Here is a 41,821-nt window from a genome sequence, read left to right as displayed (position 1 = left end):
GCCCACGTAGAATCGACGGGACATGTCACCGCGCGCCCTGAAGCCTCTCGAGCCGTCCGCGACCCCTCCTGAGCTGATCCGCAACTTCTGCATCATCGCCCACATCGACCACGGCAAGTCGACGCTGGCCGACCGGATGCTGCAGATCACCGGAGTCGTCGCCGAGCGCGACATGCGCGCGCAGTACCTCGACCGCATGGACATCGAGCGCGAGCGCGGCATCACGATCAAGTCGCAGGCGGTGCGGATGCCGTGGGCCCATCGCCCGGTTGCTGAGTCCGCCGAAGCACAGGGGCCCGACCAGGTGTACGCCCTCAACATGATCGACACCCCCGGGCACGTCGACTTCACGTACGAGGTGAGCCGCTCGCTCGCGGCGTGCGAGGGCGCGATCCTGCTCGTCGACGCGGCGCAGGGCATCGAGGCGCAGACGCTCGCGAACCTGTATCTCGCGCTCGAGAACGACCTGCACATCATCCCGGTGCTCAACAAGATCGACCTCCCGGCTGCCGACCCGGAGAAGTTCGCCCTCGAGCTCGCCAACCTCATCGGCGGCGACCCCGACGACGTGCTGCGGGTGTCGGGCAAGACCGGGCAGGGGGTCGAGGAGCTGCTCGACCGCATCGTGCGCGACATCCCGGCGCCGAAGGGCGAGGCGGATGCCCCGGCCCGCGCCATGATCTTCGACAGCGTCTACGACGCGTACCGCGGCGTCGTCACCTACGTCCGCATGGTCGACGGCAAGCTCGAGCCGCGCGAGCGCATCCAGATGATGTCGACGAAGGCGACGCACGAACTGCTCGAGATCGGCGTCTCGAGCCCCGAGCCGATGCCCACGAAGGGCCTCGGCGTCGGCGAGGTCGGCTACCTCATCACGGGCGTGAAGGACGTGCGCCAGTCGAAGGTCGGCGACACGATCACCAACCAGCGCAAGCCCGCCGCCGAGCCGCTCCCGGGCTACACCGATCCGAAGCCCATGGTGTTCTCGGGCATCTACCCGATCGACGGCAGCGACTACGCGGAGCTCCGCGAAGCGCTCGACAAGCTCAAGCTGTCGGATGCCGCACTCCAGTACGAGCCCGAGACGTCGGTCGCGCTCGGCTTCGGCTTCCGCTGCGGCTTCCTCGGGCTGCTGCACCTCGAGATCGTCACCGAGCGCCTCGCACGCGAGTTCGACCTCGACCTCATCACGACCGCGCCCAGCGTCGTGTACGAGGTCACGACCGACACGGGCGAGCACGTCACGGTCACGAACCCGAGCGAGTACCCCGACGGCAAGGTGGCGTCGGTGTCGGAGCCCATGGTCAAGGCGGCGATCCTCACCCCGAAGGACTACGTCGGCACGGTCATGGAGCTGTGCCAGTCACGCCGTGGCTCCCTCCTCGGCATGGACTACCTGAGCGAGGACCGCGTCGAGCTTCGCTACAACATGCCCCTCGGCGAGATCGTGTTCGACTTCTTCGACCAGCTCAAGAGCCGCACCCAGGGCTACGCGAGCCTCGACTACGAGCCCAACGGCTCGCAGGAGGCCGACCTCGTGAAGGTCGACATCCTCCTGCAGGGCGACAAGGTCGACGCGTTCAGCTCGATCGTGCACCGCGACAAGGCGTACGCCTACGGCACGATGATGACCGAGCGCCTGCGCAAGCTCATCCCGCGCCAGCAATTCGAGGTGCCCATCCAGGCTGCGATCGGGGCGCGCATCATCGCCCGCGAGAACATCCGCGCGATGCGCAAGGACGTTCTCGCCAAGTGCTACGGCGGCGACATCACCCGCAAGCGCAAGCTGCTCGAGAAGCAGAAGGAAGGCAAGAAGCGCATGAAGATGGTCGGCCGCGTCGAGGTGCCGCAGGAGGCGTTCATCGCCGCCCTCTCCGGCGACGTCGAGGGCAAGGGCCCGAAGTAGGCGAAGTAGGCTGGAATCCATGCGCCGGGGCACGTTCAAAGACGAGACCGTCGACTACGCCGCCGTCGGGGCGACGCAGGCGCCGGATCTGATGCAGTACCCGCCGGAGCGCAGCATCCCGGCGGAGTCCTCGTGGCGCATCGGCAGCGGCGAGTCCCGCTTCCACACCGCGAGCGAGGCGCTCATGTCGTGGACGGCACAGCGCGGAGCGGGTCTGACGCTCGCAGACGTCCGTCCGGCATCCAGCCCCATGTACTCGGGCGTCAGCTTCGACAGCGAGGGCAATCCGATCGCGCCGAGCCGCATGGAGGTCGAGCAGCGCTTCGACTCCGACGGCACGCCGTTCGTGAGCGGCGGCATGACGATCCAGCTCGAGGGGCGCGTGCGCGGCATGCGCGCGGGCGGTGAGCTGCGCGTGATCTTCGCCGTCGAAGAGCCGCGTCGCGTCGGGTTCGCACTGGGCACGGTCGGCGACTCGGTCGTCAGCGGCGAGGAGTCGTTCATGCTCGACTGGCACGACAACGACGAGGTGTGGTTCACGGTGCGGGCGTTCGACCGCCCGGTCGGCCTGTTCTACCGCATGTTCCCGCGGCTCGTGCGTCGTCGGCGGCGCGAGCTGTTCACGCGGTACCTTCGCGCGATCTCGCCGCTGTACGCGACGTCGGCCTGATGGGCGCTGCGCTGCCGCTCGGCGAGCCGGTCCCCGCAGACGGAGCGCTCCCCGACGAGACATCGACCGATCCCGCCACGCCGTTCAGCGTGTACCTGCACGTGCCGTTCTGCCGCGTGCGATGCGGTTACTGCGACTTCAACACGTACACCTCGAGCGAGCTGCGCGGCGCACGGCAGGACGAGTACGCCGACACGCTGCTGGGTGAGGTCGCGCTCGCTCGCCGTGTGCTCGAGGCGAAGGGTCCGCTGCGGTCCGCGTCCACGGTGTTCTTCGGCGGCGGCACGCCGACGCTCCTCCCGCCGGGCGACCTAGCGCGCATGCTCGCCGGCGTGCGAGACGCCTTCGGGATCGAGGGGGGTGCCGAGGTCACCGTCGAGGCCAACCCCGACACCGTGACGGATGCCGCAGCCGCCGAGCTCGCGGCATCCGGCGTCACCCGGCTGTCGATCGGCATGCAGTCGGCCGTCCCGCATGTGCTGGCTGCGCTCGACCGCACGCACGAGCCGGCGAACGTGCGCACGGCCGTCGAAGCCGCGCGCCGCGCGGGCCTCGACGTGAGCGTCGACCTCATCTACGGCGCACCGGGGGAGTCGCTCTCCGACTGGCGCCTCTCGCTCGAGACGGCGCTGTCGCTCGAGCCCGACCACATCTCTGCGTACGCGCTCATCATCGAGGAGGGCACGAAGCTCGAACGCCGGATCCGTCGCGGCGAGGTGCCGGCACCCGACGACGACCTGCAGGCCGACATGTACGAGCTCGCTGACGAGCTGCTCGGCGCGGCCGGGTTCGAGTGGTACGAGGTGTCGAACTGGGCGCGGGGCCCCGAGCACCGCTCGCGGCACAACCTCGCGTACTGGCGCGGCCACGACTGGTGGGGCTTCGGCCCGGGCGCGCACAGCCACATCGCGGGCGTGCGGTTCTGGAACGTGAAGCACCCCGCCGCCTACGCGCAGCGACTCGCGTCTGGGCAGACGCCGGCGGCGGGTAGGGAGAGGACGGATGCCGCGGCCCGCGCCCTCGAGGGAGTGCTGCTGGGCACGCGGATCCGCGAGGGGTACCCCGTGTCGGAGCTGTTGGGAGAGGGCCGTCACGCGGTGGCCCGCCTCATCGCGGACGGGCTCGTCGACGGGGCCGAGGCCCTCCACGGGCGGATCGTGCTGACGCTGCGTGGGCGCCTGCTCGCGGACGCCGTCGTGCGGGCGCTGACGCCGGGTCTGTGAGGCCGCGTTTCTCGGTCATCGCCCCAGGTCGTCCGCTAGAATTGGCACTCACGACAGTAGAGTGCCAGGCGGGAGGGTGAATGGTCAGCGAACGCGGCCTCGAGGTCCTGCGGGCGATCGTGCAGGACTACGTCGACACGAACGAGCCGGTCGGCAGCAAGTCCATCGTCGAGCGGCACGCCTTCGGCGTATCCGCGGCGACCATCCGCAACGACATGGCGCAGCTCGAAGACGAAGAGCTGATCGTCGCCCCGCACACCTCCTCGGGTCGCGTGCCCACAGACAAGGGCTACCGCGTGTTCGTCGACCACCTCGCCGAGCTTCGCCCGCTGACGTCCGCGCAGCGCGCGGCGATCACCTCGTTCCTCGACGGCGCCGGCGACCTCGACGACCTGCTCGTGCGCACCGTGCGCGCCCTCACCCGACTCACCGGCCAGGTCGCGATCGTGCAGTACCCGTCCTTCGCGCGTGCGAGCGTGTCGCACGTCGAGCTCGTGCAGCTCGGCGGCGGGCGCATGCTCGTGATCATCGTGACCGACACCGGTCGCGTCTCGCAGCGCCTCGCGACCGTGCGCGGCGAGTTCGGCGAAGAAGAGGTGCAGCGCCTCCGCACGGCCGTGTCGGCCGTCATCGTCGGCCGGGCGGTCCGCGACGGCGCGCAGCTCGTCGAGGAGCGGCTGGCCGAAGCATCCGCCGCGCCGGCATCGGCGCAGACGACCCCGCTCGACGAGGCCGCGCTCGACCTTCTGCGGGCCGTGGCCGAAGAGCTCGAGGAGTTCCGCCAGGACCGCCTCGTGCTCGCGGGTGCGGCGAACCTCGCGCGGCGCGAGGCAGACTTCCGCGGCAGCATCTATCCGCTGCTCGAGGCGATCGAGGAGCAGGTGACGCTCTTGCGCCTCGTGAGCGAGATGCACGCCGACGACCAGGGACTCTCCGCCAGCATCGGTCGCGAGAACGAGCCCTTCGGGCTGGCCGAGGCGTCTGTCGTGGCCAGCGATTACGATGCGACGGGCTCGCTCGCGCGCGTCGGCGTCATGGGTCCCACGCGCATGGACTACCCCACGAACCTCGCGGCGGTGCGAGCCGTCGCGCGCTACCTCACCCGGATGCTCCACGAAGAGAACTCCCGCTGACGAGGCATCCGTGACGATCGATCCCGCGGAACGCGGGCGGGAAGGCGAATGTTGGCTGACCACTACGAGGTCCTCGGCGTCTCACGCGACGCCAGCCAGGAAGAGATCAAGAAGGCGTACCGCAGGCTCGCGCGCGAGCTGCACCCCGATGTGAACCCGGGCGATGACGCGGCCGAGCGGTTCAAGCTCGTCACGCACGCGTACGACGTGCTGAGCGACCCCGAGCAGCGGCGCCGCTACGACATGGGCGGCGACGACTCGCCGTTCGGCGGCGCGAACGGGTTCGGCGGATTCAGCGACATCTTCGAGACCTTCTTCGGGGCGGCGGGCGGCACGCGCGCGGCGCGGCCGCGGTCGCGGCGCGAGCGCGGTCAGGACGCCCTCGTGCGCATCACGCTCGAGCTCAAGGACGTCGTGTCCGGCGTGCACCGCGACATCGAGGTCGACACGGCCGTGCTGTGCGAGACGTGTCAGGGATCGTGCTGCCAGCCGGGCACGGGTCCGGTCACGTGCGACATCTGCCACGGCGCGGGCTACGTGCAGCGTCAGGTGCGGAGCCTGCTCGGCAACGTCGTCACGAGCCAGCCGTGCACCGTGTGCCAGGGTTACGGCACGACCATCCCGTACCCGTGCGTGACGTGCCAGGGCCAGGGCCGCGTGCGCGCCCGCCGCACGGTGTCGATCGACATCCCGGCCGGCGTCGAGACGGGGCTGCGTCTGCAGCTTCCCGGCTCGGGCGAGGTCGGCCCCGGCGGCGGACCCAACGGCGACCTGTACATCGAGGTCACGGTCGCGCCCGACGAGGTGTTCAGCCGCGACGGCGACGACCTGCTCGCGACCCTCGAGGTGTCGATGCCCGACGCGATCCTCGGCACGACGACGACGATCGAGTCGCTCGACGGCCCGGTCGACCTCGAGCTGCGCCCGGGCGTCCAGTCCGGCGACGTCATCACGGTCCGCGGCCGCGGCATCACGCCGCTGCGCGGCACGCAGCGGGGCGACCTCCGCATCGGCGTGCACGTCGTGACGCCCACGCGCGTCGACGGCCGGTCGCGCGCCCTCATCGAGGAGTTCGCGAAGAAGACGAAGCCCCCGGCCCCGCGCCTCGCGCACTTCCAGCAGGGCCTGTTCGCGAAGCTGCGCGACCGCTTCCGGAACGGCTGACCCGGATGCCGCTGCACTTCCTCCTCGACGAGCACGTGCTCGCCCGCCCGGGCGAGACTGTCGTGCTCACGGGAGCCGAGGCGCACCACGCAGCGGCCGTGCGCCGTGTGCGGGTCGGCGAGGAGGTCACCGTCGGCGACGGCCACGGAGCGTGGCTCACCGGTACGTGCGAGGCCGTGGCGCCCCGCGAGGTCGTCGTGCGGATCGACGAGCGGACGGATGTTCCGCCGCCTGCGCCGCGCCTTGTGCTCGTGCAAGCCCTCGCCAAGGGCGACCGCGACGAGCTCGCCGTTCAGGCGGCGACGGAGCTCGGCGTCGACGAGATCGTGCCGTGGCAGGCGGCCCGCAGCGTGTCGCGCTGGGACACCGCCAAGGCCGCGAAGGGTCGCGCGCGCTGGGCGGCGATCGTGCGTGAGGCGGCGAAACAGGCGCACCGCGCGTGGGTCCCCGAGGTCGGCGAGCTCTCGACCACGAAGCAGCTCGTGCAGCGGGTCGGCCAGGGCGCGGCATCCGTGTTCGTCCTCGAGCCGACGGGGGAGGAGCGGCTCACCGCCGTCGCGCTCGATGCGACCGACCCGCGCGACATCGTGCTGGTCGTCGGCCCCGAGGGCGGCGTCGCACCGGAGGAGCTGCAGGCGTTCGCGGATGCGGGGGCCCACCTCGTCCGCTTGGGCGAGACCGTGCTGCGCACGTCGACGGCGGGGCCGGCGGCGCTCGCGATCGTGAACGCTGCGCTCGGTCGCTGGTAGGGGTGGGCGACGGTTCGACGGGCTCACCGACCGGGTGGGGCGGGCGACGGTTCGACGGGCTCACCGGCCGGGTGGGGGTGGGTGACGGTTCGACGGGCTCACCGACCGGGTGGGGTGGGCGACGGTTCGACGGGCTCACCGACCCGCAGGGGACCGCATCGGTCCCTGAGCCTGTCGAAGGGTCCTCGCTAGACTTGAAGGATGAGCGAACCCTCGATCTTCACGCGCATCTACAACGGAGAGATCCCGTCCGAGATCATCGCGCAGACCGAGAACGTGTTCGCGATCCGAGACATCAACCCGCAGGCGCCCGTGCACCTGCTCGTGATCCCCAAGACGCAGGAGTATCGCGACGTCGTCGAGCTCGCCGCGGGTGATCCCGACCTGCTCACCGAGATGATCGGGCTCGCCAACACCCTCGCGGCCGAGCACGCCGACGGCGACTTCCGGCTCGTCTTCAACCGCGGTGCCGGCGCCGGCCAGACCGTGTTCCACGTCCACGCCCATGTCCTCGCCGGAGGACTGGAAGAGAGAAGTCTTTGACCGACAACGAACCCGCCGTCGAGCGGGTCTACGCCGACGGAGTCGCCATGGTGCAGCTCCTCGGACCTCAGGATCGCCTGTTGCGCGTCGTCGAGCGCGAGCACCCCGACGTCGACGTCCACGTCCGCGGCAACGAGATCACTCTCACGGGCGACGCGTCGGCGGTCGCCGCGGCCCGCGCCCTCGTCGATGAGCTGCTCGCGATGACGAAGGCGGGGCAGGGGCTCGACCCTGCCGACGTCACGTCGTCGAACCGGATTCTCCAGTCCGAGGGCGGCCCGCGCCCGTCCGAAGTGCTCGGCGAGGCGATCCTGTCGACGCGCGGCAAGGTCATCCGGCCCAAGACGCTCGGGCAGAAGGCGTACGTCGACGCGATCGAGGAGAACACGATCGTGTTCGGCATCGGCCCCGCCGGCACGGGCAAGACCTACCTGGCGATGGCGAAGGCCGTGCAGGCGCTGCAGCGCAAAGAGGTCAACCGCATCATCCTGACCCGTCCGGCCGTCGAGGCGGGGGAGCGGCTCGGATTCCTCCCGGGCACGCTCACCGACAAGATCGACCCCTACCTCCGGCCGCTCTACGACGCGCTCAACGAGATGATGGACCCCGAGCTCGTGCCGAAGCTCATGGCGACCGGCACGATCGAGGTCGCGCCCCTCGCGTACATGCGCGGGCGCACGCTCAACGACTCGTTCGTCGTGCTCGACGAGGCGCAGAACACGACGCCCGAGCAGATGAAGATGTTCCTCACGCGCCTCGGCTTCGGCACGAAGATGGTCGTCACGGGCGACATCACGCAGATCGACCTCCCGCAGGGGGCATCCGGCCTGCGGCTCGTCACGCGCGTGCTGAAGGAGATCGACGACATCCACTTCGCGTTCCTCACGAGCGACGACGTCGTGCGTCACACGCTCGTCGGCCGCATCGTCGACGCGTACAGCGAGTACGACGAGCGACGTCTCGCGGCGAGGCGCGAGCGGGACGAGGCATCCGAGTTCGCCAATCGGGCCGAGCGACGCGCTTCCGCCCGCCCCGGCGGACCGCGTGACCACCTTCCGAAGCGAGGCCGCTCATGACGATCGAGATCACGAACGAGTCGGGCGTCGAGGTCGATGAGACGGTCCTGCTGCGGCTCATGGAGCACAACCTCGCAGAGCTTCATGTGAGCCCGGATGCCGACGTCGCGATCCTTCTCGTCGACGAGGGTGCGATGGAGGCGCTGCACGTGCAGTGGATGGACGAGCCCGGCCCGACCGACGTGCTGAGCTTCCCGATGGACGAGCTGCGGCCGGGTACGGAGGATATGCCGACGCCCCCGGGGCTGCTCGGCGACATCGTGCTGTGCCCGCAGGTCGCCGAGACGCAGGCGGTCGCCGCGAAGCACTCCACGATGGACGAGCTCGTGCTGCTCACGACGCACGGGCTGCTGCACCTGCTCGGATTCGATCACGCCGAGCCCGAGGAGGAGCGCGAGATGTTCGGGCTGCAGAAGAGCCTCATCACCGCGTTCCAGAGCTCGGAACGTCGGCGCGGCCGCGCATGACCGAAGCCCTCCTGCTCGTCGCGGCACTGCTGCTCATCGCCTTCGGCGCGTTCATGGTGGCGATCGACGCGGCGCTCAGCGTCACGTCGAGGGCCGACCTCGCGGAGCTGGCGGCGAACGGACACAACGCGACCTCGCTGCGTCGCATCGCCGACGATCCCGAAGCGCACGAGAACGCGGTCGTGTTCATCCGCGTCTTCGCAGAGACGACGGCGGCGGTGCTCATCACCGTCGCGTTCACGCTGCTGTTCGAGAACATCTGGTGGGCGATGCTCGCGGCGGCGCTGCTCATGACCGGCCTGTCGTACGTGGTCGTCGGCACGGGTCCTCGAAATCTCGGGCGCCAGCATGCGCGCCGCCTGCTGCTCAGCGCGGCGCCGGTCGTGCGGGGTGTGCGCATCATCCTCGGGCCGCTCGCGCACGGCCTCGTCGCGCTGAGCACGCGCATCACGCCGGGCGGGTCGCGCGGTTCGTCGTTCGCGTCGGAGGAGCAGTTGCTCTCGATCATCGACGAGGCCGCCGAGAACGAGCTCATCGAGCAGGACGACCGCGAGCTCATCCACTCCGTGTTCGACTTCACCGACACGTACGTGCGCGCCGTCATGGTGCCGCGCACCGACATGGTCACGGTCGACGCGCACGCGTCGACGCGGGAGGCGATGCGGATCTTCCTCGACAAGGGGGTCTCGCGCGTCCCCATCGTCGACGACGAGGCGGACGACGTCGTCGGGGTGCTGTACCTCAAGGACCTCGTGCAGTTCGGCTTCCGTGACGAGAACGGCTGGCGCGACGCGCCGATCACCCCCATCAGCCGTCCGGCGGTGTTCGTGCCCGAGTCGATGCGCGCCGAGACGCTGCTGCAGCAGATGAAGCGCGACGCCGTGCACGTGTGCCTCGTGGTGGACGAGTACGGGGGCGTATCGGGCCTCGTGACGCTCGAGGACCTCATCGAGGAGCTCGTGGGCGAGATCGCCGACGAGTACGACCCGCGCGCCGACGAGGTGACCGAGGTAGAGCCCGGCCGCTACCGCGTGAGCGCGCGCCTCGGGCTCGACGAGGTCGGCGACCTGTTCGGCATCGAGCTGGAGGACGAGGACGTCGACTCGATCGGCGGTCTTCTCGGCAAAGCGCTCGGCCGCATTCCGCAGCCCGGCGCGACCGCCGAGTACGCGGGGCTCATCATGACCGGCGGCGCCTCACGAGGACGCGGCCGCGGCATCAGCACTGTCTTCGTCGAGCGGGGGGCCGCCCTCGAGGCGGCCGATGACCCGCTCAACGGACGATCGCCGCGCACGGGCGAGATCCGCACCGTGCGCCCGCGTACCGGCGAGGTGCGCATCGTGAGGAGAGGGGAACGGGATGTCTGAGAACCCCGAGTCCGCGCGGATCCCCGAGGCGCGTGAGCCCTCAGCGGTCCCTGAGCTCGTCGAAGGGTCTGAGCTCGTCGAAGGGTCTGAGGTGGTGGAAGGGTCGTCGCCACACACGCGGTCGGGCTTCGTCACATTCGTCGGACGCCCCAACGTGGGCAAGTCGACGCTCATGAACGCACTCGTCGGCGAGAAGGTCGCGATCACGAGCGACAAGCCGCAGACGACGCGCCGCGCGATCCGCGGCATCCTCAACCGCCCGAGCGGCCAGCTCGTCGTCGTCGACACCCCAGGTCTGCACAAGCCTCGCACGCTCCTTGGCCAGCGCCTCAACGACCTCGTCGAGCAGGTGCTCGGCGACGTCGACGTCATCGGCTTCTGCGTGCCGGCTACCGAGAAGGTCGGACCGGGAGACCGGCGGATCGCCGAGTCGCTGACCGGCTATCCGCGGGCCAAGAAGGTCGCGATCGTGACGAAGACGGATGCCGCGACCCGCGAGCAGATCACGGAGAGGCTCATCGAGGTCGACAGCCTCCGCGAGGACTGGGCCGCCGTGATCCCGCTGTCGGCGCTCACCCGCGACCAGCTCGACGTGCTCACCGACGAGCTCCTCACGCTCATGCCCGAGGGGCCGGCGCTGTATCCCGAGGACGTCGTCACGGACGAGTCGCTCGAGGACCGCGTCGCCGAGATCATCCGCGAAGCTGCGCTCGAGGGCGTGCGAGACGAGCTGCCGCACTCGATCGCCGTCACGATCGACGACATCGAGGAACGCGACACCGGCTCGATGACCGACATCTACGCGAACATCATCGTCGAGCGCGACAGTCAGAAGGCGATCATCATCGGCCGCAAGGGCAGTCGCTTGCGGGACGTCGGCGCGAAGGCGCGCGCGCAGATCGAGCCGCTCATCGGCACGAAGGTGTTCCTCAAGCTGCACGTGCGCGTCGCGAAGGAGTGGCAGCGGGACCCGAAGCAGCTCGGGCGGCTCGGGTTCTGAGCCCCGCTCACTCCGCGCGGCGTAGACTCGCGAACATGGAGACGGTCACGACTCCGCTGCCGTGGACCGACCCGCGCGAAGAGATCGAGGTCGGCGTCCTCATGGCGAACGGGCGGCTGGCTCCGCGCCGGTTCGCGAACCGCGCGGAGGCCGAGGCGTGGGCGCGCCCCGAAGAGGGCGATCGCGTCGTCGAGTACAACCTCATCTGCGAGTGCGACTCGTAGCGAGCCGCCCGCGGCGGCGGCATCCGTCAGCCCGACACCTCGCGCATCATCGACTGGATGAACACGACCTTCTCGCCGTACTCGGCGTCTACCGCCTCCTGCCACGTGCCGTCGTCCCACGGCACGTCGACCCACAGGTAGCCGCGATCGGGGTACGACCCGAGGTACGCGTCGCCCATCTTCGCCGGCAGCTCCTCCTGGATCTCGAGCAATCGGCCCTCATCCGTCGAACCCTCGACGCCGCCGGCCGGGTCGTCGGGGCGCATCGGGTCGTAGAGCGCGAGCATGATCGGCGGCTGCGTCACGGTGAAGGTCTCGCCGTCGAACGTGCCGGTGACGGCGTACGCGCCCCACGTCACGTCACCCGACGTCTCGCTGCCTTCGACGTCGCCCCACGACCAGCCTTCGAGCGGCAGACCCGCGCACTGGGGCGGCCACGACTCCGCGACGGGGCCCAGGCACAGCTCGGCGTCGCCGCCCTTGTCGAGCACGGTTCCCGTCGCGACGACCTCGCCGGTCGGAGGGTCGGGCCAGGCGTTGTCGAGGCTCGCTCCGGGCGGCGGAGCGTCGGCGGAGGGCGTCGCGCATGCGGAGAGCGTGAAGGCGCCGGCCGCGATGATCGAGAGGGCGGCGGCGCGCAGGACGGAGACTCGTCGGTGAGGACTCATACCCGTAACGTGTCGCGAGCGAGGCGATCGTCTCAGTCACGAATCGACACGGATGCCTCGCCCAGCGGCATCCGCATTTGGCATCGCCCCCGCGGGCGGGTGTACCCTCGATCCATGCGCGCAGGCTCGCTCCTTCTTCTTAGCCGCCGCGGCGAGGCTTCGTTCTAGGGCCTTTCTCGTCGCGGAGCTTGGTGTTGGCCCGCAACATCTGACGAGGAAGCAGCCCCCATCATGGAGAACCACCAGAAGCCGTCGTCCATGCCGGTCCACAAGTACCGGCCGTTCCACGAGCAGATCCGGGTCGACCTGCCCGACCGCACGTGGCCCGACAAGCGCATCGCGAAGGCGCCGCGTTGGTGCGCCGTCGACCTGCGAGACGGCAACCAGGCGCTCATCGATCCGATGAGCCCCGAGCGCAAGCGCATCATGTTCGACCTGCTCGTCCGCATGGGCTACAAGGAGATCGAGGTCGGCTTCCCGAGTGCGAGCCAGACCGACTTCGACTTCGTGCGCCAGCTGATCGAAGAGGACCTGATCCCCGACGACGTCACGATCCAGGTGCTGACGCAGGCCCGCGAAGAGCTCATCGCCCGCACGTACGAGGCGATCCGCGGCGCCAAGCAGGCGATCGTCCACCTTTACAACTCGACGAGCATCCTGCAGCGCGAGGTCGTGTTCCGCACCGACAAGCAGGGCATCATCGACATCGCGATGAACGGCGCCCGCTGGTGCAAGCAGTACGAGGCCACCGTCCCCGAGACGACCGTCTACTACGAGTACTCGCCCGAGAGCTACACCGGCACCGAGCTCGAGTTCGCCGTCGAGGTGTGCAACAAGGTGATGGAGGTCTTCGTTCCGACGCCGGAGCGCAAGGTCATCATCAACTTGCCGGCGACCGTCGAGATGGCGACCCCGAACGTGTACGCCGACTCGATCGAGTGGATGTCGCGTCACCTGAACCACCGCGAGAACGTCATCCTGTCGCTGCATCCGCACAATGACCGCGGCACCGCCGTGGCTGCGGCTGAGCTGGGCTACATGGCCGGTGCCGACCGCATCGAGGGATGCCTCTTCGGCAACGGCGAGCGCACGGGCAACGTCGACCTGGTGGCGCTGGGCATCAACATGCTGACGCAGGGCATCGACCCGCAGATCGACTTCAGCGACATCGACCAGATCAAGCGCACGGTCGAGTACTGCAACCAGCTGCCCGTGCACGAGCGCAGCCCGTGGGCCGGCGACCTCGTCTTCACGGCCTTCAGCGGCTCGCACCAGGACGCCATCAAGAAGGGCTTCGAGGCGATGGAGGCCCGCGCGGCCGCCGAGGGCGTCTCGGTCGACGAGCTGGAGTGGGCCGTCCCGTACCTGCCGATCGACCCGAAAGACCTGGGCCGCTCGTACGAGGCCGTCATCCGCGTCAACTCGCAGTCCGGCAAGGGCGGCGTCGCCTATCTGCTGAAGAGCGACCACGCGCTCGACCTGCCGCGCAGGCTGCAGATCGAGTTCTCGGGCGTCGTGCAGGCGAAGACGGATGCCGAGGGCGGCGAGGTCACGAGCGACGAGATCTGGCGCATCTTCACCGACGAGTACCTGCCCGCCGCCGACGCCGAAGAGCGCTGGGGCCGGTTCGAGCTGCTCGCGACGCGCACGCAGAGCGACCTGTCGGGCGACGTCGTGCTCGAGGTCACGCTGCGCGACGGCGACGATCGCGTCGAGGCAACCGGCCACGGCAACGGTCCGGTGGCGGCATTCCTCGAGATCGTGCGCGCGCACGGGTTCGACGTGACGCTCTACGACTACGTCGAGCACGCGCTCAGCTCGGGCGGCGACGCGCAGGCGGCGGCCTACGTCGAGCTCCAGGTGGACGGCGAGCGTCTGTGGGGCGTCGGCATCGACAGCGACATCTCGACTGCGTCGCTCAAGGCCATCGTGTCGGGCGTCAACCGCGCGATCCGCACACGCGAGCGGGAACGCGCGGGCGAGCTCGCGGCCGTCTGACCCGGTTCGTCGGCGTCGGGCCCGTCGTCAGTCGGCGTCGGGCCCGGGCTTGACGATCGGGATCGCGCTCGTCTCGACGGCGACGCGACGCCGGTGCAGCGCGCGCTGTTCAGGCAGCGAGATGTCGAAGATGACCGCGAGCACGCGGATCACGGCCGTGACGATGATGCAGGCGATCGACGCCGGCAAGAGTGCGACGCCGGCCGAATGGGAGATCGCGAGCACGGCGCATCCGGCCCCTGCGGCCACGGCGTAGAGCGAGCCGACGTGCATGATCGCGACGGGCAGTCCCATGATCATGTCGCGCAGGATGCCGCCTCCGACCGCGGAGCACACGCCGACGAACACCGCGGGCACGGGCGGCAGCCCGAGCGCGAGCGCCTTGCTCGTGCCGAAGGCGCCGAACAGTCCGATGACGATCGCGTCGAGGCCGACGATGACGGCGTTGAGGCGCTGGAAGAGCCCCGCGAGCAGCATCCCCACGAGCGAGGCGCACACGGCGGTGAGGAGGTACCAGTTGCTCTGCAGCGTCACCGGTGTGACGTTGAGCAGCAGGTCGCGGATGAGCCCGCCGCCCATGCCCATCACGATCCCGATGATCGCGACGCCGAGCAGATCGAGCCGTCGCTGACCACGGAAACCCGATGCGAAGAGCGCGCCCTGGATGCCGCCGAGGCCGACGGCGACCAGGTCCGCCCACAGCGGGATCACCAAGACGGGTTCGTCCACGAACCCATTGTGGGGGGAGGTCAGGGCATGTGCGAATGCCCGCCCGCCTGCGCCGGATCGTCGGTGCCCGGACGGATAATGGACGGGTGCCCACCTACCGCGACGAGGTCGTGGTCCTGCGCACCCACAAGCTGGGTGAAGCCGACCGCATCGTGACGCTGCTCAGCCGTCGCCACGGCAAGCTGCGCGCCGTCGCGAAAGGCGTGCGGCGCACGTCGTCGCGCTTCGGCGCCCGGCTCGAGCCGTTCATGGTCGCCGACGTCCAGCTCTACCAGGGTCGCTCGCTCGACATCGTGCAGCAGGCGGAATCCCTCGGCGCGTACGGCGCCGACATCGCGGTCCACTACGACCGCTACACCGCCGCGAACGCGATGGTCGAGGCGGCCGACCGCCTCAACGAGGCCGAGGCCACTCCGAACCAATACCTGCTGCTCGTGGGCGGGCTGCGCGCGCTCGCGCGCGGGGAGCACGCCTCGCGCAGCATCCTCGACTCCTACCTGCTGCGCGCGATGGCGCTGTCGGGGTGGGCTCCGTCGCTCGCCGAATGCGCCCGATGCGGCGCGAGCGGACCGCACGACGCGTTCGTCGCCCAGCTCGGCGGGATGGTCTGCCGAGACTGCGCTCCGACGGGCGCGGCACGGCTCGACGGCGACTCGGCGCGCCTGCTCCGCTCGCTCATGGCGGGGGAGTGGGACGAGGTCGACGCCGCCCCTCCCGCGGCGGCGGCCGCGGCATCCGGCCTCATCGCCGCCTACGCCCAGTGGCACCTGGAGCGCGGCATCCGTTCTCTGTCGCATGTGGAGGCGCCTCGGTGACGCCCAAGCCCTACACCCATCGCGACGCCGTTCCGTATCGCCCGCTCGACTGGACGGGCGTCAACCCCCCTGCCTTCCCTTCGGGGAGCGTGCCGAACCACGTCGCGATCGTCATGGACGGCAACGGGCGCTGGGCGAACCGCCGCGGGCTGCCGCGCATCGAGGGGCACAAAGCCGGCGAGGAGGTGCTGCTCGACGTCGTCGCGGGCGCCATCCAGGCGGGCGTGAAGCACCTGTCCGTGTACGCGTTCTCGACCGAGAACTGGGCGCGCTCGCCCGACGAGGTGCGGTTCCTCATGGGCTACAACCGAGATGTGCTGCACCGCCGACGCGACCAGCTCAACGAGTGGGGCGTGCGTGTGCGGTGGTCGGGGCGCAGGCCCCGGCTGTGGGGGTCGGTCATCAAGGAGCTCCAGTCCGCCGAGAGACTCACAGCGGACAACGACGTGCTCACGCTGACGATGTGCATCAACTACGGCGGGCGCGTCGAGCTCGTCGACGCGATGCGCGAGATCGCCGCCGACGTCGCGGCGGGTCGGCTCAAGGCATCCGCGATCACCGAGAAGACGGTGCGCCGCCACCTGTACCAGTCCGACATGCCCGACGTCGACCTTTTCATCCGCTCGTCGGGCGAGCAGCGCACGTCGAACTTCCTGTTGTGGCAGTCCGCGTACGCCGAGTTCGTGTTCCTCGACACGCTCTGGCCCGACTTCAGCCGCACGGATCTGTGGCACGCGATCCAGATCTACCTCGACCGCGATCGCCGTTTCGGCGGGGCCGTGGACCAGCCCGCGCCGCCCGCGCTCTGACGCTACTTATGCCGCGCCCTCTGCGGGCGTATCCTGCGGGCGGGTGGATGCTCCTCTCCTGTGGGGCACGGCGGAGAAGCCGTGGTCAGGAGGTGTCTCATGGACGGTGCGCGACACTCCGCGCGGCGCGCCGGGATGGTGGCCGCTCTCGTCCTGGGTGGTGTGCTGGCTCTCGCCTCGTGCGCGCCCGTCGCGAACGAGGCCGACGACACACCGACGCCCACGCCGACCGCCACGCAGGAGCCGTCGCCGACTCCGACACCCGACAATGGCGGCGACGGTCCGGTGGACCCCTCGCAGCAGACCCGACGCAGCGGCCCGGCCGCGGAGTACGGCGGTCCACCGTACGGCGATCAGGGCGTAGAGTCCATCGGCGACGGCCGGTGGTGCGCGAAGGTCGGGTTCTTCTGGGGCGGAGACGCGCCGCCCGAGAACGTCACGTTCACGATCGACGGGATCGACTCGCACCCCGCCGGCGCCGTCACGGCCTCGACCGAGCGCTGCAGCGATTCGCCTGACATCGTCGGGTCCTGCATCGGCTTCACGATGACGCCCGAGACGCCGTTCACGGTGTGCGACCTGCTCGTGCTCGCGACCCCGTCGTTCTCGATCGAGGCGGGAGTCACCTTCAGGGGCACCCTCGTCTGCACCGAGCCGCGATTCTGCGAGGCCGCGATCGCACGTCCCGCCGAGGCGGGTCCAGAGATCTTCGTGCGGGATCCGGATCCTCCGGAGGACCCCGATGATCCGCCGACCGAAGATCCGCAGACCCCGACCGATGAGCCCGAGTCACCGGAGAGCGAGGCGCCGTGACGACCACCTCTCGACCCGAGCGCGACTCCGAGGCATCCGCGGAGCCGATCGGTCACGGACCCGTCCGCGCGACGACCGCGACCCCCGACGCGGCACAGCCCGAGGCCGACCCGGCACCCGCACCCGCCGATGTGATCCCGGGTCCGCCGAACCTCGCGTTCGAGAAGTGGATGGGCTTCCTGTCTTCGTTCGTCGCACCGGTGACGCTCATCACCGCCCTGCTCTTCTACTTCGGGTACGTGTCGTCGCGCACGTTCTTCGCATACTTCGGGGTCGACGTCGACGTGCTCGGGTTGAGCAACCAGGCGTTCGTCATGCGGAGCCCCGGTGCACTCTTCGTGCCGCTCGTGATCGCGCTGATCCTCGCGGCGGGTCTGGTGGTGGGGCACCGCCTGCTGCGCAAACGGCTGAAGAATGCGGATGCCACGGTCCGCACGCGCGTCGTGGCGGTGATCGCCTGGACGGGCATCGGCCTGATCCTCGCCGGCCTGGTGCTCGCGTTGCTGTGGGGGGTGTTCGGGGGGTGGGAACTCGCGCCGCTCGTCACGCCCCTCCTGCTCGCCGTCGGTGCGGGCCTCGCCGCCTATGCCGCGTCGACCGCGCGCGCACTGCGCGGTGGATCGGAGGGGCGGAGCGTCGTCGTGCTGCTCGTCGTGGCGATGGTCGCGGGCGCATTCTGGGCGACGGCGACCCTCGCGGAGTGGTGGGGGCGTGGGCAGGCGCGGGCGCTCGCCGCCGACCTCGCGTCGCTGCCGGCCGTCGTGCTCGACACGCAGGAGCGGATGTTCCCGGGGAACGACGCGATCCTCTTCCAGGAGCTCGAGCCGCATGAGGAGGGGCAGATGTACCGCTACCGGTATCACGGGCTGCGGCTCCTCGTGCAGGGCGGAGGACGCCTGTTCCTGGTGCCGGATCAATGGTCGCCGGATGCTTCGACTCTCGTCGTGCCGTACGACGACTCGGTCCGCGTGCGGTTCCGCTTCTTCCCGGACGCGGACCCGCCGGGCTGATCATGCTTGTGCGGGAATAGACCGTCCCGCGTCGACCGTTGTCCTTCAGCATGACGGATGCCATCAAGATCGACGTGTGGTCGGATATCGCCTGCCCCTGGTGCTACATCGGAAAGCGGAACCTCGAGAACGGGTTGGCCGCGGCATCCGCCGATGAAGACGCGCCGGTCGTCGAGGTGACCTACCACTCGTTCGAGCTGTCGCCCGACACGCCCGTGGACTTCGAGGGCGACGAGGTGGACTACCTCTCCGGGCACAAGGGCATCTCGCGCGAGCAGGCGCAGTCGATGATCGACCGGGTGACGGGCGTCGCCGCGCAGTCGGGCCTCACGTACCGCTACGACCTCCTCAAGCACACCAACACGGTGAAGGCGCACGAGCTGCTGCACTTCGCGAAGGCGCACGGCCGCCAGCTCGAACTCGCGGAGCGGCTCATGTCGGCGTACTTCACAGAGGGCCGCCACCTCGGACGCACCGACGAGCTCGTCGCACTCGCGTCGGATGTGGGACTCGACGCGGATGCCGCGCGCGAGGCCCTCGAGTCGCGCCGGTACCTCCCCGAGGTGCGCGCCGACCAGAAGCAGGCGGCCGCGTACGCCATCAACGGAGTGCCGTTCTTCGTGATCGACGGCAAGTACGGCGTCTCCGGCGCTCAGCCGGCCGAGGCGTTCGCGCAGATCGCCCGCCAGGTGTGGGCCGAGCACCGCGCCGCCGAGACGACCGGCGAGGAAACCGACGTCGACGCCGCCCCGGAGCCGGCGACAGCCGACGTCTGACAGAGACCGCGAAGAGGGGGCGGATGCCGCGACATCCGCCCCCTCTTCCGTCTTCGGCCGACCGTCAGCGCGGCAGGTTCGCCTCGATCGCCTCGACGATCGCGGGGTCGTCCGGGCGGACAGGGGAGCGGAAGCGGCGCACGGAGCCGTCCGGCGTCACGAGGAACTTCTCGAAGTTCCAGCCGACGTCGCCCGCCTGGCCGTCGTCGTCGGCCGTCTGCTTGAGCACCTGGTAGAGCGGGATCGTGCCCTCGCCGTTGACCTCGATCTTGTCCATGATCGGGAAGGTCACGCCCCATGTCGTGGAGCAGTACTCGAGGATCTCGTCGATCGAGCCGGGCTCCTGCCCCTTGAACTGGTTGCACGGGAAGCCGATCACGGTGAAACCGCGGTCGCCGTAGTCGCGCTGCAGCTGCTCCAGCTGCTCGTACTGGGGTGTGAGGCCGCACTTGGACGCGACGTTGACGACGAGGACGACCTTGTCGCCGTAGTCGGCGAGGGTCGCCGTGCCGCCGTCGGCCGTGCGGAAGGGGATGTCGCGGAGATCTGTCGCCGTGGAGGTCATGCCACCAGGCTAGAGCGCCTCGCGGGGTGCCGGATCGGGGGTCTGCCTGTTCGTGGCTCCTCCCCAGCACGCGGCCTCGGATGTCGCATGACGCGCGCGACATGCGCGTCCAGCCCCGATTCGGGATGGGATGGGAAGATAGTCGGGTGACTTCCGTTCTCGTCGACGCGCCCGCACGCGCGCTGTCCATCGGGCCGATCGAGCTCGATGCTCCCGTCGTGCTCGCGCCCATGGCGGGAATCACCAACACGGCGTTCCGGCGCCTGTGCCGCGAGTACGGCGCCGGGCTCTACGTCAGCGAGATGATCACGACCCGCGCCCTCGTGGAGCGCAACGCGACGACCATGCGGCTCATCACGCACCACGAGTCCGAGACGCCGCGGTCCATCCAGCTCTACGGCGTCGATCCCGCGACGACCGAGGCGGCGGTGCGCCTCCTCGTCGAAGAGGACCGTGCCGATCACATCGACCTGAACTTCGGATGCCCCGTGCCCAAGGTCACGCGCAAGGGCGGTGGTTCCGCCCTCCCGTGGAAGCTCGGGCTCTTCCGCGAGATCGTGACGCGCGCCGTACGCGCGGCCGGTGACATCCCGCTGACGGTGAAGATGCGCAAGGGCATCGACGCCGACCACCTCACGTACCTCGACGCGGGCCGCATCGCCGAAGACGCCGGCGTCGCGGCCGTCGCCCTGCACGCGCGCACGGCGGCCGAGTTCTACTCGGGCGAGGCAGACTGGTCGGCGATCGCCGCCCTGAAGGAGGCGGTCACGAGCGTCCCCGTGCTCGGCAACGGCGACATCTGGAGCGCCGAGGACGCGGTGCGCATGATGGACGAGACCGGCTGCGACGGCGTCGTCGTGGGTCGCGGATGCCTGGGCCGCCCGTGGCTGTTCGGCGAACTCGCCGCCGCCTTCGGCGCCGAGAGCCGACCGGTCGACGCGACGCTCGGCTTCGTCGCGCAGGCGTTCCGCCGCCACGCCGAGCTGCTCGTCGAGTTCTTCGACGACGAGGGGCGCGGCTGCCGCGACATCCGCAAGCACGTCGCCTGGTACTTCAAGGGCTATCCGGTCGGCGGTGAGACGCGTGCGCGCCTTGCGACCGTGTCGAGCCTCGCCGAGATCGACGACCTCCTCGCCACGCTCGACCTCGACGCGCCGTACCCCGGCGCCGCTGCGGAGGGGCAGCGCGGCCGCGCCGGAAGCCCCAAGCGCCCGGCACTGCCCGAAGGCTGGCTCGACTCGCGAGAGGTCGGGGCCGAGGCATCCGCCACCCTCGCCGAAGCGGAACTCGACACCAGTGGCGGCTGACGGCCCCGGGGCGGTCGGCGTCGCGTCGGGGCGACCGGAGGGCTACGACGACGCGGATGCCGCGCGCTTCCACACCGAACGGCACCGGTCGCAGCGCGATGACTTCGCCCGTGATCGCGCGCGCGTGCTGCACTCCGCGGCCCTGCGCCGCCTCGCCGCGAAGACGCAGGTGCTGAGTCCCGCGAGCCCTGCCGACTTCGCGCGCAACCGCCTCACGCACTCCCTCGAGGTCGCCCAGGTCGGCCGAGAGCTCGCGACGGCGCTCATGCTGTCGCCCGACGTCGTCGACACGGCGTGCCTGAGCCACGACCTGGGGCATCCGCCGTTCGGGCACAACGGCGAGCGCGCGCTCAACGACTGGGCCGACGACATCGGCGGGTTCGAGGGCAACGCGCAGACCCTGCGGATCCTCACGAGGCTCGAGCCGAAGGTGCTCCGCGACGACGGCCGCACGTACGGGCTCAACCTCACGCGCGCGAGCCTCGACGCGACGTGCAAGTACCCGTGGACGGCGGAGCATCCGCTGCCCGATCCGGGCGGGCGTCTCAAGTTCGGCGTGTACCCCGACGACGAGGACGTCTTCCGCTGGATGCGCGAGGGCGCCCCCGGACGCGTGCGGTGCATAGAGGCCGAGGTCATGGACCTCTCCGACGACATCGCATACTCGGTGCACGACTTCGAAGACGCGATCGTGAACGGGTACCTCGACCCCGCGCGCCTCGCCGACGCGTCCGAGCACGACGCGCTGCTGCGAGCGATCCAGTCGTGGGTCGGGTTCGACTTCGCGCTCGACGAGCTCGAGGACGCGCTGTATCGGCTCATGCGGATGCCGGAGTGGATCCGCTCGTTCGACGGCACGCGCGCCGCGCACGCGCGCCTCAAGAACCTCACGTCCGACCTCATCGGCCGGTTCGCGCGCGCGGCGACGACGGCGACCCGCGAGGCGTACGAGGTCGCCGTGCTCACGCGCTATCGCGCGCACGTCGTCGTGCCGCGTGTCGTCGAGGCCGAGATGGCGGTGCTGAAGGGCATCATCGGAGCCGTGGTGGTCTCGATCGAGGGTCGCAAGGCGCTCTACAAGGAGCAGCGCCGTGTGCTCAAGCGACTCGCGACGGCTCTGTGGGAGCACCCCGACGCGCTCGACGCGATGCACGCGCAGGACTTCGCGGCGGCCGAGACGGATGCCGCGCGCCGCCGCGTCGTCGTCGACCAGGTCGCGAGCCTCACCGACCAGCTCGCGATCGCGTGGCACGACCGGCTCGTCGGCGAGATCGACGCGGGTTCCCTCGGCGTGTGGTCGCCGGCCGCTCCGAAGCCCGACACTGCCCGCCGCCGGGGAGGGCTGTGATGGCCGGACGCATCCGTCAAGCCGACGTCGACGAGGTCAAGGCGCGCACGAACATCGCCGACATCATCGGCGAGCGCGTGGCCCTCAAGCCGGCGGGCGTGGGCTCCATGAAGGGACTGTGCCCGTTCCACGACGAGCGCAGCCCCAGCTTCAACGTGCGCCCGCAGGCGGGCTTCTACCACTGCTTCGGATGCGGCGAATCGGGCGACGTGTACTCATTCCTGCGCCGCATGGACCACCTGTCGTTCACCGAGGCCGTCGAGCGCCTCGCGGGGCGCATCGGCTACACGCTGCACTACGAGGACGGGGGAGCGGCGCCCGAGACGACGGGCCGGGCGCGTCTGTACGCCGCGAACGCCGCGGCCGCCGAGTTCTTCCGCGCGCAGCTCATGACGCCCGAGGCGGAGGCGGCGCGCTCGTTCCTCGGCTCGCGGGGCTTCGACGCGGGCGCCGCAGCCCACTTCGGGGTGGGGTACGCGCCGAAGGGCTGGTCCGGCATGCGCGATGCGCTTCGCGGCAAGGGCTTCAGCGATGAGGAGCTCGCCGCGGCCGGCCTCGTGTCGCAGGGGCAGCGCGGCGTGTACGACCGCTTCCGGGGGAGGGTCGTGTGGCCCATCCGCGACGTGACCAGCCAGGTGATCGGGTTCGGCGCGCGCAAGCTGTACGACGACGACCAGGGCCCGAAGTACCTCAACACCCCTGAGACGCCCATCTACCGCAAGAACCAGGTGCTCTACGGGCTCGACCTCGCCAAGCGCGACATCTCGCGCGAGCACCGGGTCGTCGTCGTGGAGGGGTACACCGACGTCATGGCGTGCCACCTCGCCGGCATCACGACCGCGATCGCGACGTGCGGCACGGCGTTCGGCTCCGACCACATCACGGTGCTGCGGCGTGTGATGGGCGACGACACGGCCGCGGGCGAGGTCGTCTTCACGTTCGACCCCGACGAGGCCGGGCAGAAGGCGGCGCTGCGCGCGTTCGGAGACGAGAAGCGGTTCGCCGCGCAGACGTACGTCGCCGTCGCGCCCGACGGCCTCGATCCGTGCGACCTGCGCCTCAAGCGCGGCGACTCGGCCGTGCGCGCGCTCATGCAGACCAAGGCACCCATGTTCGAGTTCGTGATCGATCGGCGCCTCGCGGGGTTCGACCTCGCGACGGTGGAGGGCCGCGCGGGCGCCCTGCGTGCCGCCGCGCCGATCGTCGCCGAGATCCGCGATCCTTCCCTGCGCCCCGGCTACGCGCGCGTGCTCGCGCGACGGCTCGGTCTCGAACTCGGCGAGGTCACGCAGGCGGTTGAGCGCGCCCGACGCGGCGGGGGAGGACGAGCGGATGCCCCGGCCCCCGGCCGTCCGCAGCGCGGCCAGGCGCAGGCCGAGGCGCCGGTCGAACCCATCGTTCGCGTGACGCTGGCGTCGCTGCCCCGCACCGCCGACGTCGTGCTCGAGCGCGAAGCGCTCATGGGGTTCCTGCAATTCGGCCACCGGATCGAGGCCGATCTGCGCGGGCAGGCGCTCGCGCTGCCGTTCCGGCACCCGGCGCTCGAGGTCGTGCGGCAGGCGGTTGCGGCGGCATCCGATGTCGATCGTCCCGGCTGGGCGGCGGATGCCGTGTCGAACGTGCGCGAGCCGTTCCGGTCGCTCGCGGCCGAGCTGCTCGCCGCCGACTTCCCGGCGCTGACCGACGACGCCGCTGTGGCATCGACCGCCGATCTCGCGCGCCGGCTCATCCTGCGCGCGCTCCAACGCGAGAAAACGGAGCTGCTGGGCGCGATCCAACGCGTTCCGGCCGACTCGGACGAGGGTCGCGGCATCCGCGTGCGCCTCCGGGAGATCGACGTGGAGCGCGAGAGATTAGTCGCCGACCTCTGATCGGGCAACCGATTGGCGCGCCGGACTTTCGCAGGGCATGATGTGGGCATGTCCCGCCGTCGAGACGCCGAAGTCGCGATCCGGTGCACCGATCTCTCGATCGCCCGTGCCGGACGAGGTGCCCCGAGCGAGCGTGTCGTCGACGGCGTCTCGTTCACGTTGGGCCACGGTGCGACGCTCTCGCTCATGGGTCCGACCGGGGCGGGCAAGTCCAGCCTCGCGGCGATCCTCGCGGGGAGCACCGAACAGGGACTGGCGGTCGTCGGCGGAGACGCCGAGGTGCTCGGCATCCGTGTCCGCCGTCCCGGCCGCGCGCATCGCGAGCTGACCTACTACACCGGCTACCTCCCGCAGCGGGCCGGTGCGAACCTGCCCGCGCGCCAGACGGTGTCGGAGCTCATCGGCGAGCCGATCACGAGCCGCTCACGCCGCGTCAACGAGCGGGCGCTGGCGGTGCGGATCGCGTCGCTCCTCGACGAGCTCATGCTGCCGCTGGGCGCCGCCGCGAAGTATCCGTACGAGCTGAGCGCAGGCATGCGCCAGCGCGTCGCGTTCGCACGCGCGCTCATCCTCCAGCCGCGCATGCTGATCGCCGACGAGCCGTTCGCGAACATGGACGTCGAGGCGCGGAGGGCGGCCAAGAAGGCGATCCTGCGCCGACGGCACGGGTACGGGATGTCGGCCGTGGTCGTGACCAACGAGTCCGATGTCGTGCGCGACCTCGACACCGACGTGCTGGTGCTTCGGGGCGGCCACGCGATCGCCTACGGGCACGGCACGAACGACCTGCTTTGGACCCCGAGCGGCGAAGCCGACAAGCGTCTCATCGCCTCCTGATGGTCATGAGCACGCTTGCGGCTTTGCTAAGATGGTCTGGTTGCCCGCGGTAAGCGGCGCACATTCCTCCATAGCTCAATTGGCAGAGCAATCGGCTGTTAACCGATAGGTTCTTGGTTCGAGTCCAAGTGGGGGAGCCACTCCGAACTCCCGTGATCGTTCACGGGAGTTCTTCGTCTCCGCCTATCGCCCTGGCGCGGTCTGCGCCTATCATCGCGGTGTGCTCATCCCCGAGGAGGCGCCCGCGTTCGCGCTCGTCGTGACCGTCGGCGGCGTCACCATCCCGGACGTCGTCGAGGTGACCGGGCTCGGTGGCGACGACGGCGGGGCCGTCGAGCTGAAGCAGCAGCTCTCGGACGGCAAGTACGTGACGCGCAGACTGCCCGGTCGGCCGAAAGCGGGGGAGTTCCGCATCACCCGGGAGCTGACGTCGGGGGACGAGCCGTTCGAGTGGGTCAAGGCCGTCACGGGCGGAGATGTCGCGGATGCGCGCACGACCGTCTCGGTGAGCCTCGTCGACGACGACGGTGGCGTCGTCAGGTCGTTCCAATACCGAAACTGCCGCATCGCCTCCGTGAAGGCGAGATGGCCGAGGAAGGGCTCGCACGGGCCCGCGATCGAGAGGGTCGCGATCGAGCCTGGCGGCGAGTGAGCCGTGGCGGATGACCGTCAGTCCTCGACGTGCGCCGTCATGAAGATCGAGACGCGGATGCCGGGCAGCTCGGGTCCGAGTCGCGCCACCGCCCTCGCAGGTGGGTCCTCACCGAACATCTCGGCATACGCCTCGTTCATGCCGGCGAAGTCCGACGGGTCCGCCAACAGCACGGTGACCATCGTCACGTCGCCCAGCGACGCCCCACCGGCCTCGAGCACAGCCGCGCAATTGCGGATCGCCTGGCGGGTCTGGTCCTGGATCGACTCGGGCAGCTCGCCCGTGGTCACGTCCATGCCGACCATGCCCGACACCTGGATCGTGGAGCCCGCGCGGATGCCCTGACTGAACAGAGGGGAGCGGGGTGCGGCATCCGTCGTGATGATCTGTCTCGCCATGGCGCGAAGCCTACGCCCGCAGAGGATGCCCGGTCACGTACCGAAACCACGTCCGCACCTCGCGGGGTCGACGAAGGCCCCCGCCGATGCGACGGGGGCCTTCTGGCCGAATCAGAGCTCGTCGCGGATGAACGCGAGCAGGTCCGCGTTGATGACGTCGGCGTGCGTCGTGGCCATGCCGTGCGGGAAGCCGGGGTAGACCTTGAGCTTGCCGTTCTGCAGGAGCGTGATCGTGATCTCCGCAGCGTCGGCGATCGGCACGACCTGGTCGTCGTCGCCGTGCATCACGAGCGTGGGGACCGTGATGGCCTTCACGTCCTCGGTGAGGTCGGTCTCGGAGAAGGCCTTGATGCCGTCGTAGTGGGCCTTGGCGCCGCCCATCATCCCCTGACGCCACCAGTTCCAGATGACTCCCTGCGAGGGCTCGACGCCGTCGCGGTTGTAGTTGTAGAAGGGCCCGGATGCGACGTCGAGGAAGAACTGCGAGCGGTTCTTCGCGACCCCTTCGCGGAAGCCGTCGAAGACCTCGATCGGCGTGCCGCCCGGGTTCGCGTCGGTCTTCACCATGAGCGGCGTCACGGCGCTGATGAGCACCGCCTTCGCGACGCGGTCGCCGCCGTGGCGGGCGATGTATCGAGCGACCTCGCCGCCACCGGTCGAGTGTCCGACGTGGATGACGTCGTGCAGATCCAGGTGCTGGACGACCGCCGCGGCATCCGCGGCGTAGTGGTCCATGTCGTGTCCTTCGGACGTCTGGGTGGAGCGCCCGTGGCCGCGGCGATCGTGGGCGATGACGCGGTAGCCGTGCTGGAGGAAGAACTGGAGTTGAGCATCCCAATCGTCGGAGCTGAGCGGCCAGCCGTGGTGGAACATGATGGGCTGACCCGAGCCCCAGTCCTTGTAGAAGATCTCGACTCCGTCGGGGGTGGTGACGGTGGGCATCGACGTTTCCTTTCGCTTCGGGATTCGCTATGCCTCCACGTTCGTGCGGAATCGCTGCGCGGACTACGCGATCGCGGGACGGTCAGCCCACAGATTCGGACACGTTGTCGGCAACCCGGCCCTCAGACGGCGGTGGGCAGGGGTCGCACGTCTCCGCCGCGCTTCGTCGTGAGGAAGCGCGAGCGGTAGACGCTCGGCGAGACTCCTACGACGTTGACGAACGCGCGGCGCATGCTCTCGTAGCTGCCGAAGCCGGACTCGTGCGCGGTCCGCGTCACGTCGTGCCCGGAGTCCAGCAGCGACTTCGCATGGTCGATCCGCACGCGCTGGACGAACTGCGCGGGCGTCACCCCGAGCTCCGAGCTGAACAGACGCGTGAGGTGGCGTGCGCTGACTCCGACCGCCGACGCGAGTGAGGCGATGCTGTGCCGCTGACTCGGGTTCGCGGAGACGGCGTCGATCGCCTTGCGGACGACGGAGCTCTGGGGCGGGTTGATCGACAGGGGAGCGGAGTACTGCGATTGCCCGGCAGGGCGCTGCATGAACATCACGAGGTGACGTGCGATGCTCCGCGCGAGGTCGGCGCTGTGGTCCTGCTCGACGAGGGCGAGGGAGAGGTCGATGCCGGCCGTGCCGCCCGCCGACGTGTACACGGAGTCGTCCTCGACGAACAGCGCGTCGGGAAGCACCGTGATGTCGGGATACAGGCGCGCGAGCTGGTTCGCGTAGCGCCAGTGCGTCGTCGCGCGACGCCCGGAGAGGATCCCGGCGGCCGCGAGCAGGAACGACCCCGTGCAGATCGACACCATGCGCCGGCTGCGTGCGCGCACCCTGCGGATGGCGTCGACGAGCCGGGGCGGGATGGGTTTCGAGACGAGTCCGTCGCCGCCCGTGACGATCACCGTGTCGGCGTAATCGACATCGTCGAGCAGGGTGTCCACCGCGAGCCGAGTGCCCGCGGAGGTCCGGACGCTGTCCTCGGCCGATGACGTGTAGATCAGGTCGTACTCGGCTCCGAAGCGGGCGGCTTCGGAGAACACCTCCGCCGGTCCGGACACGTCGATCAGCTTGACCCCGTCGAAGAGGACGAAGACGACGGATCTGCGCATTGGTGGATCTCCCTCGCTGACGAGTGGACCAGGGCGGGCTTCCACCGCCCCTCTCGGTGCGCTGACGACATCCTGGCATGCGTCCCCGGTGGCACGGAATGCACGATTGCCGTGCCCGCGGCCGCTTCGCGGGTTGACCGGGCGAGGCCGCCGTGTCCGCGGTGTGCGCCAGGCTGGTGTCGTGGCGAAGTTCGATCCGAAGAAGGAGCTGCCGTCGTACCGCGCGCGCAAGGGCGTGTTCGACCTCGTCGAGGTGCCGCCGCTGCGGTACCTCATGATCGATGGGACTGGCGATCCGAACACGTCGGCCGAGTATCGCGATGCCCTCGCGACTCTGTTCCCTGTGGCGTACAGGCTGAAGTTCCTGAGCAAGCGGGAGCACGACCGCGACTACGTCGTGCCGCCGCTCGAGGCGCTGTGGGACGCTGCCGACAAGACGGCCTTCACCACCGCGCGCGACAAGTCGCGGTGGACGTGGACGGCGATGATCCTGGTCCCCGACGGCATCGACGATGAGCTCGTGTCACGCGCGAAGCAGCAGTCGGCCGAGGTGCCGCTGTTCGACCGGCTGCGAGTGGAGACGCTCGATGAGGGGCTGTGCGTGCAGACGCTGCACATCGGCTCGTACGACGACGAGGGGCCGGTGCTCGCCCGCATGCACGACGAGTTCATCCCGTCGCACGGACTCCGCATGACCGGCACCCACCACGAGATCTACCTCAGCGACGCACGCCGCGTCGAGCCTGCGAAGCTGCGCACGATCCTGCGGCAGCCGGTCGCGCGCGTCTAGCCGTTCGCGTCAGGCCTCGAGGTCGTCGACGCCCGGCGTCCACGACTGTCCCGGGCGACCCCACCCGCGCTTGCGCGCGATCTTCTGCGTCGTCTTCCAGTCGCTATCGCTGAGGCGGTCGATGTAGAGGATGCCGTCGAGGTGGTCGAACTCGTGCTGCATGATGCGCGCGCGCCAGCCGTCGACCTCGATGCGGACAGGCTCGCCGTCGAGGTCGATGCCTGTCACGAGCACCCGATCCGATCGACGCAGCGGGAACCGCTCGCCGGGGAACGACAGGCAGCCCTCCGACTCCTCGTCGGGGTCCGGCTCCCCGGGCTCGAGAGGGTGCATCCACAGCTCGGGGTTGATGATGACTCCGCGCCACGGGTTGCCCTCGTCGTCGGGATACGAGTACGTGTAGATACGGAGACCGACCCCGACCTGCGGGGCGGCGAGGCCGACGCCCGGAGCGGCATCCATGGTCTCGAACATGTCGGCGACCAGTGTGCGGATCTCGTCGGTGATCTCTTCGACGGGTGCTGCGGGAGCGTGCAGGACGGGATCGCCCATGATGCGGATCGGGAGAACGGCCACGCCAAGAGCCTAGCCGCGCGAGGGGTCGGGGTAGTGTCGGAGGGTGCTCGTGGGCGACGTCGGACTCGAGAGCGTGGGGGACACGCTTCTCGGTGTCTTCCGCAACCCCGGGCTGCTGATCGGCATCCCGCTGGCGCTGCTCGGGGCGGTCTTCATGTCGTTCGGCGCGCAGTATCAACACCGCGGAGTGCTCAAGGTCGAGCGTCTGAGCGGCTCGGCGGCGACGCAGGGCCTCACGTCGAAGCAGCTGCTGCGTCTGCTGTCGCGTCCGTCGTGGGTCATCGGCACGATCATGCTCGGCCTCGCGATCGTGTGCCAGCTCGCCGCCCTCTCGTTCGCGCCGCTCATCGTCGTCCAGCCGCTCGGCGCGATCGCGCTCGTGATCACGACGCTCCTGAACGCGCGCATCAGCGGTCATCGCCCCACGAAGCGCTCGCTGATGGCGATCTCTTCGTGCACCGGCGGCATCTTCATCTTCGTGACGATCGCCGCCTTGTTCGCGACCGAGGAGCGAGTGACCAGCGGCCAGGTGATCACGATCCTGCTCCTTCTGCTCGGTGTCGTGATCGCCTTCACGGCCCTGTGGCTGTGGCTGCGACATCGGATGCGTGCGCTGTTCTACATCGTCGGCGCGGGCGTGCTCTACGGGTTCGTCGCGACGCTCGCGAAGGTGGTCATCAGCCGCATCCAGACCGGCGACTTCGAATGGCTGACGGTCACGTCACTTGTGGCGCTGATCGCAGCGGCGGCGATGGGGGCCTACTTCGTGCAGACCGCGTACTCGTCCGGCCCGCCCGACCTCGTCATCGCGGGGCTCACGGTCATCGACCCGATCGTCGCGATCCTCATCGGCCTGATCGTGCTCAACGAGGCGGCCCATGCGCCGCTCTGGGCGTACTTCGGATTCGCCGTGGCCGGCGCGCTCGCGGTGTGGGGCGTGTTCCAGCTGTCGCGCTACCATCCGCAGGTGATCAGTGACAGTCAAGAACTGCCGATCCAGCGGGGGAGCTCCGGGTCGCTCGACTCGGCGCACCCCACCACGGGCTCGGTGCGTGTCACGGAGGCGGTCGCGAAGGTGTGGCCGGAGCCACCCGTGCGCGACCCCGAAGACACCACGTAGGTCAGTCCTGCCCGACCGGACGGTCGATGGCGATCACGATGGTGCCGCCGTCGAGATCCCCGTCACCCGGTGCCGGCGCGGGGGCCGGCAGCTCGACCTGAGCCTCCCATTGCGCGTGCGCTTCCTCGGCGGACGGTCGCCACACGGCGTCGAGGCCCCCGCCGATGCCGGCGAGTGAGCCGCCTCCGCCGTCGAGCTGACGGCGCAGATTCTCGCGCTTCAGGCGGGGAGCGATCGCGACGAGCACGACGGCGACGACCACCACGCTCGCGAGCACGATCCATCCGACGGCGTCCACGCCGCGATTCTCGCACGCGCGGGTCGCGGCCCGCCGGGCGGTAGGCTCGTTGGCCGAGGGGCGGTGGCCAAGCTGGTCAAGGCAGCGGGCTCATAACCCGACGATCGTGGGTTCAAGTCCCACCCGCCCCACGTATGAAGGCGCCGTCCGCGAGGGCGGCGCCTCCCAGCGCTACGCGCAGCCCGCCCGGGAGGGATCCGGCCGGACCACCCCGACGTCAGGTTCGGGACGGAAGGCCGCGCACCTCGTCGAGAAGAGCGCGGCAGCGGGCAGCGTCTTGCGGCTGCCCGGCGCGCTCGAACCCGTTGATCGCGCGTTCGAGGGCGGATGCCGCACCATCCTCGCCCGCCGCGATCGCGGCGCGCGCGGTGCCCTCCTCGAGCTCCGCGGCCCACGACGTGCCTTCCCACAGCTCGGCCGAACTCGCGGCGATGGCGCGGTAGCTCTCCGCGCGCTCGAGGTCGCCCGCCTGCGCGCACGCGACCATCGCGGGCACCGCGAGCATGATGTCGCAGAACTGGCATCGGTCGTCGATGCCCAGCGTGCTCTCGGCCCGGTCGACGACGGCGACGGCGGATGCGGCATCCGGAGCCGCTTCGACCATGGTCCCGTAAATGCGCTGCAGCAGGTGATTCGCGATCACCGACCACCGGGCGAGGGGCACGGCACGCACGAGGAGCTCGCGCGCTGATGCGGCGTCGCCGCGCGCGAGGCGCACTTCCGCGAGGCGCTGCAGCGCGTGAGCCTCTCCCGCCGGCGACCCGATCGCCGCGTGCGACTCGGCGGCGGCATCGAGTTCGCGCTCGGCGAGGTCGAGCTCCCCGCACAGCAGCGCGGCCTCGCCGATGAGCGCCCGGGCGAAGGCTGCCGCGCGCAGCGCGCCCGATCTCTCGGCGGTGCGCTGCAGATCGCGCGCGAGGTCGATGACGTCGCTGTACGGGGTCGGTCCGTAGAGCAGGTACTCGGCCGCGCACAGGTAGCCGTCGAAGAGCGAGTTCGCGACCTCGGGTCGCTCGGCGTGATTGCGGAGCTCGACACGGATGCGGTCGAACCACTCGCCCCGACGATGTGCGAGCAGCCCCTGCAGCGCGACGAGGTCGAGCACCTGCCAGTTGTGCTCGCCGGCGAGCACGCGCACGCGGGCGGCCTCAGCGATCTCGCGAGCCCGCTCCCAATCCGACACGAAGAACGCGAGGTTGCCCTGGGCGAGCAGCACCTCGGTGCCCACGTCGTCCTCGGTGACCGGCACACCGTGCAGCGCAGCCGCCGCGGTCTCGGCGTCGCCCGCCATGAGCGCTGCGCGCGATAGCCGGGCGCGCACGCGGGGTGCGTCGGCATCGTCGGAAGCCGCGAGGGCGGTCCTGTAGGCCGCCACCGCATCCGGATCACCGGTCGCGAGGAGGAGGTCCGCACGCAGCTGCAGCAGCCGAGTCCGTTCCGCACCCAAGGCGAAGGGGAGCGCGCGTTCGACGAGCCGCAGCGCGTCGCGATAGGCGCCGACGGTGGCTTCGGTCTCGGCCGCGCGGAGCAGGTGCGGCACGGCTGATTCTTCGTCGCCCGCTTCCAGGAGGTGGTGGCCGATGCGGGCGGGCGACTCGTTCGCGGCGACGAGGCGGTCGGCGATCTCGCGGTGGATCGTCCGGAGCCGGTGAGGCGGGATCCCGCGAAGCAGGGCGTCTCGCACGATCGCGTGCCGGAATCGATAGGTCGCGTCGGCGTACTCGACCGCGCCGGATTCGAGCGCGGCATCCAGGTGGGCGAAGGCCTCCGCCTCGGGGAGTCCGGCTATTGCGACGAAGTCGTCGGTGTCGAACGTCATGCCGAGCACGGCCGCCCGTTGCAGGAGCGTGCGGGTCTCCGCGGGGACGCCGCTCAGGATCGTGAGCTCCCGCGGACGCGCGCCCGGCGCCCTTGTCAGGCGACGGGCGAGCTCGACAGCGATCGCGGGAACGCCGTGGGACTGCGCGATGACCTCGTCGACGACGCCGGGTGACGCATCAGGCAGCACCTGCTGGACGATCCTCCTGATCTCGACGTCACTGAGCGGGGCGAGATCGAGTCGCAGCGCACCCGCGCGAAGCTCGAGCGTCTCGAGGAACTCGAGCACGGCGGGTGCGGCCGTCTCATCGACCCCGAGCGCGAACACGACGGGCTCATCGGCGAGGGTGCGCACGAGGTGGTGCAGGAGGCGCAGCGTCGCCTCATCCGCGTCCTCGAGGTCGTCGATAATCAGCACGAGGGCCGGCTGTGCGGCGGCGCGGAGCAGCTCCGCCGCGGCGACGAAGAACCGGTGCTGTCCGATCTCGCCCGACCATGTTCCCGCCATCTGACCCGTGAGAGCGCGGTCGAGCTCGTCGCGGCACACGGACGGGATCTCTTCGAGCAGATCCGGACGTGCTCGGATGATCCGGCCGAAGGCCTCGACGATCGCCGCGTAGGGCCACGCGCCCGCGACGCGGGACGCCGAACCCGTCGCGACGCGCATCCCCCGATCGAACGCCGCCGAACGGATCGCGTCGAGGAGCGCCGTCTTGCCGATCCCCGCCGGCCCCACGACGACGACGGGGCGTGCTTCGCCGTTCGCCGCGCCCTCGAGGGCTGCGGTGGCGGCGGCGAGCTCGGCGGCGCGTTCGACCACGCCCCGCGGACTGGGCGGCGCGGGCGGGACTGCAGCCAGAGCTCGGTCGCGAAGGCGCACGGCGGTGTCGCTCGGAGCGACACCCAGCTCTCGTTGCAGCGCCCGCTCGAGACGCTCGAACTGGCGAAGTGCGGCGTGCCGGTCACCCCGTGCCAGCTGTTCGCGCATGAGGGCGACGTGGGCGCGCTCGTCGGTCGGAGCGACCGCCACGAGGTCGGTCCAGCGCTCGGCCAGCGCGAGGACATCGGCCCGCATCGCGGCGAGTCGCTCGTGCGCGTCGATCGCCCAGTCCTCGAATCGGTCGCCGGGCAACAGCTCACCGGAGTACGCGTCGGCGGCTTCCGCTGCGAGGGCGGCGTCTTCTGCTTCGAGCGCGCGACGCGCCAGCTCCTCGAATCGGACGGCGTCGATCGCGACATCGAAGCCGGGGAACAGGGCGACGTGATCGTCTCGCAGGACGATCGAGTCCGCCTCGCCGATCGCCTGACGCGCGAAGTGCGCGGCCTTGTGCAGCTTCGGCAGCGCCTGATCGACGTGCTCGTCGGGCCACAGCGCGTCGAGGACTCGCTCGCGGTGCATCCGTCGACCCGGCGTCAGTGCGAGCAGCTTGATCAGACCCGAGGCATGACGTCGGGTGAGCGATCCCGCGCCGGTCGGACGGCCGTCGATCATCACGTCGAAGCCGCCCAGCAGCGTGATGCGGATGTCGGACACTCGAGCCCCCAGCTCCCCAGCGGAACGCCCATCAGTATCGCGTTCGGGCCGGATGCGATCAAGGATGCGGACCGTGAGGTCCGTTCCCACGCGGCCCCACGGCTGCAGACGTCGCCGGGGCCTCACGCTGGTGCGGTGACGTCTGATCTCGCCATGGCGGGAACCGCGGGGACGGGCGCTGCGACCGCCTCCGAGATCCGCTCCGCGCGCCGGACCAGATCGAGGTATCCGGCATGGTCACTCGCGGAGATCAGCTCGGCGTCGCGCGCGATGCCCTTCCGGTAGGTGCTCACGGCGAGGGCGACATCGAACAGCGACGTCACGGCGCGGTCGCCGAACGGGGCGTCGCACCACCGCACGAGGTAGCAGGCCATGCCGTAGGCGAGCGCGGCGCGCGAGCCGGCGAAAGCGCGATCGGACGGATCGGGAAGCGCCGCCTCGACGGCCTCGGCCGGTGAGATCGACGGGGGAGAGCCCTTGAGCACGAGGCGAGCCCGCGCGAGGGCCGCCCACTCGATCTTGAGGCGTATCCCGGTCGCGCGCTCCGCGGGGTCGCCGTCGGTCGGCACGACCTCGGCACCCGCGGCTGAGAGGCGTGCGAGTGCAGCGGACACCACCTTCTCGGCCGCAGGACGCGAACGCCGTGTCAGCTCGGCGCGCAGTTCGCTGAACGCGGCGGCGACCTGGCGCTCGTTCTCGTGGGCGGCTTTCGCGCGAGCGGCCGCCGTCTCGGCGAACTCGATGCACCGGTCGCGGCTCTCGGCGGCGAGCGCACTCTGCGCGGCATCCGCGGTCTGCTGCGCGCTCTCGGCCACACGGCGCGTCGCCTCGACCGCCGCCGTCAGCTGCGGCGAGACCTCCTGGCGGAGTCGCTCGGCGATCCGTCTGACGTGTGCGAGGTGCGCCTTGGCGGACGACAGGGACGCTCGCGCACGTGCATCCGCGCGGCGGGCGTCCTCGCGCGCACGCGACAGGGTGAGAACGGGCGGTCGCTCCGCTATCGGCGGCGGCTCGGGGTAGTCATCCGGTCCCTCCGTCGGTGCGGCGGCGAGCACCAGTGCGACGAGATTGCGCGCCGACACCGCCTGCGAGACGAGAAGACTGCGCGCGAAGCGGCTCTCCCGCGGTGCGGCGATGGTGGGCAGGTCTCCGCCCGGGAACTCGAGGTCTGCGACCCCGCTTGCGTCGCCCTCCTGGCCACCGCCACTGCGCTCGGCGATGGCCGAGGGTCTGGGCGGAGCAGGTTCCGATGGCGCTCCGCCGCCTCGGGTCGCCGGCTGTGCTTCCGGCGCAGGGGCTTGCTCCCCTTCGCCTCGTATGAGCGCTTCGTTGAGCCACATGGCCAAGCGCACGAGATCGTCGACATCGTGGCTGTCGCGATATCGGATGCGTTGCAGCGTCGCCGCCGCGAGCGCGTTCTCCGGGTCGCGATCGATCGCGAAGGCGAGGAGGGCGATCGCCTGAGAAGCGGTGGAGGGATCGGCGAACCATCGGAGCACGACGCGCTGGATCGCGACGGACACCGCCGTGGTGGCCCCGTTCAGGCCCGGCTTCATCTCGTGCGGATAAGCCCGGGAGAGCCGCACGAGGATGTGGGCGGCGATGAACTCGGCCAGGATGGCCGGATGCTTCGCGCCGGGGGGCAGCGGTTCGAGAGGGGCCAAGCGGGGCGCGTCCGTCGCCACGGCGCCCATCCAGCTGTTCCTTCCGTTCCGATCGAGCGTGAGGGTGACCTCGCGGTCGGAACGGACCTTGATGTCGGCGCGCCATGGCTTGATGCCCACCAGGAACAGGGTCACCGCCTGCGCGGCCGCGACGACCTTGTTGTCGGAGAGCTTCGTGAGGGCGCTGTCGACGTCGGCGAGGATCGGCGAACTCTGCAGCTCCATCGGACCGGTCTCGACCGCGAGCGCGCGGAGCGCCCGGACCACGTCCGTCTCGCCCAGTGCCACGTCGTCGACCGGAGTCACGGTGATGCTGATCCTGCGAAGCGTCGCGATGGCGCACGCGAGTGCACCGGCTCCGAGAAGCCCCATGAGGGCGATCGCAGCGAAGAGCACGACCACCCACCAGCCGCTCAGATCGCCTCGACCGACCGCGATCGCCGTGGCGCCTCCTCCGGCGGCCGCGACGAGGATCGAGACGATCCCCGCGAGTGCAGCGGTGCGCCGCGATGCTCGACTCGAGGCGAGATCGCGCACGCGAGGAAGCTCGACGAACAGACGCGAGACGACGAACAGTGCGAGGAGAGTTCCGAGGACGGCGAGTCCGAACGCGGCGAGCGGTGCTGCGAAGTTCTCGACGAAGTCGTCCCACCAGCCTCCGACCTGCTCGGGACCGGTCTCGTCGGATGCGGGCGGGGCGAGCGCCGACACGAGGTTCCACGTCGGCGCGCACGTGCCGGCCTCGGCCGCGCTCGCGCCGCCGACGGCCGTGAGCGTCGCCAGGGCATCCGTTTCGTCGCCGCGCGCAAGCTGGCGGTTCGCGAGCGCACACGCCGCAGTCGCCGTCTCCGCGTCGACCGGATCCGACTCGGTGGCGTCCTGCGTCGCCACCGATATGAGCCAGGTCGCACGGCAGCGCTCCGGCAGCCACCGCGCGTTCTCTGCCGTGACCCCCGCGTTCGCGAAGGCGTCCATCGCCCGCCGGCCATCGGCGTCGCGCAGGGCCGTGGTCGCCTCGACGCACGCGGGCTCGAGAAGGCTGTACGTCAGCCCTGCGGCTCGTGCCCCGGCCGCCCGCCAGACGTCGTCGCATCCGGGCCCGCCCGTGTCGGCATCGGGTCCGGCGACTCCTGCGGCCGCCAGGACTCTGACGGCCTCTTCGGCAGCATCTCGGCTCGGATCCTCCAACGTCGCCGCCGCGACCGAACACGCGGTTCGGACGGCGCTCGCGTCGGGGTGGTCGGCCGTCGCCGCCTGCCAGACCGCGACCCCGCCGACAGCAACGGCCGCCGCAGCCGCGACCGCAAGTCGCCGCAGCACCTTTGCAAGGTGCGGGTTGTCGGTCCCCATGTCGCCCCCAGGATTGCGATCATCGTGGCGGGGCGGCGGCCCGGCGTCAAGAGATGCTCGCGGAGGCGGCCGTTCCGTGTGTCCTACAGGATCCTCTGGACGGACGGTTGCGCCCTCGACCGGTGACGGGCCGCATCCGTCGGATCGTCACATCGCGTTGCCGATGTACGAGTACTTCACGAAGACCTCGGGTGCGATGCCGGCCTCTTCGAGCACGCCCTGCACGGCGGTGAGCATGTAGCTGGAATCCCACCCCATGTAGAGGTAGTGGTCGTCGTCGAGGCGGTCCCACTGGCCGTTCCACGACTTCGCGCCGTAGACAGGGCCGCCGCGGCGTGCGCAGTACGAGACGACGGCCTCGCGCGAATCGGCCCACAGGCGCTTGAAGATGCGGTTGAAGAGGTACTTGACGTCGTGCACCTCCCAGTGCTCGCCGCGGTACTCGACGTAGTCCCACTCGCGCTGCCACCCGCGCGGCCAGCCGCGCCGGTGCACGGCGTCGAGGATGGGGGTGAGGCCGTCGTCGTCGATGAGCCGGACTGCGGGGCGCGCCCACACCTCGACGAAGCGCTCGGCGAGGCGAGTGGACCGCGCGGTGATGGCGGCGGTGTTCCACGCCTCGATCTCGGCGAGCTCGGTCGTCGTCGGGACGGCGCTGCGCGCGAAGATGCCCTGCTTGGCGGGGAACGACTGGTCGAACGCGCGGAGGGCAAGGTCCTCCTCGAGGAGCGCGAGGTTTCCGATCGTCTGAGCGAGCGCTCGGTGGCTGTTCTGCTCGTCCTCGGTGTAGTCGGCCCACTCGCGCACCCCGTCGCCGCTCCACGTGTCGGACGGGGCGAGCGGGAACACGTGCGCGACCTCGAGCCCGGCGGTGTCGTCGACCCCCGACAGCCGCCCGAGCACGTACGCGGGGTGGGGGAGCTCGGCGTACTTGAGAGCCGCGCGCACGCGCTCGTCGGACGGCGTGATGCGCGCGATCGCCGCGCGCAGCGCGTCGCCGCCCTCCTCGCGCGCACGGCAGAGCCGCGCGACGAGTCGGTCGTTGCTGACACCGACGACCGCGCGGCGCATGAGCAGGGACTGCAGGTGCTCGAGAGTGCGGATGAGCTCGTCAGTCGTGATCTCGCCGTGCAGGTGATCGCGGTACGCACGCATCACGAGCGGGTACATGCCGCTGCCGAACGTGTTGAGGTAGGCGAGTTGGCGGGCCACCGCGGCATCCGTCGCCTGCTCCGGGTCGAGCAGCACGCGATACACCTCGGAGTACTCGCGCCACTCGGCCGCGTGCCGCCGGAGGCTCTCGGGGTCGAGTCGTGGGAACACGTGGCGGAACGTGTCGTAGACGCCGCGACCGCCGGTCACGACCACCTCGCGGCCCGTCTTCATGACGAGGTACTGGCGCCAGAACGCGGCGATGGACTCGCCGGTGTTGCGCTCGATGGGCAGCCAGTACTCGCTCTCGATCTCGCGCTGCTCGGCGTGCGTGAGCCCCATGAGCACGTAGTTGTGGATGAGCTCGTGGTCGCGCAGCGGCTCGCCCGTCGAGTTGAGGCTCTCGAAGATCTGCTGCGCGTTGGCGCCGGCGCCGAGCGTGATCGCGACGTGCTCGAGCTTCTGCAGTCCGCGCCAGATCTTGGGTGCCTCGTCGGCGCTGATCTGGCTGCGGAAGAAGGCGTAGTTGTCGTCGAAGCGCGACTCGCGGGTCGCGTCCTCGGGCGCACGACGGTCGAGGACGACGCTCTCGAAGACGTCCGCCCACGCCGAATGCGGCCGGAGCTTCGTCTCGCCTGACTCGCGCCGCACGATCACCCGCTCGAGCTGCGCCGCGAGCTCGGGGTCGTCGTCGCGCACCGTGTGGTGGAGCGCGGCGACAAGGAGCATGAGCGTCGTGATGCGCTGCTGCCCGTCGATGAGCACGAGGTCGCGCGACCCGTCGTGCGAGCTGATCGACGACAGGATCGAGCCGATGAAATGCATGTGCCGGTCGTCGAAGTCGGCGACGGCGCGGATGTCGGACAGCAGCTGCTCGCAGCCGCCGATGTCCCATCGGTACTGACGCTGGTAGACGGGGACGACGATGCGCCAGTCGCCTGCCGACAGCCATCCGATGGTGTTCACCGCGGTCGCGTCGACATTCGTGGCATTGACCATCGCCCGGATTGCTCCCTCGAAGTGCTCGGTGGCGCGGGCGCGATGAGTGGCCGGACACGCCGCACTTCACTCTAGTCGACCGCGCCGAGCGGTAGTCCGGGACGCGGTTTTCCACGGTCACGCCGCCAGGAGGCGTGCGGCGGGCGCGGGTAGGCTTGCCTCAGTCGGGCCTGTAAAAACGTGCTGGCCCGCTGACCGAAAGGCAATCCGTTCATGGGTTACATCAAGTGTGAGGCGCTCGAGGAGACCGGCTACGTCGTCCTCGACCGCTACAACCAGGAACTCGACCCCAAGGAGTGGCTCGACATCGAGTACGTCGACTGGAAGTCCTCCGGCGACACCCGCTTCGCGCCCCTCGCGAGCGCGAAGGGCGAGATCGAGTGCAACGGCTTCTGGAACCACAAGCCGCCGCGCACCGACAAGGACGGCGTCTGGATCCCGTCGCAGGTCGAGAAGGCCCCCAACCTCGTGCGTCGTGCGCAGGAGCCGGGTGCCAACGTCGGCCGCTGCCGCGTGATCGAGCTGCAGCCGACGCCGTACGGCGAGTGCCTCTACAACCTGCACCAGGACGACAACAACCGTCTGAACCCCGACGGCACCGGCTGGGTCGTTCGCGGGTTCTTCAACCTCACCGACGACAAGGACAGCTTCTTCGTCCTGCGTGAGAACCGCACCGACCCGGAGGGCGAGGTGCGCATCGCGCTTCCCGCCGGCGCGCAGCTCATCATCGACACGCAGCGCCTGTGGCATGCCGCGACCCACGTCGGCACCGAGCCGCGCTACTGCCTCATCACCTCGTGGACGTCGGGCCCCGAGCTCGACGCCTACATCGAGAAGTACAACGGCGTGAACCATGTCGAGAGCGTCCACGTCCCGCAGGACGTGCTCGAGGCCGGCTACGCCGAGCAGGCGCGCAAGGACGCCGCTCGCGCGGCCTACTACGCCGCCAAGGGCCAGGCCGAGGTCCGGGCCATGAGCGAGGCCTGATCTCGCGCAACCTCCGCGTCGGCCCCGGTCCCGTACCGGGGCCGACGTGCATCCGGCATCGCGCGACACGGAATGACATCCTTGTGATTCCGCTCGTTCCGCAGGCATAATGGCCCCAGCACAACCGAACACCGCCGCCCTCCGTATCAGGTCGTTGGGGAAGACGTACCTGAACGAAACGGAGACATCATGGCGACACCTCAGGCGCGTGGCGTGGTCTTCATCCACTCCGCGCCACGAGCGCTGTGCCCTCATCTCGAGTGGGCGGTCGGGCGCGTGCTCGGGCGAGCGGTGAGCTTCGACTGGACCGACCAGGCCGTCCTCGCGGGCAGCCGCCGGGCCGAGTTCTACTGGACCGGACCCGCCGGCACGGGCGCCGCGCTCGCCACCGCGATCCGCGGCTGGGAGCACCTGCGCTTCGAGGTGACCGAAGACCCGACGCCGCGCAGCGACGGCGGGCGCTGGCTGCACACGCCGAGCCTCGGCATCCACTACGCCCAGACCGACTCCGCAGGGAACGTCGTCATCGGCGAGGACCGCATCCGCTATGCCATGGAGCTCGCGGCGGGCGACCCGCGCGAGCTCGAACGCGAGCTCAAGGTCGCGCTCGGCTCAGCATGGGACGATGAGCTCGAGCCCTTCCGTCACGCGAGCGACGACGCACCCGTCGTGTGGCTGCACAAGGTGGGGTGATCGGCGGGCGCGCCGGAGAGCGCGCGAACAGGCCCCCGGGGCGCGGCGAGGCGCGAATACCGGATGCCGGAGACCGAAGTCCCGGCGCTGGGAAGGCGAATCGCCGCCCCCGGAGCAGACGAAGATCCCCGGGCGTCCTGCGTGGAGCGGGACGCCCGGGGATCTGTCTTCGGGGGCGGGGATCAGACCGACGCGAACGCCGCGACGGCGTTGTGCCCGCCGAATCCGAACGAGTTGCTGATCGCGAGCTGGTCGCCGTCGCCCAGGGCGAGGGGGGAGCCGGAGATGCGGAACGGCACCTCGGGGTCCTGCTCGGTCACGTTGATGGTCGGAGGAGCCTGGCGGTCGCGCAGTGCGAGCACGGTGAAGATCGCCTCGAGCGCGCCGGTGCCGCCCAGCAGGTGCCCGGTCGAAGCCTTGGTCGCCGACACGGGGATCTCGTCGACGCGGTCGCCGAACACCGTCTTCAGCGCGACGTACTCGTTCGGGTCGCCCACGGGGGTCGACGTCGCGTGCGCGTTGATGTGCGTGACGTCGTCGGGCGAGGCATCCGCCATCTCGAGCGCCATGCGCACCGCACGAGATGCACCCTGGCCCTCGGGGTCGTTCGCCGTGATGTGGTACGAATCGGCCGTAACCCCACCGCCGACCAGCGCCGCGTAGATCTTGGC

The 41,821-nt window shown here is 70.2% G+C and carries 38 protein-coding genes, 2 tRNA genes and 1 pseudogene; 29 read left to right on the top strand and 12 right to left on the bottom strand.

Going from position 1 to position 41,821, the window contains the following annotated elements:
* Positions 1-22 precede the first annotated feature (22 nt).
* The 12 genes from lepA to VFF97_RS06640 all read left to right on the top strand — a co-directional run bounded on the left by lepA (position 23) and on the right by VFF97_RS06640 (position 11,522).
* Positions 23-1,906, top strand: coding sequence for a translation elongation factor 4 (gene lepA, locus VFF97_RS06695; protein ID WP_325032711.1), 1,884 nt, complete (start codon positions 23-25; stop codon positions 1,904-1,906).
* A gap of 19 nt (positions 1,907-1,925) precedes the next feature.
* Positions 1,926-2,576, top strand: coding sequence for a DUF1990 family protein (locus VFF97_RS06690; protein WP_325032710.1), 651 nt, complete (start codon positions 1,926-1,928; stop codon positions 2,574-2,576).
* Complete coding sequence (hemW, locus tag VFF97_RS06685; protein WP_325032709.1) at positions 2,576-3,799, top strand: radical SAM family heme chaperone HemW; 1,224 nt, start codon at positions 2,576-2,578, stop codon at positions 3,797-3,799. Before VFF97_RS06690 ends, hemW begins: the two co-directional genes overlap by 1 nt.
* Positions 3,800-3,879: 80 nt before the next feature.
* Complete coding sequence (hrcA, locus tag VFF97_RS06680) at positions 3,880-4,932, top strand: heat-inducible transcriptional repressor HrcA (protein WP_325032708.1); 1,053 nt, start codon at positions 3,880-3,882, stop codon at positions 4,930-4,932.
* 51 nt (positions 4,933-4,983) lie between these two features.
* On the top strand, positions 4,984-6,096 hold the full coding sequence (dnaJ, locus tag VFF97_RS06675; protein ID WP_325032707.1) for a molecular chaperone DnaJ: 1,113 nt from the start codon (positions 4,984-4,986) through the stop codon (positions 6,094-6,096).
* A 5-nt stretch (positions 6,097-6,101) separates the two neighbouring features.
* Positions 6,102-6,845 (top strand): 16S rRNA (uracil(1498)-N(3))-methyltransferase, encoded by a 744-nt coding sequence (locus VFF97_RS06670; RefSeq protein WP_325032706.1) that lies wholly within the window; start codon positions 6,102-6,104, stop codon positions 6,843-6,845.
* Between the two features lie 201 nt (positions 6,846-7,046).
* On the top strand, positions 7,047-7,388 hold the full coding sequence (locus tag VFF97_RS06665; RefSeq protein WP_325032705.1) for an HIT domain-containing protein: 342 nt from the start codon (positions 7,047-7,049) through the stop codon (positions 7,386-7,388).
* A 47-nt stretch (positions 7,389-7,435) separates the two neighbouring features.
* A complete protein-coding gene (locus VFF97_RS06660; RefSeq protein ID WP_325032712.1) occupies positions 7,436-8,464 on the top strand; it encodes a PhoH family protein in 1,029 nt (342 codons plus the stop codon).
* Positions 8,461-8,931 carry an rRNA maturation RNase YbeY gene (ybeY, locus tag VFF97_RS06655; protein WP_325032704.1) on the top strand — a complete coding sequence of 157 codons (471 nt, stop codon included), beginning with the start codon at positions 8,461-8,463 and terminating at the stop codon, positions 8,929-8,931. Before VFF97_RS06660 ends, ybeY begins: the two co-directional genes overlap by 4 nt.
* Complete coding sequence (locus VFF97_RS06650; RefSeq protein ID WP_325032703.1) at positions 8,928-10,298, top strand: hemolysin family protein; 1,371 nt, start codon at positions 8,928-8,930, stop codon at positions 10,296-10,298. The genes ybeY and VFF97_RS06650 overlap by 4 nt, the downstream gene beginning before the upstream one ends.
* Positions 10,291-11,298, top strand: coding sequence for a GTPase Era (gene era, locus VFF97_RS06645; RefSeq protein WP_325032702.1), 1,008 nt, complete (start codon positions 10,291-10,293; stop codon positions 11,296-11,298). Before VFF97_RS06650 ends, era begins: the two co-directional genes overlap by 8 nt.
* Before the next feature lie 35 nt (positions 11,299-11,333).
* On the top strand, positions 11,334-11,522 hold the full coding sequence (locus tag VFF97_RS06640; RefSeq protein WP_325032701.1) for a hypothetical protein: 189 nt from the start codon (positions 11,334-11,336) through the stop codon (positions 11,520-11,522).
* A 26-nt stretch (positions 11,523-11,548) separates the two neighbouring features.
* Here VFF97_RS06640 and VFF97_RS06635 read toward each other — a convergent pair whose 3' ends face one another.
* A complete protein-coding gene (locus VFF97_RS06635; protein ID WP_325032700.1) occupies positions 11,549-12,190 on the bottom strand; it encodes a hypothetical protein in 642 nt (213 codons plus the stop codon).
* Between the two features lie 231 nt (positions 12,191-12,421).
* On the opposite strand from VFF97_RS06635, the gene leuA reads away from it, so the two are divergent.
* Positions 12,422-14,188 (top strand): 2-isopropylmalate synthase, encoded by a 1,767-nt coding sequence (leuA, locus tag VFF97_RS06630; RefSeq protein ID WP_325032699.1) that lies wholly within the window; start codon positions 12,422-12,424, stop codon positions 14,186-14,188.
* A 27-nt stretch (positions 14,189-14,215) separates the two neighbouring features.
* On the opposite strand, the gene VFF97_RS06625 is transcribed toward leuA, so the two are convergent.
* Positions 14,216-14,917 carry a trimeric intracellular cation channel family protein gene (locus VFF97_RS06625; RefSeq protein WP_325032698.1) on the bottom strand — a complete coding sequence of 234 codons (702 nt, stop codon included), beginning with the start codon at positions 14,915-14,917 and terminating at the stop codon, positions 14,216-14,218.
* An 86-nt stretch (positions 14,918-15,003) separates the two neighbouring features.
* Between VFF97_RS06625 and recO the strand changes: the two genes are divergently transcribed.
* The 5 genes from recO (at position 15,004) to VFF97_RS06600 (ending at position 19,140) form a co-directional block, all read left to right on the top strand.
* Positions 15,004-15,732 carry a DNA repair protein RecO gene (recO, locus tag VFF97_RS06620; protein WP_325032697.1) on the top strand — a complete coding sequence of 243 codons (729 nt, stop codon included), beginning with the start codon at positions 15,004-15,006 and terminating at the stop codon, positions 15,730-15,732.
* Positions 15,729-16,541 (top strand): isoprenyl transferase, encoded by an 813-nt coding sequence (locus tag VFF97_RS06615; protein ID WP_325032696.1) that lies wholly within the window; start codon positions 15,729-15,731, stop codon positions 16,539-16,541. The genes recO and VFF97_RS06615 overlap by 4 nt, the downstream gene beginning before the upstream one ends.
* A 99-nt stretch (positions 16,542-16,640) precedes the next feature.
* Positions 16,641-17,354, top strand: a complete 714-nt coding sequence (locus tag VFF97_RS06610; protein ID WP_325032695.1) for a hypothetical protein — start codon at positions 16,641-16,643, stop codon at positions 17,352-17,354.
* Positions 17,351-18,364 (top strand): hypothetical protein, encoded by a 1,014-nt coding sequence (locus tag VFF97_RS06605; protein WP_325032694.1) that lies wholly within the window; start codon positions 17,351-17,353, stop codon positions 18,362-18,364. The genes VFF97_RS06610 and VFF97_RS06605 overlap by 4 nt, the downstream gene beginning before the upstream one ends.
* Positions 18,365-18,414: 50 nt before the next feature.
* Positions 18,415-19,140, top strand: coding sequence for a DsbA family oxidoreductase (locus tag VFF97_RS06600; RefSeq protein ID WP_325032693.1), 726 nt, complete (start codon positions 18,415-18,417; stop codon positions 19,138-19,140).
* Positions 19,141-19,204: 64 nt separating this feature from the next.
* Here the strand turns inward: VFF97_RS06600 and VFF97_RS06595 are convergent, their stop codons facing one another.
* Positions 19,205-19,705 carry a glutathione peroxidase gene (locus VFF97_RS06595; protein WP_325032692.1) on the bottom strand — a complete coding sequence of 167 codons (501 nt, stop codon included), beginning with the start codon at positions 19,703-19,705 and terminating at the stop codon, positions 19,205-19,207.
* Positions 19,706-19,851: 146 nt separating this feature from the next.
* Here VFF97_RS06595 and dusB point away from each other — a divergent pair, with 146 nt between their 5' ends.
* From dusB to VFF97_RS06565, 6 genes are all read left to right on the top strand, one after another.
* The gene (gene dusB, locus VFF97_RS06590; RefSeq protein ID WP_325032691.1) at positions 19,852-21,012 is read left to right on the top strand and encodes a tRNA dihydrouridine synthase DusB; all 1,161 of its coding nucleotides are present in this window, start codon (positions 19,852-19,854) and stop codon (positions 21,010-21,012) included.
* A complete protein-coding gene (locus VFF97_RS06585) occupies positions 21,002-22,360 on the top strand; it encodes a deoxyguanosinetriphosphate triphosphohydrolase (RefSeq protein ID WP_325032690.1) in 1,359 nt (452 codons plus the stop codon). Before dusB ends, VFF97_RS06585 begins: the two co-directional genes overlap by 11 nt.
* The gene (dnaG, locus tag VFF97_RS06580) at positions 22,360-24,231 is read left to right on the top strand and encodes a DNA primase (protein ID WP_325032689.1); all 1,872 of its coding nucleotides are present in this window, start codon (positions 22,360-22,362) and stop codon (positions 24,229-24,231) included. Before VFF97_RS06585 ends, dnaG begins: the two co-directional genes overlap by 1 nt.
* 48 nt (positions 24,232-24,279) lie before the next feature.
* Positions 24,280-25,068, top strand: coding sequence for an ATP-binding cassette domain-containing protein (locus VFF97_RS06575; protein WP_325032688.1), 789 nt, complete (start codon positions 24,280-24,282; stop codon positions 25,066-25,068).
* A gap of 64 nt (positions 25,069-25,132) precedes the next feature.
* A tRNA-Asn gene (locus VFF97_RS06570) sits at positions 25,133-25,208 on the top strand.
* 80 nt (positions 25,209-25,288) lie between these two features.
* Positions 25,289-25,720, top strand: a complete 432-nt coding sequence (locus VFF97_RS06565; protein ID WP_325032687.1) for a phage tail protein — start codon at positions 25,289-25,291, stop codon at positions 25,718-25,720.
* Positions 25,721-25,737: 17 nt separating this feature from the next.
* Here VFF97_RS06565 and VFF97_RS06560 read toward each other — a convergent pair whose 3' ends face one another.
* The 3 genes from VFF97_RS06560 to VFF97_RS06550 all read right to left on the bottom strand — a co-directional run bounded on the left by VFF97_RS06560 (position 25,738) and on the right by VFF97_RS06550 (position 28,169).
* Positions 25,738-26,118, bottom strand: coding sequence for a RidA family protein (locus tag VFF97_RS06560; protein WP_325032686.1), 381 nt, complete (start codon positions 26,116-26,118; stop codon positions 25,738-25,740).
* 111 nt (positions 26,119-26,229) lie between these two features.
* On the bottom strand, positions 26,230-27,060 hold the full coding sequence (locus VFF97_RS06555; protein ID WP_325032685.1) for an alpha/beta hydrolase: 831 nt from the start codon (positions 27,058-27,060) through the stop codon (positions 26,230-26,232).
* 122 nt (positions 27,061-27,182) lie between these two features.
* Complete coding sequence (locus tag VFF97_RS06550) at positions 27,183-28,169, bottom strand: GlxA family transcriptional regulator (protein WP_325032684.1); 987 nt, start codon at positions 28,167-28,169, stop codon at positions 27,183-27,185.
* Between the two features lie 181 nt (positions 28,170-28,350).
* Here VFF97_RS06550 and VFF97_RS06545 point away from each other — a divergent pair, with 181 nt between their 5' ends.
* Complete coding sequence (locus VFF97_RS06545; protein ID WP_325032683.1) at positions 28,351-28,959, top strand: GyrI-like domain-containing protein; 609 nt, start codon at positions 28,351-28,353, stop codon at positions 28,957-28,959.
* A 9-nt stretch (positions 28,960-28,968) separates the two neighbouring features.
* On the opposite strand, the gene def is transcribed toward VFF97_RS06545, so the two are convergent.
* Positions 28,969-29,535, bottom strand: coding sequence for a peptide deformylase (gene def, locus VFF97_RS06540; RefSeq protein ID WP_325032682.1), 567 nt, complete (start codon positions 29,533-29,535; stop codon positions 28,969-28,971).
* Between the two features lie 43 nt (positions 29,536-29,578).
* Here def and VFF97_RS06535 point away from each other — a divergent pair, with 43 nt between their 5' ends.
* Positions 29,579-30,655, top strand: a complete 1,077-nt coding sequence (locus tag VFF97_RS06535) for a DMT family transporter (RefSeq protein ID WP_325032681.1) — start codon at positions 29,579-29,581, stop codon at positions 30,653-30,655.
* A 1-nt stretch (position 30,656) separates the two neighbouring features.
* Here VFF97_RS06535 and VFF97_RS06530 read toward each other — a convergent pair whose 3' ends face one another.
* On the bottom strand, positions 30,657-30,953 hold the full coding sequence (locus tag VFF97_RS06530) for a hypothetical protein (protein ID WP_325032680.1): 297 nt from the start codon (positions 30,951-30,953) through the stop codon (positions 30,657-30,659).
* 57 nt (positions 30,954-31,010) lie between these two features.
* Between VFF97_RS06530 and VFF97_RS06525 the strand changes: the two genes are divergently transcribed.
* Positions 31,011-31,084, top strand: a tRNA-Ile gene (locus tag VFF97_RS06525).
* 86 nt (positions 31,085-31,170) lie between these two features.
* On the opposite strand, the gene VFF97_RS06520 is transcribed toward VFF97_RS06525, so the two are convergent.
* From VFF97_RS06520 to VFF97_RS06510, 3 genes are all read right to left on the bottom strand, one after another.
* Entirely contained in the window at positions 31,171-34,305 is a 3,135-nt protein-coding gene (locus tag VFF97_RS06520; protein ID WP_325032679.1) for an ATP-binding protein, read from the bottom strand.
* Between the two features lie 122 nt (positions 34,306-34,427).
* A complete protein-coding gene (locus VFF97_RS06515; protein ID WP_325032678.1) occupies positions 34,428-37,319 on the bottom strand; it encodes a hypothetical protein in 2,892 nt (963 codons plus the stop codon).
* Positions 37,320-37,466: 147 nt separating this feature from the next.
* Positions 37,467-39,470: a GmrSD restriction endonuclease domain-containing protein gene (locus tag VFF97_RS06510; RefSeq protein ID WP_325032677.1), complete on the bottom strand. Its 2,004-nt coding sequence runs from the start codon at positions 39,468-39,470 to the stop codon at positions 37,467-37,469.
* Between the two features lie 213 nt (positions 39,471-39,683).
* On the opposite strand from VFF97_RS06510, the gene VFF97_RS06505 reads away from it, so the two are divergent.
* Together VFF97_RS06505 and VFF97_RS06500 are read left to right on the top strand one after the other, a co-directional pair.
* Positions 39,684-40,457 carry a hypothetical protein gene (locus VFF97_RS06505; protein ID WP_325032676.1) on the top strand — a complete coding sequence of 258 codons (774 nt, stop codon included), beginning with the start codon at positions 39,684-39,686 and terminating at the stop codon, positions 40,455-40,457.
* Between the two features lie 189 nt (positions 40,458-40,646).
* Positions 40,647-41,150 carry a DUF3145 domain-containing protein gene (locus VFF97_RS06500; protein WP_325032675.1) on the top strand — a complete coding sequence of 168 codons (504 nt, stop codon included), beginning with the start codon at positions 40,647-40,649 and terminating at the stop codon, positions 41,148-41,150.
* 182 nt (positions 41,151-41,332) lie between these two features.
* On the opposite strand, the pseudogene VFF97_RS06495 reads toward VFF97_RS06500, so the two are convergent.
* Positions 41,333-41,821: pseudogene (locus VFF97_RS06495) on the bottom strand (beta-ketoacyl-ACP synthase); the annotation flags it as partial.

Origin of the sequence: Microbacterium sp. (genome assembly GCF_035687345.1) — a bacterium.
In the GTDB taxonomy this organism is placed as follows: Bacteria; Actinomycetota; Actinomycetes; order Actinomycetales; family Microbacteriaceae; genus Microbacterium.
This window is presented reverse-complemented; position numbering and strand designations above follow the sequence as displayed.

What these genes read in the sequence shown, in the direction of transcription:
- VFF97_RS06500 (WP_325032675.1), top strand. Translation starts at nt 40,647, where the DNA reads ATGGCGACACCTCAGGCGCGTGGCGTGGTCTTCATCCACTCCGCGCCA.
- VFF97_RS06600 (WP_325032693.1), top strand. Translation starts at nt 18,415, where the DNA reads ATGACGGATGCCATCAAGATCGACGTGTGGTCGGATATCGCCTGCCCC.
- era (WP_325032702.1), top strand. Translation starts at nt 10,291, where the DNA reads ATGTCTGAGAACCCCGAGTCCGCGCGGATCCCCGAGGCGCGTGAGCCC.
- leuA (WP_325032699.1), top strand. Translation starts at nt 12,422, where the DNA reads ATGGAGAACCACCAGAAGCCGTCGTCCATGCCGGTCCACAAGTACCGG.
- VFF97_RS06690 (WP_325032710.1), top strand. Translation starts at nt 1,926, where the DNA reads ATGCGCCGGGGCACGTTCAAAGACGAGACCGTCGACTACGCCGCCGTC.
- VFF97_RS06665 (WP_325032705.1), top strand. Translation starts at nt 7,047, where the DNA reads ATGAGCGAACCCTCGATCTTCACGCGCATCTACAACGGAGAGATCCCG.
- dnaG (WP_325032689.1), top strand. Translation starts at nt 22,360, where the DNA reads ATGGCCGGACGCATCCGTCAAGCCGACGTCGACGAGGTCAAGGCGCGC.
- hemW (WP_325032709.1), top strand. Translation starts at nt 2,576, where the DNA reads ATGGGCGCTGCGCTGCCGCTCGGCGAGCCGGTCCCCGCAGACGGAGCG.
- VFF97_RS06670 (WP_325032706.1), top strand. Translation starts at nt 6,102, where the DNA reads ATGCCGCTGCACTTCCTCCTCGACGAGCACGTGCTCGCCCGCCCGGGC.
- VFF97_RS06650 (WP_325032703.1), top strand. Translation starts at nt 8,928, where the DNA reads ATGACCGAAGCCCTCCTGCTCGTCGCGGCACTGCTGCTCATCGCCTTC.
- VFF97_RS06505 (WP_325032676.1), top strand. Translation starts at nt 39,684, where the DNA reads ATGGGTTACATCAAGTGTGAGGCGCTCGAGGAGACCGGCTACGTCGTC.
- VFF97_RS06660 (WP_325032712.1), top strand. Translation starts at nt 7,436, where the DNA reads ATGGTGCAGCTCCTCGGACCTCAGGATCGCCTGTTGCGCGTCGTCGAG.
- VFF97_RS06560 (WP_325032686.1), bottom strand. Translation starts at nt 26,118, where the DNA reads ATGGCGAGACAGATCATCACGACGGATGCCGCACCCCGCTCCCCTCTG.
- VFF97_RS06640 (WP_325032701.1), top strand. Translation starts at nt 11,334, where the DNA reads ATGGAGACGGTCACGACTCCGCTGCCGTGGACCGACCCGCGCGAAGAG.
- VFF97_RS06635 (WP_325032700.1), bottom strand. Translation starts at nt 12,190, where the DNA reads ATGAGTCCTCACCGACGAGTCTCCGTCCTGCGCGCCGCCGCCCTCTCG.
- VFF97_RS06510 (WP_325032677.1), bottom strand. Translation starts at nt 39,470, where the DNA reads ATGGTCAATGCCACGAATGTCGACGCGACCGCGGTGAACACCATCGGA.
- VFF97_RS06595 (WP_325032692.1), bottom strand. Translation starts at nt 19,705, where the DNA reads ATGACCTCCACGGCGACAGATCTCCGCGACATCCCCTTCCGCACGGCC.
- VFF97_RS06610 (WP_325032695.1), top strand. Translation starts at nt 16,641, where the DNA reads ATGGACGGTGCGCGACACTCCGCGCGGCGCGCCGGGATGGTGGCCGCT.
- VFF97_RS06515 (WP_325032678.1), bottom strand. Translation starts at nt 37,319, where the DNA reads ATGGGGACCGACAACCCGCACCTTGCAAAGGTGCTGCGGCGACTTGCG.
- VFF97_RS06555 (WP_325032685.1), bottom strand. Translation starts at nt 27,060, where the DNA reads ATGCCCACCGTCACCACCCCCGACGGAGTCGAGATCTTCTACAAGGAC.
- VFF97_RS06575 (WP_325032688.1), top strand. Translation starts at nt 24,280, where the DNA reads ATGTCCCGCCGTCGAGACGCCGAAGTCGCGATCCGGTGCACCGATCTC.
- ybeY (WP_325032704.1), top strand. Translation starts at nt 8,461, where the DNA reads ATGACGATCGAGATCACGAACGAGTCGGGCGTCGAGGTCGATGAGACG.
- VFF97_RS06550 (WP_325032684.1), bottom strand. Translation starts at nt 28,169, where the DNA reads ATGCGCAGATCCGTCGTCTTCGTCCTCTTCGACGGGGTCAAGCTGATC.
- lepA (WP_325032711.1), top strand. Translation starts at nt 23, where the DNA reads ATGTCACCGCGCGCCCTGAAGCCTCTCGAGCCGTCCGCGACCCCTCCT.
- hrcA (WP_325032708.1), top strand. Translation starts at nt 3,880, where the DNA reads ATGGTCAGCGAACGCGGCCTCGAGGTCCTGCGGGCGATCGTGCAGGAC.